Source organism: Gemmatimonadaceae bacterium, assembly GCA_030647905.1.
Lineage (GTDB): Bacteria > Gemmatimonadota > Gemmatimonadetes > Gemmatimonadales > Gemmatimonadaceae > UBA4720.
Window position 1 is genome coordinate 1 of record JAUSJA010000026.1, and the last position, 57671, is coordinate 57671.

Below are 57671 nucleotides of genomic sequence, written 5' to 3' on the forward strand. Positions count from 1 at the left end.
GAGCTTGTCGGTTTTCTCTGGGCCGTGATGCGGGAGCGTCCCGCAGCCCAGATCCCGTCTACGTCTTCAATGAACTAAAATGAACTCATGCGAATGCCGTGTCCCTGACGTGGAGGACCCGGAGGGTCAGCTTGCGGCACGATTTGGAGGACGCTCGAGGGCGTTATGCGGTAAGGTCGATCTGTTGCTCTTCGCGACCGAATCCCCGTGCCTAGAATGAGCCTGCTCCGGACGAATCCAGTTCTTGCCGCTCTGTGAAAGCGATTTCGCAATCGGCGTATATCAGCAGGATTCATCGTCGAAGCCGCCGCAGGCGCCTCCGGTTTTCCACCTCAGGGATTGGCTGTTCGCTGGTGTTGTTCTCACTCTCGTCTCGCTGGACATCGACCATCTCATCGATGCCAATTATTGCACACGCCCCCACACGCCCCCACACGCCCCCTTGACACCAGCCCAGTCATATCAACGCTCGGCATCAGCGGCGGCGCAGAGCGCCGTCCGCTGCATGCCGTTGTTCGGTGGCACAACGACGGTCTCAGGAGGCCGAGAATAGCCAATCGCGGTCGTTCGGCTACACTCAAGGGCCCTGCGCTCTCAGACCATGACTGTGACGCGCAGGAACGTGGCCGGGATCGAGGTCGTATTCTTGTCCGACGCAGTGTTCTGGCGTGTGAACAGTTCTTCGAGTTCCCTCAGCAGATCGGAAGCTCGACCGTTCTTGCCCGCAGCTTCGAAGGCATTCATGGTCGGGCCGTAATAGTTCCTGAACGCGTCTACGAACCCGGATGCGGGGCCAGGATAGTTGAAGACCCATGTGTCTTTGGCGAATGAGATTTGTTCTCTTGATATACCCGCGCCTCCGAACCTTTCGATTACGCTGCCCTCGATACCCCACGTCATCGGACTGACAAAGCCTTCTGGCGGCGGCGGTGAGTATGAGGAGCTGATCTTTAAGATCTGCGCGACTAGCGTCGGATCGTTGGGAATCCAGTTTCCCATGACGATCCTGCCTCCGGTCCGGGTTACGCGCACCATCTCCTTGGCGACATCAAAGGGCTTCGGCGCGAACATAGCTCCGAATATGCTGACGACGAGGTCGAACGTGTCATCCTTCAGATCGTGTAGATTGCTCGCGTCACCTTCCTGAAACCTGCAGTTCTTCAAGCCAAGTGTTGACACCCGCTTGTTCCCGGCATCGACAAGGTTGCTCGCGATATCGACACCGAGCACGTCCGCCCCGAGCTTTGCCGTCGGCACGGCCGTCGTTCCATCTCCGCATCCGAGATCCAGGGCCTTGAGCCCCTTTGTAATGCCTAAGCCTGCGACGAGCGCTTCGCCGCTTGCTCTCATGGTTTCGGCGATGTGAGTGAAGTCTCCCTTTTCCCAAAGAGCCTTGTTTGGATTCATTTGCGGTGTGCCTCCTATTGAGTTAGCCAATTTTACTGTGCCATCGAATGCCTTCAGCTAAGCTGCAGGCGAATCAAATAAAATGCGAGCGAAGCGAGCTTCATTAGATCGCCTGGCAGCTTCAGCGAGTGTTAGGCGTCACTGGGGAGAGAATCAAGCTCGATACCGTTCGCCTCGCACCAAGTTCGCGCCACGTCCGTGTAGGCACGCTCACGAAAGGCATACCACGCATCCGAAAGCCCAAGCCGGTGTACGGTGTCTTTAAAGCGCCGAAATGCCTTCGCGCCGCGTAACGACGCGAGCGTTTCATCACGCCGGTGCGAGTCTTCAATCTCCGTGGCAAACCCTTCCATCATCCGATACTCGTCTATCTCAAAACGATCCGGGAGGGCAAGATACTCATCACCGCCACCCAAGATCGCCCGGGCGTCAGCAAGTTCTTCAGGCTCTACCGAGTTCTCGTCATCTTCGTCTGCAGCGCCGAGCGCTTCCTCGCTCACCCATAGGACTCGCCCAGTGGGACGATGCAGGTATGACGTCATCTGGTCGGACTGAACGTCCATGCCATCGAGGATTTCGCTAAGGCGGACTCGAGTCATCGGCCATTCAAATTGCGGAACGTGACCTGCTGCTGACGCCTAACGCCAATTAGACATCCATCTTATGCAGCGAGCCAGGTCGAAACGCAACAATGCTCGCTGTCTAGGATCGGACGAGAATTCCACAACGCCGCAATCCCCTCTAGCGGTTGGCACTTACGAACGACGATCCAGGTCGCTCGATAATTTAGACAGCACGGGCTCGCTGCCTAATTCCGCTGACCTCCAGAATCTGGCTGAGCATCCGCGCGGAGACGTGTGCCCGCCGGCGCTGAGCGTCAGAGTCGGTCCGCGGGACTGCGGACACCCAGTCCGCCGCGATTCAGTACGTGCGTGTACACCATCGTGGTCCGAACATCGGAATGACCGAGCAGCTCCTGAATCGTTCGGATGTCCGCGCCACTCTCGAGAAGATGGGTGGCAAACGAATGGCGAAACACGTGACAGGTCACACGCTTTCCTATTTTCGCCTCAGTCGTAGCATCACGAACCGCGCGCTGCACCTGCGTCTCGTGAAGATGGTGCCGCCGCGCCACGCCCAAAAGGTCGACGAATGTCCGGGTCGCCGGGAACAGATAGAACCAGGGCCATTCACGATCGGCGTTGGGAAGCTTTCGCGCCAACGCACCGTCGGCAACCGCCGTGACGGCGTGTGAAAGTCAGCTTCGCTATCCACCTGCCCGTCAGCGACATCCATTTCCCGCCCCCGAAATCCCAGTGACGTGAGCATGCCGTGTCGCTTCGCGGCACCAACCGCCGGATGCGCCATTCCCGGCCCACAGTCCCTCGCACCAGTCCCCATGCCCTTAGATTTTGACGCGTGATGACAAATGCATTCATTGTGGACGGAATCCGTACCCCGGTGGGCAGCTTTTCGGGGTCCCTCTCCACCGTGCGCGCCGACGACCTCGCGGCGCACGTGATCGCGCGCCTCATGGAGCGCAATGCGTCCGTCGATCCGGCAACGATCGCAGACGTGGTGATGGGTTGCGCCAATCAGGCGGGCGAGGACAATCGCAACGTCGCGCGGATGGCATTGCTCCTTGCCGGCCTGCCGGCTTCGGTGCCGGGCGAGACTGTGAACCGCCTGTGCGCATCGGGAATGAGCGCCGTCGTCAACGCCGCCCGCGCCGCCTCGCTCGGCGACGGCGACTTCTACGTTGCGGGCGGAGTCGAGCACATGACGCGCGCGCCTTACGTGCTCTCGAAGTCGGCGCAGCCGTTCGCTCGCAACGCCGAGCTGTTCGACACGAGCATCGGCTGGCGTTTCGTGAATCCGAAGATGCGTGACAGGTACGGCATTGACTCGATGGGCCAGACTGCAGAGAACGTAGCCGAACAGTTCGGTGTGTCGCGCGCCGACCAGGACCTTTTCGCGTGCGATTCGCAGCGGAAGGCCAGCGCCGCGCGCGCTGAGGGACGGTTCGAGCGCGAGATTGCGCCCGTCACGATTCCGGCGGACAAGCGCGGGAAGGAGCCGACTGTTTTTGCCGCGGACGAGTTCATCCGACCCGATACGACTCTCGAGATACTCGCCAAGCTGAAGCCGGCGTTCCGCACGGACGGCAAAGGCACGGTGACTGCGGGCAATTCTTCAGGCATCAACGACGGAGCCGCGGCGCTCCTCATCGCGTCCGAAGCAGGCGTCGCCCGGCTCGGCCTCGATCCGATGGTGCGCATCGTTTCGTCCGCCGCCGCTGGAGTCGAGCCGCGCATCATGGGGATGGGGCCGGTCCCCGCCTCGCGCATGGCCCTGGCGAAGGCGGGGCTCGAGCTCGAGCAGATGGATGTCATCGAGCTCAACGAGGCCTTCGCCGCACAGTCCCTGGCGTGCATGCGTGAGCTCGGGCTCGACGACGACGATCCGCGCGTCAATCCGAACGGTGGTGCCATCGCGCTCGGTCATCCTCTCGGTATGTCGGGAGCGCGGCTGCTCCTGACCGCCGCTCATCAGCTCCGGCAGACGGGTGGCAGGTATGCGCTGTGCACGATGTGCATCGGCGTCGGCCAGGGAATGGCGACGATCATCGAGCGGGTCTGAAGCGTGATCCGGAAGGAACCGGCGCCGCACAACATCTATGAGTTCGACGGATTCCGACCGGTGATCCACGAGTCCGCGTTCATTCACCCAAACGCGACCGTGACCGGCAACGTCATCATCGGACGCGACGTGTATGTGGGACCCGGTGCCGCGATCCGCGGCGACTGGGGCGGCATCGTCATCGAGGACGGATGCAACGTTCAGGAGAACTGCACCGTGCACATGTTCCCCGGCGTGACGGTCGTGCTCGAAACGAGCGCGCACATCGGGCACGGGGCGATCGTTCACGGCGCTCGCATCGGCCGGAACTCGCTGATCGGGATGAATGCAGTCGTGATGGATAACGCTGTCGTCGGCGCCGAGTGCATCGTCGGCGCGCTGTGTTTCGTCCCGGCCGGGATGCAGATACCCGACAGAAAGGTGGTGGTGGGAAACCCGGCGAAGATCGTGAAGGATGTGAGCGACGAGATGATCGAGTGGAAGAGCGAAGGGACGCGGCTCTATCAGTCGCTTCCCGCGCAGATGCGCGCGACGCTCAAACCCACCGAGCCGCTGCACGAGGCCGAGCCCGACCGGCCGAGCCAGCAGACGAGCTACAGGACGTGGCGAGAGACATCGCCCAGAACCGGCGAACAGGAATAGCAATGGCGAGACTCAGGAGCTACTCGCAGGGCGAGTGGGTGGAAGGCACCGGAAAGGGCACCGATCTCGTGCACGCCGTCACCGGCGAGAAGATCGGCGAAGCGACGAGCGAAGGTCTCGACTTCAAAGGCATGCTCGACTACGGCCGCAACACCGGCGGTCCGAAGCTTCGCGCAATGACGTTCCATGAGCGCGCGCGGATGCTGAAGGAGATGGCCAGGTACCTGATGGACCGGAAGGATGAGTTCTACAAGCTCTCCGAAGCCACCGGTGCAACGAAGACCGATTCCTGGATAGACATCGAAGGCGGCATCGGCACTTTCTTCGCCTATGCCAGCAAGGGGCGCCGCGAGTTCCCCAACGAGACGTTCTTCCTGGACGGGAGCGTCGAGCAGTTGTCCAAGGACAACACGTTCGTCGGCAGGCACATCTGCGTACCGCTCGAGGGAACGGCCGTCCACATCAACGCATTCAACTTCCCGTGCTGGGGAATGCTCGAAAAGCTCGCGCCGACTTTCCTTGGCGGCATGCCCGCGATAGTGAAGCCCGCGACCATCACGTCTTATCTCACCGAAGGGATGGTGCGCGCGATGATCGAGTCGGGCATCATGCCCGAGGGTGCGCTTCAGCTCATCGTCGGCGCGACCGGTGATCTGCTCGATCACGTAACCGGACAGGATGTCGTCACCTTCACCGGCAGCGCGACCACCGGGCGGAAGCTCAAGGCGGGAAAGGCGATCGTCGAGAATTCGGTGCGGTTCAATCAGGAAGCCGACTCGCTCAACTTCTCGATGCTCGGACCCGAGTCGAAGCCCGGCACCGAGGAATTCGATCTCTTCGTGAAGGAAGTCGTGCGCGAGATGACCGTGAAGGCGGGGCAGAAATGCACCGCCATTCGCCGCACCATCGTGCCCGCCCCGATGGTGGACGATGTCATCAAGGCCGTCAGCAAGCGGCTCGGCGGGGTGAAAGTTGGTGATCCGCAGGTTGAGGGCATCAGGATGGGGCCGCTCGCCGGCAAGGCGCAGGTCGCGGACATCCGGAAGAGCGTCGAGCGATTGAAGGACGGATCGGAGCTGGTGTACGGAGATCCGGACAACTTTGATGTAGCGGCCGGCGACAAATCGAAGGGTGCTTTCTTCCCGGCGACGCTGCTCTACTGCGATTCTCCATTCAGCGTTGACGCACCGCACACCGTCGAGGCGTTCGGGCCGGTGAACACCGTCATGCCGTACTCGAGCATCGAGGAGGCCATCGAGCTGGCGAAGCTCGGCCGCGGCAGTCTCGTGGGCTCGCTGTTCACGTCCGACGACCGGGTGGCGCGCGAGGTTGTGCTCGGCACCGCGTCGCACCATGGGCGGATCATGATCGCCGACAGGACCACGGCGAAATCATCCACGGGCCATGGATCTCCGCTTCCGGGTCTGGTGCATGGCGGACCAGGGCGCGCGGGGGGCGGCGAGGAGCTCGGCGGAGCTCGCGGCGCGCTGCACTACATGCAGCGCACCGCGCTGCAGGGATCGCCGACAACGCTCACGCGCATCTCCAATGAATGGATCAAGGGAGCCGCGCAGCCAACCGATCGCATCCATCCGTTCAGGAAGTACTTCGACGAAATCGAGATCGGCGACACGCTGATCACGCACCGGCGCACGATCACCGAGGCCGACATCGTGAACTTCGCCGGGATCAGCGGCGATTTTTTCTACGCCCACATGGACGACATCGCGGCCAGAGAGTCGTTGTTCGAGAAGCGCGTCGCGCACGGTTATTTCGTTCTGTCAGCCGCGGCCGGGCTTTTCGTGGATCCCGCGCCGGGGCCGGTGCTCGCGAACTATGGTCTCGACAATCTGCGGTTCGTGAAGCCCGTGCACGTCGGCGACACGATTCAGGTGCGCCTCACCTGCAAGCAGAAGACGGCGAAGGAGACGCCACCTGATACCGTGCCGCAAGGTGTCGTCGCGTGGGACGTCGAGGTGACGAATCAGAATCAGGAGCCCGTAGCTGTCTATACGATCCTGACTCTGGTGAAGCGCGGCGGTCACCAGGCTCCGTAGCGAACCGAGACTCCGAGACCGACGTTGGTTTTGTCGGACTGAAGATTCCGGTTGAGATCGAAGGTGAGCGATCCCTGCACAGTCACATCCACCGGGCCCACGAAGCGGGTCATCTCGCCGCCGAGCGTGTTCAGGACATCAGGTTCCGCCGACTCGTGCGCGACCACTCTTCGCGCGTAGCCGGTCACTCTCCCCCTCGTCGTGAAACGATCGAACGCAAGTATCTGGGCGTTGCCGCTCCCAGGCCCTACGTCGGCGGAGAGGAGCTGTCCCCGCTGCGTGTGACCCTGCTTCAGCACGGAGTGTATGTACACTCCCCCTTCTCCCATTTCCCGCGTCTGAACTCCCCCGGGAGCCTCGTAGGTGAAGAACTCCGCGCGTAACGCGCTCATGACAGTCGGCGACAGCCACGCCTTGCGGAAGCCCACGTTGCTCATGGAAGCATGGTCGGGCTCGAGCAGAAAATCGCGCAGGTCGGCGCTGTGATCCTCGCGGGCGAACTCACCGTACAGGTCGAACCCGCTGCCCGGTGGAGCTATTCGCACGAAAACCGACGCAAGCTGGTTCTCTTTCACGCCGCGTGTTTCCCCGAAAGCGGTGTCGGCTTCCACCGGCAGTCTGTTCTTGAGCAGTCCCAGAAAGGGCAGACGCAGATTGTGGCTGCTCAGTCCGCCGCGAAGGTTGGCCGCGTGAAAGAACCGGGTGCCGCCAATCTCCAGTCCTGGGAGCCCTCGCACCTGCATGAGACCGACGAGTCCAGCCATGAAACGGCGTGTCCCGGTCTCGGTGGAGTTCACCCAGTAAGTGGATCCCGTGACAGGCGACCACGCTGACTGCTCGAGGTAACCGTACACGACACGACCGTGCAGGCTGGCGAACCCGATGCTGGCCGGCGACGACGTGCCGAGAAAAACATGCGCGAATCCCCCCGCATTGTTGCCGAGTATCGGAGAGAATTCCGAGGTCGGACCCCACCATTGGCTGGCGGTCGAGATTCCCGCAGTCGCTCCCAGAAAATCGACACGGATGGTGCTCTCGCCCGGATCGAGCCGCATGTAAGGCTGTGTCCCGAATGTCTGCGGCCTGTCCACCGCGGTTGGAAATCCGCCATCGGCGAACCGCAGACGTCCCGTTGCACCGTTCGGCATCAGCGCGATGCTCTGGTTCTCGGCGCGGAACGCGACAGGGGCGAGTACCGCCGAGAATGCGCCGTAGCGCGCGGCGATTCCCATGCGCACCGAAGTGGTCAGGCCCCTGCCGTTCCACACCGGGCCGTCGTTACCGCCGAAGGGAAATGCGCTGTTCACATTCAAGCTCAAGGCCGGACGCACGACGTCCCAACGGAAACCGGACTGCGTGCCGCTGCCGAGGGAATAGCGCCTTGCCCAGGGGTGCTGCGTGTCCTTCGGCGCAAGGCGGTCTATCTCGGCGGGTGAGAACCCGCGAATTCCGAACGGATAACTGGCGGATTTTCCGGCGGTCTGCAGGTATCTCAGATACGATTCGAGAACGCTGCCGGCGAACACCTCGCTCGCTCCGCCGGTGTTCGTCTGTGCCGGCACGGGCAAGGCGTCGAGGAACAGCGCTGCGGCCGCGAGCACCACGGCGAGCAGGGGCCGCCGCATCCGCCGAATAATCCCTGCCTTTTTCGACATATCTCCAGTTAATTGGATGACGTTCACGTTCATCTCGAGAGCTGCGCTAGCCCGGATTTCTCACGATACGATAGGTATTGAAAACGGCTGCCTCGTGTGGGATAACGGGTTTACCGAGAACACGTTAACGCCAACACGAGGGCAGCCGTTATGAAGACAGAGTGTACGGCGGACACGTTGCGGTTTCAAGGGGTCGCTGGACGGGCTGTGCAGGCGCGGTTTGACGGCGGGACGAAGCGCGTCTCGCATCCGTAGTCAGTTGCGCGGCGAGCGGGCTCTCGGAACTACGGGGATGCTCTGGGTCACCATCGGAGAGAGCTCGCTGGTTTTCATCACGTCGGACTTCCCCTGAGCCTCGTGAGTGCTGGCGCTCGCCTGGAGCCGAGCCATGAAGCGCTCCTTCTCGCGCATACTGGTCATGTCCATGATGAGACCGCTCGTCACGGCTTCCACTTGCTTGAGCCGCTCTTCCATCTCTCGGAGGCTGTCGCCGGAGGTCTTTCCTCCGCGGCTCAGGTTGTACCAGGTGACAATCAGGCTCTTGGCGACCCAGCCGGTGACGCCGACCAGCACGATCAGAAGAAAAATGGCGCGGGGATCGAAGAACATCATGTCCGGACGCAGCCGGCCAGCCGATAGTTTCAGCCACGCGCGATTTTTTTTGCGCCTTCCGAGCTAGCTGACCTGGTCCAGCAGCGCCTTGATGCGGGGGAAGAGGACCTGGATTTCGTCCATGGAAACCGCGCCCGCGGAAAGTCGGAACCAGCCGGTATTCGCCCGCACACCGAATGCCTGAAACGGGACGACCGCGGCGCCCCCCCGCTCCAGCAGCAAGACACGAATGTCCTCGTCCGTGGTCAGGGTCCTGTCATCGAATGATTTCCCATGCAGCCGAAACTGCGCCGAGAAGTAGATGGCGCCCTGAGGGTTGATCGAATCCACCGGGTAGCCCTCGGACTTCAGCGCCTCGAAGCCCTCGTGCATCGCGTGCAGGCGCTCGGCGAGCCGGGCGTCCATCTCCTCCCTGAAATCGGCTATCGCATCGGGGTCGTTGAGGAAGGCGGCGACACCAACCTGCTCCGGTCGCGGCGCCCACGCGCCGGCGTTCGACAGCAGGTCGCGAATGCGCGCGCCGATCGCGGGGGCCACGAGCATCCATCCCAGCCGCAGGCCGGTGCCGGCGTACGCCTTGGAGACGCCGTCGGCCGAGATGACGTAGCGCGCCGATTCCGGCACGAGCGCCGCGGGATAGACGTGCTTCTGCCCCTTGGAGACGAGAGCGCCGTACATCTGATCGTGGAGGACGAAGATGGGGCGCCTGCCGGTGGCCTCGCGCGCGCGATTCTCGCTCACGACCGCGCGCAGGATGTCGCCCAGCTGCTCCTCGCTCATGACCGTACCGGTCGGATTCCCCGGAGAGCAGATGCAGATCATCGTCGCATCGGTGAGGTGCGGGCGAAACTGCTCGACGGTGGGCTGGAATCCGGTTTCCACTGTCGCTTCGATGACGACCGACTGGGCGCCTGTCAGCCACGAGTACGCGTCGTTCTGCCACGATGGTACCGAAAAGACGACCTTGTCGCCGGGATTCACGATCGCGCGATAGGCGCCATAGAGAACCGGGCGCCCGCCGCTGCAGACGACGATTGCGTCCAGCGGATATCGGACACCGGCAGTCCTGAAGACGTAATCGGAAATCGCCTGCCGGAGGACGGGAAGGCCCTCCGGGTTCGGATAGTTGGTCTCGCCGCGCGCCACGGCGTCCTGAATCGCCTGCGCGAGCCTCTTCGGGATCGGAAAATAGCGCGGGTCGAAATCACCGACACTCAGATTCACCACCGTCTCGCCGCTGGCGAGCATTCCGCGGACCTGGCGGGTGATTTTCAGGATGCCGGATTCGTGCAGCCCTCGCGCACTCACGGAGACGGCGTCGTCGAGCGACTGCTGGTCGCCGAAATCCAGAGGTTTTGCGGGGTCTTGAGTCATGGGCGGATTCTACCCACATGGAGTAGGCCAGTCCAGCGCGTTATGTTTTGCACTCCCCCTGTTTCCTCAGCCTGGAACGAGTCCATGAGATGCTTGATCACACTAGTCGCGCTCACCACCATGAGCGCATCCGTCATGTCCGCCCAGGCAACTGAGAAGGACTTCGCCAGGGCGCGAAGGGTTCTCGCCTCGACGCCGCTCATAGATGGCCACAACGACCTTCCGTGGGCGATTCGCGAAGATGCGAAAGCACCGCTCGACGTCGCCGCTTACGATCTGAGACAGCGCACGCGCGGGCATACCGATCTCGAGCGCCTTAAGCAGGGAATGGTCGGCGCGCAGTTCTGGTCCCTCTACATCCCCGGAGAAGCGAAGGACTCGGGCTACGCGCGAATCCAGCTCGAGCAGTTCGACATAGCGCGACGATTCATCGCGATGTATCCCGATCGCCTCCAACTCGCGCTCAGCTCGAGCGACATCCGCGACGCATTCAGGAAGAAGAAGATCGGATCGCTACTCGGGATGGAAGGCGGCCACGCTATCGAGAACTCGCTTGGCGCACTGCGGTCGTATTACGCCCTCGGCGCGCGATACCTGACGCTGACGCACAATGTCACGCTCGACTGGGCCGATGCGGCGCTCGATTCGGCGAAGCATGACGGACTCACGGAGTTCGGCAAGGAAGTTGTGCGCGAGATGAACCGGCTGGGAATGCTCGTGGACTTATCGCACGTTTCTCCGGCCGCGATGAGCGATGTGCTCGACGTGAGCGAGGCGCCGGTGATCTTTTCGCACTCGGACTCGCGCGCTCTCGTTGACGTTCCGCGCAACATTCCCGATTCGATCCTGACGCGCCTGCGGACGAACGGCGGCGTGGCGATGATAACGTTCGTGCCGAGCTTCATCTCGAAGCAGTTCGCCGACAACGAGGCCGACTTCAACCGCGCCGCGCAGGATATCCGTCTCCGGCTTGCCGGCGACGCGGCGGCGATCAAGCGGGAGATGGACGCGCTGCGCGCCAGTCATCCGCGGCCCGTCGTCAAGCTGACCCAGGTCGCCGACCACATCGAGCACATGCGGGACGTGGCGGGAATCGATCACATCGGCATCGGTGCCGACTTCGACGGCATCACCGAAGTCATCCAGGGACTCGAGGACGTATCGAAGTATCCGGCGCTCTTCGCCGAGCTCGCGCATCGCGGCTGGTCGGATGAAGACATGAAGAAGCTGGCGGGAGAGAATGTGCTCCGCGCGTTCGCGAAGGCGGAGGAGGTCGCGGCACGTCTTCAGAAGTCGCGACAGCCATCCACGAAGACGATCGCCCAGCTCGACGGAAAAAAATGAGCGTGCATCTGCATTCCCCGGGCTTCCTCGCAATCGTCGCGGACGCAAAGTCCCGCGTTCGCGAAGTGACGGTCGGGGAAGCGCTCAGGGCGGTCAACGGGGGCAGCGCGCGACTGATTGACGTGCGCGAGGACAACGAATGGGAGGCGGCCCACGCGAAAGGCGCCGATCACCTCGGCAAGGGGATCATCGAGCGCGACATCGAAAAGACGGTGCCGGACAAGGACGCCGAGCTGATCCTGTATTGCGGCGGCGGTTTCCGCGCCGCTCTGGCTGCCGATGCGCTTCAGAAGATGGGTTACACCAACGTCGCGTCGATGGCCGGCGGCTGGCGCGCATGGCTCGAAGCAAAGGCTCCAATCGAAGAGGACTGAAGAGGAACCCTCTGCGTCTTCTGCGTCTCTCGTCCCTATCAAGGTTTACAAGGACGCCAGCTGCGACTGCTGCACGGAGTGGGTGAAGCACCTCGAGCAGAACGGCTTCAAGGTCGAAACCATGGACATGCCCGACCTCTCGGCGGTAAAGCAGAAGTACGGCGTGAAGCCGGAGATTGAGGCGGGCCACACGGCGGTATACGCGAAGAGATAGATCCCGATGAGGAAAGCCAGGCGCTCGATGACTCGGAGAATCTCGTAGCGCTCCGTTACGGCTTCCAGCTGTTGTTCGACCGATCCAGATCCTGGAAGCGATTGTCCGGGTCGAGCGTGACCGACTTGATAGCCTTTCCACCGAGCGGGACTCGGGCAGCGAGCATCCGGGTGCCGGTGAACCACTGCTCCGCCGGCAGCGTCTCCGTCCGGCTCGTGCCGTCCGCGTAGTCAATTCGCACGATCACCGGCATCGCCAGATCGCCTTTGTCACGAACGGTGATCGCTGCTTCTCCGTCCTGCGTCGTCACCAACTCGATGGACTGATCCACCGTGTAGCTCGTGAAGAACCAGCCATACCAGAACCAGCCGAGATCGCGGCCGAGCGACTGGTTCATGGACATGAAGAAATCCCATGGCGACGGGTGCTTGTATTTCCACTGAACCGCATAGTTGGCGAACGCCCGCCGCACCGCAGAATCACCCACGATCCCGCCAAGCGCGTTGAGCGCGATCTCCGGCTTGCTGTAAGTCGCGACGGAGGCATTCGGACCCGCATAGTTGCTCGGCCACATCATCGGCGCTTCCAGATCGGATCCCGCGACGCGACGGTAGCCGGCCGCGCGGGTCTGCCAGTTCACCGGCGCATTGTTGATCGCCGCCACGGCGGGCGCGTCTATGTACCCGTTGAATCCCTCGTCCATGAACCCATGCCGCGTCTCGTTCGAGCCGACCATCATCGGGAACCACTGGTGCCCGAACTCATGGACCGTGACACCGAGGCCCGACCCGTTGAAGATGATCATCGGGTACTCCATCCCCGTCTCCGGTCCATCGGCGATTGTGCCCTGCGAGAACTCGTAAGGAAAGAGAAAGGCCGAATGCTGCTCGAGCGCTTTCCGTCCGAACTGGGCGGTGTTGTTCGTCCTGTACGCTGTGTGCTGCGGCAGGTGCAGGACGTGAACGGGGACGATCCCCTTCCCCGGAATCGCTGCGTGCGTCGCGTCATACACGTAATCACGCGATACCGCGAAGGCGAAGTCGTTCACCATCGGCGCGTTGAAGTGCCATGTGAGAGTGGAGCCGGGCGCGGTGGCGTCGGCGCCGCGCTCGCTCGCCTCGACGACGTGGATCGTGGTGTCCGTCCGCATCGCCATCGCCAACCGGTCGCGAGTGCGCTGTGACAGCACCTCGGCCGGATTCTGCAGCTCGCCGGTCGCGCCGAGGAGCCAGCCGCCCGGAACCGTGATTCGTACGTCGAAGCTTCCGAACTCGTTGTAGAACTCGCCATACCCGAGGTACTGGTCGAGGTCCCAGCCGCGCAGGTCGTCGTACATCGCGACCTGCGGGTACCACTGCGCGATCTGGTACAGATAGCTGCCGTACCGCCCCATTCGCTGGCCGCGACGTGTCGTGTCCACAGCGGGCACCGTGAATCGCCACGCGACATCGATTGTCGCCGACGCGCCCGGGAGAATCGGTGCGGGTGGCGTCACCGTGGCGATGCGCTCATCGAGACGATATTGCTGCCGGTCGGTCATCGAGATAGACGTCCCGTTCACCGAGAGCTTGTCCACCGTCACGCCGTCGGTAATGTCGGTGACGTTGCCGTTCCTCTTCACGAGGGGCGTGAAGTAGTTCTGATACAGCCGAAGCACGACTGTCTTCAGCGTGTCCGGCGTCGAATTGTGGAGCGTGATCGTCTCGCTTCCGCGAAGCTGGTTCGTGGCAGCATCAATCGTCGCGTCTATCCGGTAGTCCACGCGCTGCTGCCAGTAATTCCGCCCCGGAGCGCCGGTCGAATCGCGGGTGCCCGCGGCGTATGCCTTCCGGATGGACGGCCATATCGGGATGTCCCTCCTGACAGCTCGCTCCGGCCACTGTGCACGCACCGCTGAGGCGGGAGCGGTCTGCGGCGCCGGGGAGTTGGAGCACGCTGCCAGGACGAGGGCAAAAGCTGCAGCCGAGACGCGGCGGACGATTGAATCGAAGTTCATGCGGGGTGCGGATTCGGTGAGGGGGTGAGTCAGGAGAGCAATAAGGCCCCATGCATGGAACTATCCAAGCCGGGTCCGCTTGCCCGGTCCAACGGGGGTCAAAAGACCCTTGCGTCAAAAGACCCTTGCGTAGCACTGGCTGATTATTTATACATTCTTTGTGCATAATCACTCACCAGTGACCCTTCCTTTCTCCGCCACCCCGAATGAGCCTTCCCGGCCCGTCGTTCGCAACGCCACTCGCGCCGACGCCGACCAGATCTGGGAGATGGTATCGTGCTACGCGGCCGAAGGGCTGATGCTGCCCCGCACTCTGCAGCAGGTGGCGATGAACGTTGACAATTACGTCGTCGCGACTTCCGGCACCCGTGTCGTCGCCTGCGCGGCCCTGGAGGAGTACTCCCCGTCGCTGGCCGAGGTCGCCTCGGTTGCGGTGGCAAAGGCGGAGCTCGGCAAGGGTCTGGGAACCGACGTCGTACTAGGCGTCGAGCGCCTCGCCCGCTCCCGCGATATTGGAGAGCTCTTCGCGCTCAGCCTGAGCGACCGGTTCTTCCTTTCGCTGGACTACGAGCCGATGTCCATCTCGCGCTATCCGGAGAAGCTGGCGCGCTACGACCGCCTTGCTGCGCAGGGCGTGGAGATCGTTCCCAAGCACTGCTTCCAGAAGCTCCTCGCCGATTCGTGGCAGCTCCCGACGCTGGTCGAGGACGCCCCCGCCGAGAGGGCGTTGCGGGCAAGCTGAGCCCGGCTGCTCGACGCAATAAACGAAAGGCGCGCCCCGCGGGCGCTTTTTTTTGTCCAAGTGGATTGTGGTGCAGCAACGGGTAACGGGTAACGGAAGTCTTGCAGGCCCGTTCATCGGCGTGCTTTATATGGTATCGAAGAACCGCCGCCGACCGATGCACCGCCACATCAATTATCGCTGCTCCGAAAGCTTGTAACCAGACAGCACAGGAGGACCGCCTTGTGAGCTCGCCCTTTCGTTCGATCAGACCGGTCGCCGGTGAATACGCATCCTACTACGCCAGCTATATCGCGCGCGTTCCGGACGGCGACATCGTGGAAACACTCGACCGCCAGATCTCGGAGTCGCTCGAGCTCTTCCGGTCCATTCCGGAATCACTCGGCGATCATCGTTACGCCCCCGGCAAATGGAGCATCCGCGAAGTGATCGGTCACATCGCCGACGCCGAGCGTGTTTTCGCGTACCGTGCGCTCCGGTTCTCCCGGGCAGACACGACGCCGGTGGCAGGATTCGACGAGAATGCGTACGTGAGCAACGCGCCGTTCGCGCGCACGAGTCTCGCCGATCTTGCGAGCGGGCTCGAGCACGTCAGGCGTGCCTCGCTGTATCTTTTCGCCGGGCTCGACGAGGAAGCGATGACGCGCCGCGGAATCGCGAACGGGTTCGAGGTCTCTGTCCGCGCGCTCGCGTGGATCACCGCGGGCCATGAGACTCACCACATTGACGTGCTTCGAGCACGGTATCTCACAGAGCGATGAACCGACGGTCCTTCGTACGAAGCGCCGGCATGACAGCCGCAGGTTTCGGAATTCTCCGCAACGTCCAGGCGTGCGCGCCTCCGCCGGGACCCGGGGGCATCCCACGTCCCGCAATTCTTCCCGGTACGTTCGCCGAGCTGCGTGACAGGTACTTCCTCTATCACCTGGAAAAGAACCCCGTCACGTCCACGTACCTCGGCGGAGACGGCTATAGTCCATCACTCGCCGGTTCCAATGCGCGGCTGCGGGATTATCGCGCGTCGTCGCTCAACGCGGAGCTGAGATTCTATCGGTCGCTGCGCGCATCCATCGGGCAGATACCGACGACCGGCATGACGGCCCGCGATCGCGCCGATCATCGGCTGATGTCGGCCCAGCTCGACTTTCTCATCCATCAGATCGGCGATCTTCACTATCACCAGCGCTCGCTCGACACTTATGTGGGGGAGCCGTTCCGCGGCGTGGACTGGCAGATTCAGCAGATGGTGGAGCTGCCCGGTGGACTGCTCGGCAACGAGCCCGACTGGCAACAGGTCGTCACTCGCACGATGACTGTCGCCGGGTACCTCGAGGTCGCGAAGACGAACCTTCTCTCGGGAAAGAAGGCGGGCATCATTCCCGACCGGCGGATGGTGCAGCGCGATGGCATCAACGGGAGCCATGCAAACGCGGAGTATTTCCGCACCACTCTACCGAAGACAGCGCAGCAGTTCATCGGCTCACGCCCGTTCGCCGCTACCATGCGCGCGCAGATCACGGGCGCCGGCATGACCGCCGCCAATGCGTGGGAACAGTTCGCCGCGTTCCTCGGCCAGACGTACGACGTGAACGAGACAGTGGATCGCTTCGCCGCCGGTGAGCGCGAGTACGAGTGGCGCGTGCACAACGTGGTGCAGGATCCGCGTAGCGCCGCCGAGCTCTATGAGTATGGCGCATCGCAGGTCGCGCTGTACACTGGAAAGATCGTGGACGTGGCGCGCGAATTCTCCACCAACGCGAAGCTCAATCTGCCGTTCGGCACCGACGCCGATAACTACGCGAGCGTCAGGCGGGTGATGGAGTTTCTGTCGAAGGACTCGCCGAAGAACGACGATCAGCTCTTCAAGTGGTACAGGGACGCCGGAGCGCGCGCGGTCGCGTACGGCCGTGAGCACAACCTGTTCGACGTGCCGGCCACATATCGTCTCGACGTCGTGCCCACGCCGCCGGTTCTTCAGAGCACGATAGATGCGGCGTACTACCCCGCGCCGCCCTACAGGAAGACGGGCGTTGGCCGATTCTATCTGACTCCAACGGGCAACAATCCGGAAGATCTCAAGCTCAACAACTTCTCGTCGGTCGCGGACACCGCCGTTCACGAGGGGTTCCCCGGTCACGACTGGCATTTCCGCTACATGACAGACCACAAGGACGAGATCTCGAACATTCGCTGGCTCACGCCGGGGGCCGTTGAGGATTCATCGTCCATGTGGAGCGACTCGATGGCGACCGAGGGGTGGGGCCTCTACAGCGAAGAGCTGATGTCCGAGCCCGTCGCCAACCACAAGTACGGCTTCTACTCGCCTGGTGAGTATCTCTACGAGCTGCAGGGCCAGCTGTTGCGCGCCGTGCGCATTCGCGTTGACGTCGGCATGCACACGGGACGCATGACGTTCGATCAGGCGATTGACTACTTCACCGAGCACGTCCAGTTCACTCCCGGTGCGCGCCTCGGCGCAGCGACGAATCCGGCGGCGAAGGCGGCGTTCGATTCGGCAACACGCGCCATCTACAGGTATTCCAAGTGGCCGACCCAGGCGATCACGTACAACCTCGGAAAGAACTCGATCATCGGGCTCCGCGAGGCGTGCAAGGCGAAGATGGGCGCGTCCTTCACGGCCAGGACATTTCACGAAAGATTCATGGCGCAGGGCCAGATTCCGGTCCCCTTCATAAGGGACGGCTTTCTGGAGGAGTGCGGCCCGCAGGGCTAGCACAATCACACTGGGAGCGGTTCACATGACCACACGGCGCAGTTTCGTATCGGGCATGGCGGCCGCGGGCCTCGGCAGCACGGCGATGTTCCGCGAGAGCGCCATCGGCTCGCTATTTCGCGCGAACGTGATCGCCGGGAATCGCCCGCCGGAGTCGGTGGCGGACGACGAATCGTACTGGAGCGAGATCCAGCGCGCGTTCGACGTGGATCGCACGATGATCAACCTCAACAACGGCGGCATCAGCCCGACGCCGAGTCACGTGCTCGAGGCGATGATCCGCGATCTCAGGTTCACGAACGAGCTGCCAGTCGAGCACATGTGGCGCGTGCTCGAGCCGCGCATCGAGAGCGTGCGGCGGGATCTCGCCCGCGAATTCGGCTGCGATCCGGAGGAGATGGCGATCACGCGGAATGCGTCCGAGGCGAACGAGATCATGATCATGGGTTTCGATCTCAGGCGCGGCGACGAGGTCGTGGTATCCAACCAGAACTACGGACGCATGCTGACGGCGTGGGACCAGCGCGTCAGGCGAGACGGCATCGTTCTGAAGCAGGTGTCGTTCAAAGTCCCGCCACCGTCGCAGCAGTACATCTTCGAGCAGTTCAAGGCGGCAGTTACGCCGAACACGCGCGTGATCGAGCTTCCCCATATCACCAATCTCACGGGGCAGATAATGCCCATCCGCGAGCTGGTGGATTTCGCGAGACCGCGCGGCATCGAGGTGCTCGTGGATGGCGCGCACGCATTCGCGCACTTCCCGTTCAAGCGCGACGACCTCGGCGCGGACTTCTACGGAACCAGTCTGCACAAGTGGCTGCTGGCCCCCATAGGAACCGGATTCCTTTACGTGAGGAAAGAAAAGCAGCGCAAGGTGTGGCCGCTGATGGCGGCGGCCTCGAGCCAGGACAACGACATCCGGAAGTACGAGGAGATAGGAACGCATCCCGCCGCGAACCACAACGCAATCTCCGCCGCGCTGGCATTTCATCGCGGGATCGGCAGCGATCGCAAGATCGCGCGCCTGCGCTATCTGCGCGACAGATGGGCGAAGCGGTTGATCGCGGAGAGCCCGAGGGTGAAGGTTCTCACACCGCTCGACAGCGCGTATTCGGGTGCGATCGCACTCGTGAGCGTCGAGGGCCTCGAGTTCGGCAAGCTCGGAAGCTGGCTGATGTCGAACCACCGGATCGTGAACACGCCGATCCTGCACCCGGAGTTCAATGGGCTGCGCATCACGCCCAATGTCTACACGACCGTGGACGAGATAGATACGTTCGCGGACAAGATGACCGACGCCATCAGGAAGGGCATCAGTTAACGAAGGGAGTTTCGCGTTGTGGTGGAATTCCGGACTTGTGGGTCCTGATACAGAAGAGGCGGGCCGTTTCGGCCCGCCTCTCTTCGTTCCTTAGTCCTTCTGGGTCTTGCTGCCTTTCGGCCGGCCACCCTTTCGCGCCGCCTTGCCATCCTCGATCATCTGATCGAACGCGGCCTTCGCATCCACCATCAGCGCGGTGTGCGAAGCGCGACGTTCCTTCTCCGACCGCTTCTTCTCGAGCTGATAGATGGCCTGCGGAGTCTTTGTCTTTGGCATCTAGACTTCACATCCTTTTATCACGAGTCGCATACTGTGAGCGCCCCGCCGGCAGTCGCCGCGCGGAGCGCTTTCTTATGTCTGAATATAACCGGATTCCGGGCCTTTTTGCAGTCCCTACCCCTAATCGGACCTCAATCCATTGCCCGCGCGGCATCGCCGGCCGGCTCGGCAGACTCGGTATCGGACGGCATCGGAAACACCTCGCCCATCTCATCACCCACGTCGCCCGCTCTGGCGGCGACAGTGTCACGCAACGGGTGCTCCGGAAGCATCCACGCCAGTAGAAACCCGAGCACTCCGATCGCTGTCGCGACGACGAACACAGTGTTCAGCGCCGATGTGAACCCAGCCGCGTAGACCTGCCTTATCTCGGCGGGAAGCCTCGCAAGCGTCCGTGGATCTATGTTCGCGCCGATGCGTCCGCCGTGTGCCGGAAGAGTACGCGCGAAGATGTCGTTCAGCCGCGAGGCGAAGATGGCGCCCAGCGCCGCCGTCCCCACCGATCCGCCGATGAGACGGAAGAGCGTCGCCCCTGAAGTCGCCACTCCCAGATCGCGATAGTCAACCGAGTTCTGCGCGACGAGCACCAGAACCTGCATCAGCATCCCGAGGCCGAGCCCCAGCGCCATCATCAGGAGAGAAGCGGTGGCAAGCGACGTGTCCGGCCGCATTCGCGACAGCATGAACAGACCCGCCACCATCACGGCCGTGCCCATGACCGGGAAGACCTTGTACCGACCCGTGCGGCTGATGACCTGTCCCGAGATGATGGACGACACGAGCATCCCGCCCATCATCGGTACCATTCTGAGCCCGGACGCCGTCGGACTCTCGCCTTTCACCACCTGCAGAAACAACGGCAGGTAGGTCACGGATCCGAACAGAGCGAAGCCGACGATCAGCCCCACCACGGTGGATATCACGAACGCTCGGTTCTCGAACAGCCTGAGGGGTAATACGGGCTCGGCGGCCCGCCGCTCAACGAGCAGGAATCCAGCGAGCGACGCAGCGGTGATTATCGAGAGGCCGACGATGACCGGCGATCCCCACGGATACGCCATGCCGCCGAGGTCGGTCACGATGATGAGTCCGCTCAACCCCGCGGCAAGCAGCGCGGCCCCGGCGTAGTCAATCGCGTGGCTCACTCTCGTCGTGACCGCCGGCAGAGTTGCCGCGATGACGCCGAGGGCGAGCATCCCAAGCGGGAGATTGATGTAGAAGATCCAACGCCACGAGATATGCGTCGTGAAGTATCCGCCGATGAGCGGGCCGGCGATGCTGGCAAGCCCGAAGACCGCGCCGAAGACTCCCTGGTATCTGCCGCGATCGCGGGGCGGAACGATATCGCCGACCGAGGCCTGTGTCGTGACCATCAACCCACCACCGCCGAGCCCCTGAATTGCGCGGAATGCGATGAGCTGCGTCATGCTGCGGCTGAGCCCGCAGAGCGCCGACCCGGCGAGGAAAATCATGATCGCCACCTGAACGATCCGCTTGCGCCCGTAGAGATCACCGAGCTTGCCATAAAGCGGAGTGACGACGGTCTGGGCCAGCAGGTACGCCGTCACGACCCATGACAGGTGACTGAGCCCGCCCATTTCGCCGACGATCGTCGGCAGTGCCGTGGCGACGATGGTAGAATCGAGCGCCGCCAGCAGCAGGACGAGCAACAGCCCGCCGATGACGACGCGAATCTGCTGTGGCGAGAGTGGCAGCGGAACGGTTCCGGAGGTCATATCGCTCTAACGCGGTTCATGACGATTTCGTTGACGGATGGTTATCGCAGGGCAAGCCCGAATCATACCCTCCGCAACTCCGGAAACTTCCAGAACGCCCACGCCGCATAGAAAAGCATGATCACGGCTCCGCTTCCGATCGCCCACTGCACGCTGGTGGCGCGCGCGACAGACCCGGCGATGAGCGAGCCGATCGGAGTGAATCCCACGTAGACGAAAACGTAGGCGGCCATCACGCGGCCACGCAATTCATCCGGCACCACGGACTGGAGAATGCCGTTCGCCAGCGCGCCGTTGATGAGCATCGTCAGGCCAAGGAAGAGTAGCACGCCCGCTGCGATCGGGCGCACGTTCACGAAGCTGAACAGCAGCAGCAGCGACGCAAATGAGATTGCCGAAATCATGAACAGCCGCCCTCTGCGCACGCGGGCGCTCAGCGCGGCGAGAGTCAGTGCCCCGAACACCGCCCCGATGCCTACGAAAGTCACCAGAAGCCCATATCCGCTGGCATCCGTGTGCAGGACGTCTCGCGCAATCACGGGCATCAGCGTCAGGTACTGGAACCCGAACACCGAATAGACGGCGATCACCCCCATCAGACCCGTCACTTCCCGCCTCGACCTTATGTAGGCGAGCCCCTCGCGGAACTCCTTGAGCGCCGTCAGCTGACGCTCCACCGGAATGAACCTGGGCAGCCGAATGGCAAGCAGGCATCCGATCACCGCGATGTAGCTGAGCGCGTTGATCGCGAAGCACCAGGCGAGCCCCGCTCCGGCGATGACCGCCGCGGCGATGGACGGACCGATGATGCGAGCGAGGTTGAAGCCGCCGGAGTTGAGAGCGACGGCATCCACGATGTCCTCGCGCCCAACAAGCTCGACGATCAGCGATTGCCGCGCGGGAATCTCCACCGCGCTGATGAGCCCGTTGATCCCCGCCAGCGCAAGGAGCAGCGGGATGTTGATCCGCCCTGTCCACACCGCCCACCACAACACCACCGCCTCGATCGAGAGCAGCACCTGCGCGATTGTCACGAGCCGGAGCTTGTCACGCCTGTCCACCACCACGCCCGCGTACAGCGAGAACACCAGAATCGGTAGAGACCCGGCGGCGCTCACGAGCCCGACAATGAACGCGCTGTCCGAGAGCTGCAGCGCCAGCCACCCCTGCCCCACCTGCTGCATCCACGTGCCGATCAGCGAAACCGTCTGCCCGATCCAGAAGAGCCGGAAGTTCCGGTGCTCCCGGAGTACCCGGAAAGGGTTCAATGAGCGTGGCTGGGGTGACATCGTGTCAGAAAATAAACAGGATCCGTTACCCGCTGCCCGTTGCCCGCTGCCGGTTACCAGCTACCCGCTACCCGTGACCCGTGACCCGTGACCCGTGACCCGTCACCTGTTACCTGTTCACCGAAGTTGTCAGCAACGGGCAACGGGCAACGGGCAGCGGGCAGCGGGTAGCGGGCAACGGGCAACGGGTTATTATCCGGGATGCGCTCCCATACATACTCCAGGTTCTCCCCGGAGATGGCAGACGCGGTGGACCTGCAGGCGCTGCTTGGCAAGCTGGCCGATTTCCTCCTCCAGTCGGGGTTCGCCGGAGGCCAGCAGCACGACCCGTGGGGCGATTACAACGAGGACGCGGATCGCTCTCTCGAAGCCCTCAAGCAAGCCATACTCGACGCGCTGATCGAGAGCGGCCAGTTCACCCCGGAGCTGCTCGAAGCGCTTCGCGGCGACGGCGGCGAAGACGCGGAAGAGAAGCTCGCGAAACTCCTCGACGATCTCGTGCAGCGGCTCTCCGCCGAGGGTTACCTGAACGTCGACGCGCCGCCCCAGGTGCCGGCGGGACACCAGTCGGTCACGGGCCCCGGCGGTCTCGCACACGCCGCATCGAAGAGCGTCCAGTTCAATCTCACCGACAAGGCGATTGACTTCCTCGGATACAAGTCGCTCCGCTCCATCCTCGGCTCCCTCGGCAAATCGAGCTTCGGCAGCCACGACACTCCCTACCTCGCCACGGGCATCGAAGCCGACGGATCGAGCAAGCCGTACGAGTTCGGCGACGTGCTCAACCTCGACGTCAACCAGACGCTGCTCAATTCGCTCGCTCGCACGGGATCCATCGAAGTTCCCCTCGACCTCGACTACAGTGACCTGATGGTTCGACAGTCGGAGTACCGCTCATCCTGCGCCACGGTGCTGATGCTCGATACCTCGCACTCGATGATCCTCTACGGCGAGGACAGATTCACCCCGGCCAAGAAAGTCGCCCTCGCGCTCACCCATCTCATTCGTACGCAGTTCCCCGGCGACACTCTCCGCGTAGTCCTCTTCCATGACTCCGCCGAAGAGATTCCGCTCGCGACTCTGCCACAGGCGCAGGTCGGGCCGTATCACACAAACACCGCGGAAGGGCTCAAGCTCTCGCGCCGGATCCTCATGGGGCAGAAGAAGGACATGCGGCAGATCGTCATGATCACCGATGGCAAGCCGAGCGCACTGACGTTGCCCAACGGTCTCATCTACAAGAATTCGATGGGGCTCGACCTCGCCGTGGTGACCGAGACGCTGAAAGAGGTGGCGAACTGCCGCCGGTCGGGGATCATGATCAATACATTCATGCTCGCCCGCGACCGCGCGCTCGTCGAGTTCGTGAAGAAAGTCTCCGAGATCAGCCGGGGAAAGGCCTACTTCACCAACACGATGACGCTCGGCCAGTTCATCCTCATGGACTTCCTGCGGAAGAAGACGCGAAAAGTCTCGTAACAACAGCCACGAACAGGATCACAATGACGCGACTCGGATGGGGTGGCTTCGTATTTCTCGTGCTTGCCGCATGCTCGCCTTTGGTGCGGACGGCGCCGACTCCGGCAAACGGCTACGACCTGCTCATCACCAACGCGCGCATCGTGGACGGTACCGGCAATCCATGGTATCGAGGCAGCGTGGCCACGCGAGGTGACCGCATCGCCTACGTCGGTCCGTCGCTGAACGGAATGACGGCCAGGCGCGTCATAGATGCCGGCGGAAAAGTCGTATCACCCGGCTTCATAGACATGCTCGGCCACTCGGAGAACACCATTCTCCGCGGTCCGCACGCCGTCTCCAAGATCACGCAGGGCATCACCAGCGAGATCACCGGTGAAGTCCACTCGGCGTGGCCCAATCTCACTCTTGGCGAAGCGCCCGACCCGCGTCAGCCGTGGCAGTCGCTCGATGGCTACTTCCGCGAGCTCGAGCGACGCGGCACGGCCATCAACCTCGGCACCTACGTCGGAACCAGCTCGGTGCGCGAAGCCGTGATGGGAGAGCTCACACGCCATCCGACCGCGGCCGAGATGGCGCAGATGGGCGCGCTCATCGATTCGGCGATGCGCGACGGCGCGATGGGACTCGGCACGGGTCTCATCTACCTGCCCAGCACTTTCTTCTCCACCGAAGAGCTCATCGCGCTCACGAAGTACGTGGTTCCCTGGCGCGGCGGGTATGCGGCGCATATCCGGAGCGAGGGAACAGGGCTTCAGTCCGCCGTTCGCGAGACGATCCGCATAGCGGCGGAGGCCGGAACATGGGCCGAGATCAGGCACATCAAGTCGCGCTCGGCGGAGCAGATGGCCGACGCGCTGCGGATTGTAGATTCGGCCCGCGCGGCAGGAATAGACGTCACCGCCGACCAGTACCCATACATCGCCAGCGGCACCGGGCTCTCGGCCATGCTCAACACGTGGGTACAGGAAGGCGGGAACGACTCGATGGTCGTGCGGCTGCACGATCCAGCCGTGCGCGCGCGTCTCAGGAAGGAGCTCGCTGAGGACTCGGCGGCGGGAATTCGCACGGCAGAGAAGACGATGGTGAATTCGGTGAGCGTGGATTCGCTGAAGAAGTATCAAGGCAAGCGGCTCACCGAGATTGCCCAAATGATGGGCGATGGCCGCGACGCATACGACGCGGCGTTCGACATTCTCATCGCGGACCGGGGGAGAACGAGCGCGATCTACTTCTCGTTCAACGAGGACGCCCTGCGCATGGCGATGCAGAAGCCATGGGTGTCGGTCGGCCAGGACGCCGGGTCGGTGAGCCCCGATTCGCTCGGCAAGTGGGGTGAGCGCGGACATCCGCGCGGGTTCGGAACGTTTCCGCGCATTCTCGGACGCTACGTGAGACAGGATTCGGTCATTACCCTGGAGTTCGCGATCCGGAAGATGACGTCGCTCGCCGCGCAGCGTGTGGGGTTGAACGATCGCGGCCTGCTCAAGCCGGGCATGTACGCCGATATCACCGTCTTCGATCCGAACACGATCATTGACAATTCGACGTACGAGCAGCCGCAGCAGATTGCGAGCGGCGTGTCTTACGTCATCGTCAATGGCGTGCCCGTCGTGGACGAAGGGAAAGTGACCAGCGCCCTTCCCGGCCGAGCCCTGAGGGGCCCGGGATACCGGAGATAGGCCGCGGGGAGGTACCCGAAAGGTTGGACGGTCTCTGGCTCGCCACCTCGCCAGACCGTAGTTTTTTCTCCCCGTACGACGTCGAGGCCAAAGAGTAAATGTTCGAGCAGTTGTCCAAACATCCTCCCGCTCTTCGACTCGGGTGAAGCGGGTGGATTCCTGTATTACGTGATGCCGTACATTGACGGTGAATCACTGCGGGACCGCCTCAACAGGGACAAGCAGATCCCGCTCGATGAGAGCCTTGGGATCGCCCGCGCAGTAGCCGGCGCTCTGGACTACGCCCACCGCAACAGGATCGTCCATCGGGACATCAAGCCCGAGAACATCATGCTGCACGAAGGGCAGGCGATGGCGTTGGACTTCGGCATCGGAAAGGCGCTGACCGCCGCCGGGCCCGACACTCTCACCCAGGTGGGAATGGTCGTGGGAACTCCGGCGTACGTGAGCCCGGAGCAGGCCGACAAGGCCAGCCAGACAGCCCTCGATCTCGATCCGGATCTCGCCGAGGCCCATTCGGCGCGGGGGCTCTCATACTCGCTGAGCAAGCGTTACGACCAGGCGCAGGAAGAGTTCGAGATTGCGATGAAGCTCGATCCGAAGCTGTACGAGGCGCCGTACTTTTATGCACGGGCCTGTCTCGCTCAGGGCAAGTCTTCCGAGGCCGCGCCCCTTTTCGAGCGGGCGGCTGCGCTCCGGCCCGAGGATTACCACGCCACGACATTCCTTGCCAGCGCCTATACGGCGCAGGGTCGAATCGGCGAGGCGAGCAAGGCATCGCACCGCGCGGTGCGCGCCATCGAAGGGCTGAGAGAAGAAGCGCTCCAGTGCCTCGAGCGAGCGATAGACAAGGGATACGGCCATCGCGAGTGGGTGGAGCACGACTCGGATCTGAACTCTCTCCGAACCGACCGCCGCTTCCAGGCACTGCTCGACAGGATCTAGGACAGCTCCAGCGCGAGCAACATCCACCGTGTCCCGACGCGGGGCAACCGCATATTATTTCGCAAAGGGCAAGCGCGTTCGATTCTCAATTGAGTCAGGGCGATGGAAATTACATACACTATATCGGAAAGTCGCCTCGGGCGTTTGCTGGTTGCGGCTAGCCCGAAGGGATTGTGCATGATCGCGATCGGAAAGTCGGACTCCGAGCTGGAGCGACGGGTTCGATCACACTTTCCCACCGATACGGTAAAGCGCGACGACCGCGCCATGGCAGCCATCCGCAAAGCCGTGGAAGCGCGCGTCGCCGGAAGGGACCTCGACGGGAGACTTCCCCTCGATCTCCGCGGCACGCCGTTCCAGCTCTCGGTATGGAAGGAGATGCTCCGGATTCCCGCCGGAAGCACGCGTACTTACGGCGATGTGGCGCGCCGGATCGGACGCCCGAAGGCGTTCCGCGCAGTTGCGCAGGCGTGCGGCGCCAACCCGGTGCCGATCATCGTGCCCTGCCACCGCGTGGTCGCCGCCGGAGGAGCGCTCGGTGGTTACACCGGAGGGATTGATCGGAAAATCGCGTTGCTGGCGAGCGAGGGCGTGACCGATCCCGCCTGGACGTAAAGGTCAACTGCCCGATTCCCGCTGCCCGATTGCAACGGGTAACGGGTAACGGGCAGCGGGCAACGGTCTTCTAGAGCGTAATCAGGCGCTTGTATGGCCGCTCGTCGTAGCCCGTGTAGATCTGGCGCGGACGCGCGATCTTCTGCTCCTTGTCGAGCAGCATCTCCTCCCACTGCGCCAGCCAGCCGGCGGTGCGGGCGATCGCGAACAGGACGGTGAAGAAATCCGTCGGAAACGCCATCGAGCGATAGATAAGCCCGGTGTAGAAGTCCACGTTCGGGTACAGCTTGCGCGACTTGAAGTAGTCGTCGGACAACGCGATGCGCTCGAGCTCCAGCGCGATCTCGAGGTCCTTGTCCACTCCGACGACCTTGAACACCTCGTCGGCGAGCTTCTTCACGATCGCCGCGCGCGGGTCGTAGCTCTTGTACACGCGGTGGCCGAACCCCATCAGCTTGCCCTTCCCCGCCTTCACTCCGTCAATGAACTGCGGGACGTTCTTCACGTGACCGATCTCTTCGATCATGCGCAGGACCTGCTCGTTTGCTCCGCCATGAAGCGGGCCGAACAGCGCGGCGATTCCGGCCGACATGGCCGAGAAAGGATCCACGTGCGAGGAGCCGACGGCGCGGACGGCGCTCGTCGAGCAGTTCTGCTCGTGGTCGGCGTGGAGGATGAAGAGCACCTCGAGCGCCTTCGAGAAGATCGGGTTCGCCTCGTACTTCGGCTCCGTCATCCGCGCGACCATGGACAGGAAATTGTCCACGTACGAGAGATCGTTGTCGGGATAGACGGAGGGGAGGCCCTTCAGATGGCGGTAGCAGAACGCGGCGATCGTCGGAACCTTCGCCAGAAGGCGAATCATCGAGAGGTTGCGCTCGCGCTCGTCGAAGATGTTGCGCGATGTCGGATAGAACGACGCGAGAGCGGCGACGGCGCTGTTGAGCATCGCCATCGGATGCGCGTCATAGCGGAATCCTTCGAGGAACTTCCGCATGTTCTCGTGCACGTAAGTGTGATACCTGATGTCGTGCACGAACTGGTCGTACTCCTGCTGCTTCGGCAGCTCGCCGTGCCTCAGCAGCCACGCGACTTCGAGAAAGCTCGACTCCTCCGCCAGCTGCTCGATGGGATAGCCGCGGTAGCGGAGGATTCCCTTGTCGCCGTCAATGAACGTGATCGCGCTGCGGCATGACGCCGTATTGAGGAACGCGGGATCGTAGCTCAGCAACCCTGGATCGTCTTCGTCCTCGCTCTTGATCTTCTTGAGGTCGTTGGCCCGGATGGCGCCGTCGGTGATCGGAAGATTGAATGTCTTGCCGGTGCGCGCATCGGTCACATCGATCGCGCCGTCGGAGGTCTGTGTGGCGGGTGCTTCTTCAGTGGCTGTCTTGCTCATACTTTCTCCTGGTGATACTCAAAATTAACCGATTCCGGGGGCGAATCGCATGATGGCCTCCCACTCCTCGGGTTGAAGGCCGTGTGATCCGGATACCTTGTCTGGAACCATTGCTCTCAATTCCCGTAAATTGACCTGTCAATTGAATATGAGCCCCATGTCCAGAACCCGCTCGCTCCTCCTGCTCTCCCTGCTTTCGCTGGCGCTCGCCGGCGCCGCCGGGGCGCAGAATTCTTCCGCCGCGCTTACCTATCCGCCCACCGCGCGCGGCTCGCAGGTGGACGATTACCACGGCACTCGCATCACCGATCCATACCGCTGGCTCGAGAATACTGATTCTCCAGAGACAGCCGCATGGGTCGAGGCTCAGAACCGCCTCACCTTCGGTTATCTCGCGACTATCCCTGAGCGAACCGCGATCCGGAACCGCCTGAGCCAGGTCTGGGACTACGCCAAGTATTCCGTTCCGACGAAGGCCGGCGACCGCCTCTTCTTCCTCGAGAACAGCGGGCTGCTCAATCAGAGCATTCTCTTCGTCCGCGACGGCGATCGCCCCTCGCGTGTTCTGCTCGACCCCAACACGCTTTCCACCGACGGTACGGTCGCACTCTCGGCGACCGAGCCGTCACCGAACGGTCGCTCGCTCGGCTACGCTGTCTCCGCAAGCGGCTCCGACTGGCAGGAGCTGCGCGTGCGCGACATCGAGACAGGCCGGGATACACGCGACACGCTCAAGTGGGTGAAGTTCTCCGGCATCTCGTGGACCAAGGACAACAAGGGATTCTTCTACTCCGGCTACGATGCTCCACCCGCCGGAAACACACTGACCAGCATCAACCGGAACCAGCGCGTCTACTACCATCGGCTCGGCAAGCCGCAATCGGCTGACGAAATCATCTTCGACAGAAAGGACAAGCCGGAGTGGATCTTTGGCGCCCGCGTAACCGAGGACGGCACCTTCGCGATCATCACCGTGTACGAAGGGACCGACCCGCGCAACCGGCTCTACTACATCTTCCTCGACAACCCGAAGAGGCCGGCCATCAACGCTCCGGTCGTTCGGCTGATTGACCGCAAGGACGCGGAGTACGAGTTCATCCACAACATTGGCGACAACTTTCTCGTGCGGACCGATCTTGGCGCGCCGAAGGGAAAGCTTGTCCAGATTGACATCAACAACGACGAGCCCACACGCTGGATCACAGTGATTCCCGAGGGAAAGAACGCTCTGCAGTCGGTGAACGTCGCTGGGAAACAGCTGGTCACCACCTATCTGCAGGACGCGCATTCCAGCCTCCGTCTCTACGGAATGCCGAATCTCGCCGATCCGCGCCGCACTCGCGGGACGTCGGGACCGGGCGGAAATATCCCCGGCCCAAGCAGAGACCGGTTTCCGACCCCGGGCGACGACCGGAGAATGCTCACGGCGCCGGGATATCCGTTCATCGGCGAGATCCAGCTGCCGGGGATCGGCACAGTGGGCTCGATCAGCGCGAAGCCCGGTGATAACGAGATGTTCTATTCGTTCTCGACATTCCTGTCGCCGGCATCCATTTTCAGATACGATGTGAAGCGGCGCACCACGGACGTGTGGAAGTCGCCGAAGCTCGCGATAGACGCCACGCAGTTCGAGACAAAGCAGGTCTTCTTCACGAGCAAGGACGGCACGCGGGTGCCGATGTTCATCACGATGAAGAAGGGGCTTGCGCTCGACGGCACGAATCCGACGATCCTCCACGGGTACGGCGGATTCAACATCTCGCAGAGCCCCTCGTTTTCCCCGGCCAATCTCGTCTGGATGGAGATGGGCGGCATTTACGCGTTGGCCAATCTTCGCGGGGGCAGCGAGTACGGAAAGGAATGGCACGAGGCGGGCATTCTCGGGAAGAAGCAGAACGTCTTCGACGATTTCATCGCCGCGGCCGAATACCTGACCAGGGAGAAGTACACATCGACGCCGAAGCTGGCGATTTCCGGCGGATCGAACGGGGGCCTGCTCGTTGGCGCGGTCATGACGCAGCGCCCGGAGCTTTTTGGCGCGGCGCTGCCGGCGGTTGGCGTCATGGACATGCTCCGCTTCCAGAAATTCACGATTGGCTGGGCGTGGACGTCCGACTACGGATCGTCCGACGATCCGAAGCAGTTCGAGTTCCTGCGCGCATACTCGCCTCTTCACAACATCAAGCCGGGAACGCGGTATCCGGCGACCCTCGTAACGACGGCCGATCACGACGATCGCGTCGTGCCGGGTCATTCGTTCAAGTTCACCGCGACCCTGCAGGTGGCGCAGGCCGCCCCCGCTCCGATCCTCATCCGCATCGAGACGAAAGCGGGCCATGGCGCAGGCAAGCCGACCGCAAAGCAGATAGACACCGCGGCTGACAGGTTTGCGTTTCTCGTGAAGACTCTCGACATGCGCGTACCCCCCAAGTAATGGCCTCCGGCATCGCCCTTTTCGATCAGATACTCGGCGCCGTCCGCTTCGTGCTGCTGGTGACGGCCGGCATATTCGCCGTCTTCTGCCTCATTGACTGGATGGTGAGAACGCGCCGCATCAACCTTTTCGGATCGCTCGCGCGCTTCTCGCGCTCGAAGATCGATCCGGTGCTCGAGCCGATCGAGCGCCGGGTGGTGGCTGCCGGCGGCAATCCGGTGAGCGCGCCACTGTGGGCGCTCGCCGCGGCGGTGATCGGCGGAATCCTCCTCATCAGCGTACTCGATTTCATCCGTGCCGAGCTGATCGGGCTGGCTTTCGCGATGCAGACCGGGCCGGGCGGACTGTTCAAGCTCGTCGTCGCGTGGGCGTTCGATTTCCTCAGGATCGCGATTCTGGTGCGGGTGGTGAGCTCGTGGCTGCCCGTGTCGCCGTACTCGCCCTGGATCCGCTGGTCCTATGCGGTGAGCGAGCCGATCCTGCGGCCCCTGCGCCAGGTGATTCCCGCGATGGGTCCCATGGACATCACCCCCATCATCGCGTATTTCCTTGTCGGGTTTCTGCAGGGAGCGGTGCTCCGGCTGCTGTGACCAGCGTGGCTGTCACGACCGCGCGAGGATGCATTCGATTCGCCGTGCACGTTCAACCGCGCGCATCGCGAACTGAAATTGTCGGCGTGCATGGAACGGCGCTGAAAGTGCGGCTCCATGCGCCTCCCGTGGATGGCGCCGCGAATACAGCGCTTATCGAGCTACTCGCGGACAAACTCGGCGTTCCGAAGCGCGCTGTGCGCATCGTCGCCGGGCAGTCATCGCGTGGAAAGACTGTGGAGATAGAAGGCGTATCACCCGCGAGCGTGCACGCGCTCGCAGAAGGAGAGGGGATCTCATAGTGGCATCCATACTCGTCGTAGGCCCCGACACCGCTCTGCTGGAAGGAATTTCCCAGACGCTGGTCGGCGCGGATCATAAGGTCGTGGTGGCGAGAGACGTCGCCGAAGCGCTGGAGCTGCTGCAGGGCGCGCGGCCGCTCGTTGCGGTCGTGCACATGGACGAGCTTTTGAATGGCGGCTCCGTATTCCGCGTGACGCTGGCGCAGGGTGGCGCGCTCATCGCATTCCACTCGGACGAGACAGACGCCGCCGGGCTTCCGTTCCAGCTTCAGCGTGCGATGCTTGCCGAGCTGCGGCTTCCACTGGAACGGCAACGTTTACTGGCACTCGTGAAGTTCGTAGAGAGCCGCGCGCGGGCCGCAGGACGCGATTCGTCCGACGAGGACGCCACAGAAGCACGGACCAGCTGATCCGCGCGGCGAGCGAGCACCCGCTCAGCCGATCGCCGCTGCCGCCGCTCTTCCCGCGGCGCGTCCGGAGAAAATGCATCCGCCGAGAAATGTCCCCTCGAGCGCGCGATACCCGTGCATGCCTCCCCCTCCGAAACCGGCAACCTCACCCGCCGCGTACAAACCCGGCAACGGCTGCCCGTCTGCGCGCAGCACCCGCGACAGGAGATCCGTCTCCAGCCCGCCGAGCGTTTTCCGCGTGAGGATGTTGAGGCGCACCGCGATCAGCGGACCGGCATCCGGGTCGAGCAGCTTGTGCGGCTTCGCCACTCGAATGAGCCGGTCGCCGATATAGCTTCTCGCCCCGCGCAGCGCGGCGATCTGAAGATCCTTGGTGAACGGATTGTCCATCTCGCGATCGCGCGCGATCACTTCGCGCTCGACCTGTTCGACGTCGAGAAGCGGCTCATCCGTCAGCTCGTTCATTCGGCGGATGAGATCACGCAGCTCGCGTTCGACGATGAAATCGGCACCCCGCTCCATGAATGCACGCACTGGCGCCGGCGCTCCGCCTCCGGCGCGTCCGAGGACTCCGCGAATGCTCCTGCCCGTGAGATCCGGATTCTGCTCCGATCCCGAGAGCGCGAATTCCTTCTCGATAATCTTCTGCGTGAGGATGAACCAGGAGTACTCGTGCCCCGTTCGCATGATGTGATCGAGCGTGCCGAGCGTGTCGAAGCCCGGATAGAGCGGCGCCGGCAGTCGTCGTCCGAGCGCATCGAGCCAGAGCGACGACGGCCCGGGCAGAATCCGTATTCCATGATTCGTCCAGATCGGATTCCAGTTGCGTATCCCTTCGACGTAATGCCACATCCTGTCGCGATTGACGATCCGACCTCCCGCCAATTCCGTGATGCCAAGCATCCGGCCGTCCACGTGGTCGGGCACGCCGGACAACATCTTCTTCGGCGGATCGCCGAGCCGGGCGGGCCAGTTCGCTCGCACCAGATCATGGTTCGCGCCGATGCCTCCCGACGTGACGATCACCGCCTGCGCCCTGATCTCGAACTCGCCGGCAATGTCGCGCGTGCTGCGCATGCCACGCTCGGCCGCGCTCGGCTCCAGAACTTCGCCGCGCACGCCGTCCACGACGCTGCCGGTCATCGTCAGCGCGCTCACGCGATGGCGGAATCTGAACTCGACGAGGCCGTGAGCTTCCGCCGCGCGCACGCGGTTAACGAACGGTTCGATGATCGCCGGGCCTGTGCCCCATGTGATGTGGAATCGCGGCACCGAGTTCCCGGGCCCGGTTGCGCCGTAGCCGCCTCGCTCCGCCCATCCGACGACGGGAAAGAATCGCACCCCGCGCTCATGCAGCCACGACCGCTTCTCACCAGCGGCAAAGTTCACGTACGCTTCTGCCCACTTTCGCGGCCAGTAGTCCTCGTCGCGGTCGAATCCCGCGGTTCCCAGCCAATCCTGCCATGCCAGATCGAATGAATCGCGAATGCGCAGACGGCGCTGCTCCGGCGAATTGACGAGGAACAAGCCGCCGAACGACCAGAAGGCCTGACCGCCGAGACTCTGTTCCGGCTCCTGGTCCAGAACGATTACCCGCTTGCCGGCGTCTGCCAGCTCCGCGGCGGCAACGAGCCCGGCGAGTCCGGCTCCGACGACGATCGCGTCCGCGTCGCCTCTCATTTCATCGCCTTTGGCGCGATGGTCAGCGCGAATGATTTTCTGGCGACTTGCATCGGTGTCCATTCTCTCCGGTTCGAGGCGACCCGCTCAATATCGCCAGCCCACCCGGCATTCCGCGAGCTTTGACGGGATCGCACATTTCACCGCGAAGGTCCGCAGCCCGTCATGCACTCCGTCATCCAACGAATAATGCGATTCGATATCCATCGCCGTCTGTCCCTGGCCGTCACCGCGGTAGTGACACTCTCATCCGCCTGCACGCCGATGGCCCCAGGGGCGTCGAGTCCGGTACCTGTGTCTTCGATGCCGTCACCCGCCCCGAATCCCGGATCGGCCGTACCGACTGCCGCTCTCACCGCGACAGAGCGCGCGATCGCGAGCGCCGTGGATGGCCGGAACGCCGAGGGGCTCGCGCTGCTCGAGCGCATCGTAAACATCAACAGCGGGACGATGAACTTCGCTGGAGTCCGCGAAGTGGGAGCGATCCTGCGCGCCGAGCTCGACGCGCTCGGGTTCGAGACGCGCTGGGTGGACGGCGTCGCGTTCGGCAGGGCGGGTCATCTCATAGCCGAGCGTACGGGGACCGGGCCGCGTCTTCTGCTCATCGGGCATCTCGATACCGTATTTGAGCCGACGAGTCCATTTCAGAGATTCGAGAAGCTGACCGACACGACCGCACGTGGCCCGGGCGTGATAGACATGAAGGGTGGCGACGTCATCATGCTGCAGGCGTTCAAGGCGTTGAGGGCAGCCGGCGTTCTGGACAGGATGAGCATCACCGCCGTGTTCTCTGGCGACGAGGAATCTGCCGGACGTCCGCTCGAAATGGCGAGAGGAGAGCTCATCGCGGCAGCGAAGCGTTCGCAGTACGCGATCGGCTTCGAGGACGGATCTGGCGATCCGCGCACCGCCGTGATCTCCCGCCGCGGCGCAACTTCATGGAGTCTGCGGTCTACAGGCATTCCCGCTCACTCCTCGCAGATCTTCAGATCCGACATCGGAGCCGGCGCGATCTTCGAATCGGCCCGTGCGCTTGACCAGTTCCGCGCGCGGCTCAGCACGCAGCAGTATCTGACGTTCAACCCCGGCTACGCGATTGGTGGAACGGACGTGCGCACCGATTCGACCCAGCCCGGCGGAAGCGCGTACGGAAAGTCGAACGTCGTTTCGAGGGAGATGTGGGTCTCGGGCGATATTCGCGCGCTCTCACCGGAGCAGCTTGCGAGCGCCAAGGCCACGATGCGCTCCATCGTTTCGTCTTCGCTTCCGCACACCACGTCGGAGATAACGTTCGACGACGGGTACCCGCCGCTCGCGCCGACAGACGGAAACCGGCGCCTGCTCTCACTGTACGACCAGGTGAGTCGCGATCTCGGCTACTGGCCCATGGTGGCCGTGGATCCGATGCGTGCGGGGGCGGCGGACGTATCATTCGCGGCTCCCTTCATTCCGATGGCGCTCGACGCAATCGGGCTCGCTGGTTGGGACGATCACACCGATAAGGAGACGGCGGATATGCGGATGTTCGGTCCGCTCACGAAGCGCGCGGCGGTGTTCCTCTATCGGCTGAGCACCGCCGCGCCGCGGTGAGAAGCCGGCGATGAACCAATCGTTCTCGCGCCCGACGCTCGTCCTGCTGTCGAGCCACGCGCGTCCCGTCGGGGAGGCCGCATGACTTTCCCATCACCACTGACACACAGACCAGCTATGCCGCCAAGAATTGCGATCCTCGCGCTCATGATCTCTGCATGTGCGACGCAGACCCAGGCAGTGCGGCCACCGGAGGGCCAGGTCGTGCCGGGCGTCGAGGTGCTGCTGCGCGATTCGCTGGATCTTCTTCGCGGCAAGCGCGTCGGCCTGATAACCAATGCATCGGGCCGGGACCGTAAGGGAACAAGCACGATAGATCTCCTGTTCCACGCGCCCGATGTGAAGCTTGTTGCGCTGTTCGGCCCCGAACATGGCTTGCGCGGGGTCGCCGAAGCGGGAGTCGCGGTGGCCTCGGATGTTGACTCGGCCACCGGCGTACCCATCTACTCGCTTTTCGGAGAGATCACCACTCCCACTCCGGCGATGCTGGCCCCGCTCGATGTCCTTGTCTACGACATCCAGGACGTCGGCGCACGCGTGTACACGTACCAGTGGACGATGGTGCTCGCCGCGGCTGCCGCGAAGAAAGCCGGCAAGCCGTTCATCGTTCTCGACAGGCCGAATCCGATACGTGCCGATCGGTTCGAAGGGAACGTGCTACGGCCGGCGTTCGCTTCCTTCGTCGGACTCCAGCCGGTCCCGTTGCGCTACGGCTTCACTCCCGGTGAGCTGCTCCGGTATCTGGTTGGAAAGAGGCTGATTAACGCCGATGTCACCGTCGTCCCGATGAGCGGATACCGGCGCTCAATGTGGTGGGAGGAGACAGGCATTCCGTGGATCAACCCGTCGCCGAACCTGCGCGGGATGGACGCGGTCATTCTCTATCCCGGCACGGTGATGTTCGAAGGAACGAGCGCGAGCGAAGGCCGCGGAACCGAGGATCCATTCCGCATCGTCGGCGCGAGCTGGCTGACCGACGCCGCCGCGATCGCGGACGAGCTCAACGCGAAGCATCTGGCTGGTGTGCGGTTCGCGGCGACGACGCGCGCCATCGTCCCGACGGCGCGAAAGTTCGCCGGCCAGACCATTCCAATGATCGAGATCACCATTACCGGCCGCAACAAGGTGAACGGAGCGGAGGTCGGGGTTCACATGCTGCGCGCCATGTACCGCCGGCATCCGGCGGAATTCACGTGGAGGCTTCCGCAGATTGACCGGCTCGCCGGCACGGACGAGCTGCGCAAGGCGGTGGAACAGGAAGGCGGAGTGGAGCGGCTGCTCGAGCAGTGGAGAAAAGAAGCGGCCGCTTTCGAGATCGAAGCGCGGCCGTTCCTGATCTACCACTAGCTCCTGCCGCGCGCCTACCGCGGAGAACCGGGCTGCGGCGGGCCCGCTGTGAGCGCAAGCGTGACGCGCTCGGCCTGTCGCTGATTGGCGGTCAGGATGACGGCGGCGAGATTGGCCGAGCGAATGAGAATCGGCGGCATTTCCCAGGCGGCCGTGGTGCCGCGCGGCGCGACAAGCACAGTATCCATTGCGGAGAGGTCGCGCGCGAGTGCCGCTTCGTTCTTGTACAGAAAGATTTCGAGGCGCGACTTGCCTAGCGAATAAACCGTCGGGCTCACACTGAATCCCGCGCGTTTGGGCGACTCGCCCTCGATCCGCCGGGCGACGAACCCGGACTGGCGCAGCCGCTTCTCGACGGTGCAGAGCGCCCAGAGCCCGGTGTGGGGGCACGCTGTCGCGCCCGCGTTGGAGCCGGACGTACGTGCCGCCGGTGGCTCAGCGACCGAATCCGGTCCGGAGCGGGCCAACCGCGTCGAGTCCAGGCGTGACTCACTCGATTGGCCGCAGCCCGCGATCACGAGCGCGAGCGCGAACGCGAACGCCATTGGAGTGGCGGTGACAATTGGCCGCTCACAGTGGACGCCACTCTGGCCCGGGCGCCATGTCGCAGCTATCGTTGCGAACACAGCACGGGAGATGGCATGCCGACGTCCCAGCTTCGTGATCAGGTGCAACGATCGCTTGGCGCCACCTATACGCTCCATCGCGAGCTGACCGGCGGGGGCATGTCGCACGTCTTTCTCGCGGAGGAAACCGCCCTCGGCCGCATGGTCGTGATCAAGATCCTCTCCCCCGAGCGCGCGCAGGGCCTGCTTGCCGATCGCTTCGCGCGGGAGATACGCCTCGCCGCCAAGCTGCAGCATCCCCACATCGTTCCTCTTTTCTCCGCCGGGACAATAGATGGTCTTCCCTATTATACCATGCCGTTCGTCGAAGGGGAGTCGCTGCGCGCGCGACTGTCCCGGGATACGAGGCTGCCCGTAGCGGAGGCGCTTCAAGTACTCCGCGACACGGCGCGCGCGCTCGAGTACGCGCACGCGCACGACGTGGTTCACCGCGACATCAAACCCGACAACATCCTGCTCTCCGGCAATGCCGCGTGCGTTATTGACTTCGGCATCGCCAAAGCACTGACGGCGGCACGCAGCGAGACCGCGCCCGTCCCGCGGGACGGCTCCCTGACTGGCGTCGGCTTCGTCGTCGGCACTCCGGGATACATGGCTCCGGAGCAAGCGACTCCGCACGAGCAAATAGACCATCGTGCCGATATCTATGCGTTCGGCTGCGTCGCGTACGAGCTTTTCGCGGGGAAGCCGCCGTTCTCCAAGCCCACGCCGCAACTGCTGATGATCGCTCATATCATCGAGGCCCCATCGTCTTCGGCGCTTCGTGGAACCGACATCCCTCCATCCATCGCCGACCTGGTGATGAGGTGCCTCGCCAAGGCGCCGTCCGATCGGCCCCAGAGCGCCAGCGAGCTGATCAAGGCAATTCAATCCGACGGGATGCGCGTTTTCACTCCGGCGAGCGGCACCGACGCAGCCGCTTCCATCGCGGTTCTGCCGTTCGACAACATGAGCGGCGACGTGGCAAATGAATACTTCTCCGACGGGATCACCGAGGAGATCATCAATGCCCTCACGCAGATTGGCGGGCTTCGGGTCGTCGGTCGCACGTCCTCGTTCGCATTCAAGAACGCCAAGCGCGATCTCCGCGCTGTTGGCGAGCAGCTCGACGTCGCCACCGTTCTCGAGGGCAGCGTGAGGAAATCGGGGAACCGGCTGCGCATCACAGCGCAGCTCGTGAAGGTGAGCGACGGCTATCATCTGTGGTCCGAGCGCTACGATCGCGAGCTCACTGACGTATTCGCCGTGCAGGACGAGATCGCCAAGGCGATCGCATCCAAGCTGCGTCTCTCGCTCGGGAAGAACGCCGGCCTCATCAAGCCGCGAACAGTGGACCTTGAAGCATACGAGCTCTTCCTCAAGGGCCGGATTCACATGTACCGGCTCGGCCACTTCATATTTGGTGGAATAGACTGCTTCCAGCGGGCGATCGAGCTTGACGACAACTTCGCGATGGCCCATGCATCGCTCGCCGAGGCGCTGCTCATCGCCGGGTATTCGGGCCTGATGCGCCCTGCCGATGTGATCGTGCGTGCGCAAACCGCGGCGGCGACAGCTGTCCGGCTGGCGCCGGGAAGCGCCGAGTCGAGGCACGCCATCGCCTTCTGGATGAGCTTCTACGGGAGTGACGCCGAAACCGCGATCGCCGAATGGCAGCGGGCGATGGAGATGGGATCGCAGTTGTCGCAGGTGAGATGCAACTACGCGATCTGGGGACTCTGCCTTCTCGCGCAACGCTGGGACGACGCGGTGAGAGTGATCGAAGAAGGAGTCTCCGCCGATCCGCTCAACGGATTCGCCCATTCGATGCTCGCGCTGGCGGAGATCTTCGCGCGCAAGCCTGGCGAGGTCGTCGCCCACGCGCGCCGCGGAGTGGAGCTGGACCCGGAATCGTTCTGGGGAAACTTCAGCCTGCAGCGTGCATATCACTTCGCGGGCATGCACTCCGATGCGCTCAGGCAAGGCGCGTTAACGCTCGCCCAAAGCGGCCGGCACCCGTGGGTATTGGCCGAGTTGGCGGTGGCGCACGCGTCAGTCGGAAACTTCGACGCCGCCGACGCCATCTATTCGGAGCTGGCGGCGCGAAATCGAATCGAGCCCATCCAGCCGTCGGCGATGGCCCTTGCCGCCACGTGCGCGCGCAAGCTCGACGACGCCATATCGCTCTGTCATCGCGCCGTGGACGACCGGGACGCGCACATCCGGTGGGCGGCCGTTGACCGATGGGAGGGATGGTCGCCGCTGTACGAACACCCCGCATGGGCCGTGGTGCGTCAGAGAATCGTGGAGTGGTAGAACCCGCGGCGGCATCCCGATGCCGGCCAGCTGCAGGTTCTCAAGTCAGCGCGGCACCCTGCTCCTCGCAAAATGCGACGACAATCATGTGCCCGCACCCTTCATTCCGTCCAGCTTCTTCAGATCCACTTTCCCCAGCGCATCCTTGAGCGCATCCATGTCCACGTCATTACCCGACACCTCCGCGACAAATCGGCCACCGACGAGCACACTCACCTCACCGGACCTCGACGCCTTGTCCCACTTCTCGTGCGACTTGAACCCCTTGAAGGTGGACGTCTTCTCGTAGCCGCTGTCCGACTCCCGCTCGATGTCCGTTGCCGCCCACGCGTGCGCCGCCATTCCCGCGAGTCCGGTCATGCTGCCGATGTCGGTGATCTTGATGGTCATCGATGCACCCTCGCCGTTCGAATACCGCCCCTCGGCGTTCGATATCTGCATTCCCATGGCGGAAGTCTTCTCGCCGGTTGCTTCCGTGCGCTTCATGCCTGACACCTCGCCGGGTAGCAGGTCCTTCAGGATCTTGTAGTCCACGGTCTCGACCTTCTTGCCGCCTTTCGCCGCACCCATCGCCGCACCGAGTGCGTTCATCGCGTCAGTCATGTTCCCGGTGTCGTTCTTCGTGGCCTCCGCCATTTTCTTGCTGGCCACGTCGAGCTGTCTGGCGGTTTCTTCCGCCGCCTTCTGCTCGGGACTCTTGCATGCGGACGTCATCACGATCGCGACAGAAACCGTCAGAAAGGTCCATTTCCTGTGCATCCGGCACTCCTTTGAAGGTGGGGTTTGCGGCCCAGCCAGAATACGGCTTTCGCGAGCGCTTTTCAACTGCGGATAGAGCAGATCCAGCATCCTTCGACCCAGTTCGCCTTGCGCCCCGCTGACGGCATGATTGACAGGGCGCCCGAGCGGGCATAAGACTCGCTGCCTGCAGTCGCACGAGATTGTGCGTCCGGCTTGAACCTTTTCCAACCGTCCGATGAAACTCCGCCGATCATCATTGCTGTTCGCCATCACGATGCTTTGCCCGATGACGGGACAATCCCAATACGCCGGCGAGCGACTCTTCTATTACGTGGACCGCGAGGACAGCTACAACAGTCTGGTGAAGCACATCGGCCAGATCAGCGTGCTGGCGCCACAGGTTTACGTCGTGGACAGTCTCGGCATCATGTGGGGATCGCTCGACCGCCGTGTCGCCGCGCTCGCGAAGCAGCACAACGTGAAGGTGATGCCGCTCTTCACGAATGAGGGATTCCAGCAGCCCGGGCTGCGGCGCCTTCTTGCCGACTCGGCCGCGCGCGCCCGCGCTGTCGAGACCATGGTCGCGCTGTGCAGAACGCACGGCTACTGGGGGATCCAGTTCGACGTCGAGAATATCAACATCGCCGACCGCGACCGCTTCACCGCCTGGTATCGTGAAGCGGCGAACGCGCTGCACGCCGCGGGCTTCAAGATCAGTGTCGCGGTGGTGCACCGCACCGAGGACGGCGCGGGTCCGACGGCATATCATCGCTTCCTTCAGGACAGTTGGCGCGGCGGTTACGATCTCGCCGAGCTGGGGCGCATTGGAGATTTCATCTCGTTGATGACGTACAGCGAGCACACGCGCCGCACCACTCCCGGCCCGGTCGCGGGGCTGCCGTGGATGAAGGAAGCGGTGGATTATTTCCTCCGCTTCGTGCCGCCGGAGAAGCTGTCGCTCGGCATTCCGACGTATGGTGGTCGCTGGTACACGCGCTACGATGGGTCAACTCCCGATCGTGCGAGCTCGACCAGCGAGTCGGTGAGCTGGACCTGGGGCTCCGGATTCGCCGCGCGCAACGGCGCGACGATTCAATGGGACTCCGTTCAGCAGGTGCCATTCGCGTCCTACAGCATCGGAGGCATCAACGAGTGGCTGTTCCTCGAGGACGCTCGGGCGTTCCGGACGAAGCTCGATCTGGCGAAGGAAAAGAAGCTGCGTGGCTTCTCGGTGTGGGTGCTGGGACCCGAAGACGAGCGGATATGGGACGTGCTGCGCTAAACGCAGACGTCGCGGCGAGGCACCGACGGGTCATTACATCGCTCAAGCCAGGGGGCTTCGCGCTACTTACGGTCTCAGGGTCAACGCACCTGCAAGTCGCCGCACCAGCTTGTCGAGAAAATCGAGCCCCTCGTAGAACGACTTCGTTCTCAGCTTCTCGTCGCGGCCGTGGGCGTTGCTTTCACCAGGAAGCGAGAAGATTCCACTGACTCCGTAGGTCGGGATTCCCACCGCGCGTAGAAAGCGACCGTCGGTAGCGCCGGTGGACATCGTGGGAATGACGGGAATGGCGCCCCACATACGGCGTGTCAGGTCAGTCGTCGCCTGGAGCAACGCCGGTTCCACGGGCCTGGCCGATTCGGGGAACCGCTCGCGATCCGGAAGCGTGAACGTGATGGCGATCGCCGTGTCAGCGAGCACGCGTGCCAGCGTTGCCTGGGTTTCCTCGGCGCTCGATGTCGGAACGATGCGGCAGTTCACGTTGGCGCTCGCGGTCTGCGGAAGCGCGTTGTACGCATGACCTCCCCCCAGTCGAGTCGTGACGCATGTCGTTCTCAGCATGGATGCGTAGCGCGGGTCGGTCGAAAGCCTTGCCGCAGCTGCCGAGTCGTCAGCGTTGGCGACGATGGCGCGCATGGCGGCCGAAATCTCGGGACGCTCGACTTTCGCGGACTGCTCGAAGAACGCGCGCGTCACGGGATTGAGTGCGACCGGGAATGCGAAGCGTCCAAGTCTCGCCAGGCCATTCGCAAGCGCGTAGATCGCATTGTCGGGCCGAGGCACGCTGGAGTGTCCGCCCGAATTCCTCACCGTGAGGGTGAAGTTCTCGGGCACTTTCTCCGCCGCCTGGATGGAGTTGAGAAGCGGACGCACGTTGGCGCCTTCGCCGGCGAGAGTCCCACCACCGCCTTCATTGATCGCGTACGCAGCATCGATGAGCGACCGGTGGTCCTTGATCAGCCACTCGACACCGTTGTTGTCGCCGCCCTCTTCGGCGGCGGTGAGCGCGAGAATCAGGTCGCGCTCCGGCCGCCATCCTTCCGCCTTATAGTGGAGAAGATTCGCCACGAATATGGCCGCCATCGCCTTGTCGTCCGCCGAGCCACGTCCGAGAAAGAAGCCGTTCTCCTCGTAAAGGGTGAACGGGTCGCGCGGCCAGTCCGACCTGAGCGCGGCGACGACGTCGATGTGCGCGAGGAGCAGGATCGGCTTTGCGCCGCCCGCGGGTCCGCGACCGCGATAGCGAACGACGAGATTGCCTTTCGTCGAATCGCCGGGCGGGACGAGAATCTGTACGTCCTCCGCCGGAAATCCCGCAGCGCGGAATCGCCGCGCCATCGCTTCTGCCGCGCGAGTCGTCGAGCCAACGGAGTCGACTGTGTTGATTCCGACGAGCTCGGCGTAGATCTCGCGCGCAAGACGCTCGTGAGGCGTGGCCGCGGCGCGAGGAGCCGTGACCGGAGCTTGCGCTTGTACCGGCGAAGGAAGCGGAGCGCTGGTAATGATTGCGACGAGGATCAGTGCTGCGCTGACGACGCGCAGTCCGACCGATGGCGACGAAGACGACAAGTGGTTCTCTCCTATCGTGTTGTGTAGTTGAGCTTCAGCTCTGAAGCTATCGTGGCGAGACGCTTCAGGGAGCGAACGAGAGAGCGCGCGATGTCATCGGACGAGGTAGCTTATTCAGAATGACTTCTCAAGGATACTCCGGCATGCGCTCATCCAGCTTTCGGCGCGCTCTGCCGTTCACCGTGTTGGCGGTTGTCGGTTGCACTTCTCGCCCACCGGGAACAGCGCCCTTGCCTGTCGCGCGAGAAGAGCGGCACAGCATCATCCCGCTTCCGTCTTCGATTCAGCTCGATCCCACTCAGTCATTCGTTATCGATACACTGAGCACGGTCTACATCGACGAAGGCGCCGGCACGCCGGTCGAAGGAGTCGCGACTTACCTGGCGACGATGCTCGCACCTGCCATCAAGCCGGAGGTGCGAAGGATCGCTTCGGGTACTCCTCTGCCGGGTGGGGCGATCCATCTCGGGATCGATTCCGCGAACGCTGTGGTTGGAGCGGAAGGGTACGAGCTGACCATCACACCCGCCGCAGTGAACATCACTGCTCGCACCGCTGCCGGTCTCTTTCACGGCGTTCAAACCCTTCGGCAATTGCTCCCCGTGTCCATCGAGCATCCCGCGGCTCTGAGACACCAGCTGACCATGCCCGCAGGCCGGGTGGTAGATGCTTCACGCTTCGAGTGGCGCGGCATGATGCTCGACGTCTCGCGTCACTTCCTCGGCGTCAGGGACATCGAGCGCTTCATCGATCTGCTGGCGCTCTACAAGCTCAATCGTCTCCACCTGCACCTGTCGGACGATCAGGGCTGGCGCATCGAGATCCAGTCACGCCCCAACCTCGCGAAGATCGGCGGCAGCACGCAGGTAGGTGGCGGCCGAGGCGGCTATTACACGCAGGCCGAGTACATGGACATTGTCGCATACGCGGCGAGCCGCTTCATCACGATCGTGCCCGAGATCGACATGCCGGGTCACACGAATGCTGCCCTCGCGTCATATCCGGAGCTGAACTGCAACAAGGTATCGCCGCCGCCCTACACCGGCATTCGCGTGGGATTCAGCGCGCTATGCGTGGACAGCGCCGCGATCTATCCCGTCCTGGAAGACGTGGTCCGTGAGATCTCGGCGCTCACACCGGGGTCCTGGTTCCACATCGGCGGTGACGAGGTAAAGACACTGACGACCGAACAGTATCGCCGATTCATCGAGCGGATGCAGGGAATCGTGAATGCGAACGGCAAGCAGATGATCGGGTGGGGTGAGATAGCGCCTGCGCAACTCTCCCCGACTACAGTAGTTCAGAACTGGAAAAAGGATTCTTCAGCCGTGCACGCGGCGAGAGGCGGGAAAGTCATTCTGTCCCCCGGCATAAAGGTGTACCTCGATCAGAAATACGACAGCTCGACCATCCTCGGCCTGAACTGGGCGGGATTCAACTCGGTGAGGACTGCCTACGATTGGAACCCGGCGACATTCATACCGGGAGTGCCCGAGAGTGCGGTCCTGGGTGTGGAGGCGCCGCTCTGGTCGGAAACGTTGGTGAAGTCCGAGGACTTCGAGTTCATGGCGTTCCCGCGATTGATTGCAGTCGCGGAGGTGGGGTGGACTCAAGCTGGTCTGATTGAGTGGGACGGGTTCAGGAGAAGGCTCGAGATGCAGACCGGGAGATTGAACGCACTCGGGATCAATACGCCCAGGTAGCGCGGATTCGGTCAGGCGTCCAGCGCGACGAACATGACCTCACCGTATGGGGACGATCGGGGGTCCATCTGAGAAGAGTCATGTGCGACGGCGAACAAACAGAAAATATGCGATCGCGTTGACGGTAAGCACGAGGATGCCGAACACCACCTGGGTGTTCCTGCTCAGACCAAGGGGATAAAGGACGGGAATGATGTAGTGGTCGATGAAACCGCCCTCATATCCCGCCTGCCCACCGCGCGCGCGAAAGGCGTTCTCCAACGGAGTCAACGGACATATCCAGCCCGCGAACTCTATCAACACTCCCCACACCGCCATCGGGAGGTGCGCGTAGATGACCTTTGGCCACCGCCGCAGCAGGAACCCGCCGAGTACGACGAATACGACAAAACTCAGATGCGCAACGACGACCGCGTCGGCGAGCCACCGATAGATCATTCGCTAAAGCCCGTCAACACATCTCCGACGCTCGTCGCCACAGAAAGCTCAATTAGTCCTTTAGCATACAGTGAAGCGCCAATAATAGGCATTGCGGCGCTATTCGTCACGGCCGCCAGCTACCGCAGCGGGTCATCCGTGGCGATGCTACGTGGGATAGCGCATTTTTCCCCCGCTCAATCCTGCTCCGTCCCGCTACCCCACTCCTCTTTTCCGAATGCGTAATTCAATCGCTCGCATCGTCACGTGCTTCGCTGCGCTGTCAGTCGCCCATCCGGCTCTCGCGCAAACGAAACTGCTGCGCTTTCCGGGAATTCATGGCGACCGCATCACGTTTACATACGGCGGCGATCTCTGGACCGCCTCGACCAGCGGCGGAACGGCCACTCGGCTCACCACTCACCCCGGGCTGGAGCTGTTCGCGAAGTTCTCTCCCGACGGTAAATGGATCGCGTTCACCGGGCAGTACGATGGAGACGAGCAGGTCTACGTCGTCCCGTCAACGGCCGGCTCACCGAAGCAGTTGACGTACTACCCGTCGGGCGGGCCGCGTGCGGAACGCTGGGGTTACGACAACCAGGTGTACGGATGGACGAATGATGGTTCGCGGATTCTCTTCCGCGCATCGCGCTGGTCGTGGTCGCTGGGGCAGACCCGCCTCTTCACGGTGAGCGCGGCTGGAGGTTCCGCGGTTCCTCTTCCGATGCCGCTCGCTGGATCGGGCGCCTATGCCCCCGACGGCAAGCGCATCGTTTATTCGAAAGTGTTCCGCGATTTCCGTCCCGAGAAACGCTACGGCGGCGGCCAGGCCAACTATCTCGCCATCTTCGACTTCGCCGGCAACTCGGCGAAAACCATCACCAAGGGCCCGCGCGCCGAGCGTGATGCGATGTGGATCGGGGGCAAGATCTATTACAACTCCGACAGGGACGGGACGTTCAATCTGTACTCGTACGACGTCGCCTCGGGCGCGACGAGTCAGCTCACCCACAGCACGACATGGGATGTGCGGTGGCCGAGCGCTGATCCGGAAACGGGACGCATCATCTATGAGATGGCGGGCGAGCTTTCCATCTTCGACACGAAAACTGGCCAGACGACCCCGATTCACGTCACCGTCTTCGACGATGGTGTCAACACCAGGCCATCGCGAGTATCTGCCGCCGGCCAGGTGGAACGGTTCGCGCTCAGCCCGAAGGGCGAGCGGGCAGTCTTCGCCGCGCGGGGCGACATTTTCACCGTGCCGATCGAGCGTGGCTATACGCGCAATCTCACTCACTCATCCGGCGCGCATGACAGGGAGCCGGCGTGGTCGCCCGACGGAACGCGGATAGCGTTCATCTCCGACTTGAGTGGAGAGGAGGAGATCTACTCAGTTGCGCAGGACGGCCAGTCGAAGCCGGTGCAACTCACCACCGGAGGGCATGCCCAGCGCTTCAGTCCGCGCTGGTCGGCCGATGGATCGCACATCGCGTTCAGGGAAAAGGACGGAAGGTTGTTCGTGCTGCGTGTCGCGGACAGAAACCTGAAAGAGATCGCCAAGGACATGCAGGGCGGCCTGTCCGACAATGCGTGGTCGCCATCCGGGAACAATCTCGCGTGGAGCATGACCGACTCCGACCGCACGAGCCAGTCCATTTACGTCTGGACCGCCTCCGACGGCCGCGTGCGAAGAGTCACCGGCGACGTATTCAACGAGTACAGCCCCGCCTGGGATCCCGCCGGGAACTTCATCTACTTCCTGAGCGATCGCGACTACCAGCCTCAGATCTCACAAGCTGAGTTCAACTTCGCGACCGCCCGTACGACAGGCATCTTCGCGCTCGCGCTCCGGAAGGATGTGAAGCAGCCATTCCCAATGGAGAGCGACGAAGTCACGATTGACACGGCGTCGAAGGCGCGGCCAGGTGTGCCAGGTGCCGCTGCTCCTGCGCCGGCCGCTGCTCCGGCTCCCGCCGCCACCGGAAAGGACTCGGTCGCGCCGGCGCGAGCCGAGATCAGAATTGATTTTGATGGGATCGAGACGCGTGTCGCGCGAGTCCCTGTCGAAGCCGACAATATCAGCGATGTCGTCGCGACGAAAGACCAGCTGATCTACGCCGTTCAGGGCGCCAGGTACTACGGCCGCAGCAGCGAGCGGAAGCCCGTGCTCAGCACCTTTACGCTGAAGGACCGGAAGACCCAGGTTCTCCTCGACAATGCGCCGTCATACGCATTCTCGGCCGACATGAAAAAAGTCATGGTGCAGGCGGGCGGTTATGGCGTGTATGACGTGGGGGCGAACGCAGTCGCGTCGAGGAAGGGCGTTTCCACCGACGGACTCGTGGTGGATCGTGTGCCGAAGGATGAATGGAACCAGATATTTGACGAAGTATGGCGCCGCTATCGCGACTACTTCTATGTGAAGAACATGCACGGCTACAACTGGCAGGCACTGCACGATCAGTACAAGCCGCTCGTTCAATACGTCGCGCACCGCGCCGATCTCAACTACGTCATTCAGGAGATGATCGCCGAGCTCTCCGTGCAGCACACGTACATAGCCGGTGGCGACTGGCAGCAGCAGGCGCGCGTCCCTGTCGCGCTGGCGGGAGCCGTGTTCACGCTCGACTCTGCGCGCAACCGCTATCGCATCTCAAAGATCTATACAGGGCAAAACGAAGAGCCCAACTACCGATCGCCGCTGACGGAGATCGGTGTGAACGCGAAGGTCGGCGACTACGTCATGGCGATTGATGGAGAGGATCTTCGCGGGAGCGATGATCCGTATCGGCTGCTGCGCGGGAAAGCCGACCGTCCAGTCACTCTCACATTGAGCTCGGACGCTCAGGGAACTGCTTCGCGCCAGGTCAGCTATCGCCCGATCACCACCGAGGGCGATCTCGGCTACCTCGACATGGTGCTCGCCAACCAGAAGCGTGTGGCGCAGCTCAGCGGTGGAAAGGTCGCGTACATTCACATCCCGGACATGGGCGCGAACGGACTGCGGGAATTCGTCAAGTGGTACTATCCGCAGATCAACAAGGAAGGACTGGTGGTGGACGTTCGCGCGAATGGCGGCGGCAATGTCTCCCGGATGCTGATCGAGCGTCTTCGTCGCGAGTTGCTGGGCATCAACTACTCGCGCGACAACGAGCTTCCACAGACCTACCCTGACCAGGTTTTCGTCGGCCCGATGGCGGCGATACTCGATGAGTATTCGGCATCGGACGGTGACATCTTCCCGGCGATGTTCCGCCAGGCGAAGCTGGGTCCGCTCGTCGGCAAGCGTTCGTGGGGCGGGGTGGTCGGGATCACCGGAGGCGTTCCGCTGATTGATGGCGGCAACGTGAATGTTCCGACGTCAGCGCTGGCGAGCGTCGAAGGTCAGTGGATCATCGAGGGCTACGGAGTTGATCCCGACATCGAGGTGGAGAACGACGCCGCATCGGTGCTTGCCGGCAAGGATCCGCAGCTGGAGCGCGCGGTTCAGGAAGTCGTGCGGCAGATGGGAGCGAAGCGGCATGTTCTTCCTCCGCGTCCGCCGGACAAGGTGAGGGAGCGCACGGGACGGTGAAGGCGTGGTAACCGTCTGTTGTACCATTTCATGATCGATACTATATTGGTATTACATCAAGGAGTTCGATACATGGAAACGGTAACTGTCAGCCCAAAGTTCCAGGTCGTGATCCCCCGGGCAATCCGTGAAAAGCTGCAGATCGAGGCGGGACAGAAAGTGCAGGCGATCGCTTTCGAGGACCGCGTGGAGCTGATCCCGGTACGGTCCGCGAAGAGCATGCGCGGGTTCCTCAAGGGACTCGACACGCGCGTCAAGCGGGAATCCGACCGGATTTAGCCATGACGAAGGCGAAGCTCAACGTCGTGGACTCATCTGCATGGCTCGCTTATTTCGCCGACGAGCCGGGCGCGCATGCATTCGCTGGCGCGATCGAGGATACCGCAGGGCTTGTCGTTCCGACGATCTGCCTCACCGAAGTGTTCAAGGTTGTCGCGAGACAGCGCGGGGAGGGCGACGCCTTGCAGGCGATAGCCGTCATGCAGCAGGGCCGAGTCGTGAATCTGGATGGCGAGCTGGCACTGGCGGCCGCCGTCGTGGGAACGGAGCACAAGCTCCCACTCGCAGACAGCATCGTGTACGCTACCGCACGCCAGCTCGATGCGGTCGTGTGGACGCAGGATGAGGATTTCAAAGGGCTTCCGAACGCTCGGTATTTCCGAAAGCGCAGGACATGAGACCTCTGAGTCGCTCAAACTCCTGCTGTTTCGTGATTGTGAACGTGAGAGGCTCCGCCTAACCGGCGGCGAGGACATAGCAGCGTCCCTCGAACGCGTAATGGCGACTGGCGATCTGATGCATCTCGTGGACAGTCGGCCAGACCGCCACGTGAATGTCTTCTCCGCTGTCGTGGAGGGCCTGACGCGCGAGCGGCATCCAGTGCTCCCAGCATACGAGCCCACCGATACGGGCAACCGGAGTTTCAACCGCGCGCAGGCCGTCGGTGTCTCCCTGCCCCCAGACGAGCCGCTCGGTGTAGGTTGGAATGAGCTTGCGATGATGATTGAGCAACTGGCCATCACTACCATATGTAAGCAGCGCGTTGAACAGCGTTCCGCGCCCGGGGCCGGCCGTTACTCTCTCGACAGCGCCGACGACGACCACGACGCCCGTCTCTTTCGCGACACGCGACAGCGCCGCGCCGTCCTCGCCAGACCCTCAGCGAGATCACTCGAGACCTCGGCCTGCACGACCGCTACGTGCACGGTGCCGGCAGTGCGGGTCATTCGACTCTCGGCCGGGTTGGCGTTCTGGAGCTCGAAGGCGTGCGGATATGCCGCGTGTCCCGCCACTTAGTCACGCGAACATCTCGACGTATTGCTCGTAGCGAAATGAGCGATTTCTCCGCTGCATCGTTATTTCCTTCAGGATACCTAAGCGAGTCAGGCGGCTCACAAGTTCGTTGGCTGCCGGGAATGAAGTCCCGGTAATGTCCTTCACCGCCTTCACGTTGATGATCGGCCGACGGTAAAGCGATTCAAGGACCTTGTGGCCATTCCCCGATGTCCGGGAGGTTCATCCCCCGATGATCAGGTCGGATCCGCCACCCAGCTCCTGAGCTCGTCCGGACTACGCAGTATCCGATCGCGTGATCCTATCTCCGGATGGATCTGGTCCGAAGGGTATCCGGTGGGCTGTCCGTTCTGCCGGCTCACGATCCACGAGTGCTTCTGATCGCGAGGGCGGCCTGTCATCAGCGATCGCGGCGATGTGTCAACGACGCCGGCAACTGCCCCGTACGTCGCGCGCTGGTGGAACTGATCGAGCAGCTCGAGAACTGAGTCGAAGGAGTGCTCCGTCGAGGTTGCGGTGTTGCTCATGAGTGATTCCTCCTGAAGTTGACAACGGTCTTGTAGCGACTGTTTTCAACATCGCCGGCGATCGGGGGGCCGCGCGACTACCGAAGGCCGCGAGTGAAATCAAATCGTGGCGGCGCACGATCGCGATAAGTCGATTGATCGAGCTATCTGCGGTCGAGCGGAGAATTGTGTGGCAGGCGCGCTAACCTTCGACGGTTGCGCGCGTCTATCCAAACATGACGATACAAGCCGTGAACGCTTCGATGATCCCGGAAACCATCAGGCTCTCGCGAGTCCTCCTTCTCCTTGTGGCCCTCGCGTGCAACGGCGCCAGCTCTGCGGGCCCCTGGTCAGACACGAATCTCCCGCCCTCGAACGGCAATGACACCGTCGAGGTCGCATTGAACGATCTGGGAGGCGGGACGTACAAAGGATTTCGCGGAGGACTTTATCCGAACGGAAGCAACAGCGCGCCTGCCGCTCACTCCGCTGTCGGAACGGCGCGCGCGAAGAATATCCGGCCACTCGACGCGAACGGAAATCCGAGCCCCACAGGAAAGTACGTCCTGCTTTCCATCGGAATGTCGAACACATCCCAGGAATTCTGTGGCGCCGACATCACGGTCAACTGCCTGAGCGAGACGTTCATGGGTCAGGCGGTCGCCGATCCGACAGTCAACAAGTCCACTCTCGTCATCGTCAATGGAGCCCAGGGCGGCCGCGACGCGCAGAACTGGATCTCTCCATCGGCGCAGACGTTCAATGAAGTCCGAGATCAGCGACTGAGCAGACTCGGTGTCACAGAGCGCCAGGTTCAGGTCGTTTGGCTCAAGCAGGCCGACGCCGGTCCCACGCGGCTGCTGCCCGACTCCGATGCAGATGCCTATGCGCTCGAGACGCGACTTGGCTCGATCGTGCGCGCGCTGAAGGTGAGATATCCCAACCTTCAGCAGGTTTTCATCACGAGCCGCACCTATGCCGGATATGCGACATCCACTCTGAATCCTGAGCCGTACGCGTACGAATCGGGCTTCGCGGTGAAGTGGCTGATCCAGGCACAGATTGACCAGGTGCAGCGCGGAAGCGTCGTTAATATGCGGGCCGGCGACCTCGACTACAACACTGTCGCCCCATGGATAGCGTGGGGCGCGTATCCCTGGGCTGACGGGATGAAAGCGAGATCCGACGGACTGCAGTGGGAGCGCGCCGACTTCGGCAGCGATGGAACGCATCCTTCGTCGGCCGGGCGCGCGAAGGTGGGCACGATGCTGCTGGCGTTTTTCAGGAATTCAGAGTGGACCCGGTGCTGGTTCGTTGCCGGAGAAAGTTGCTGAAGCTGAAAGGACAGTCCACACATAATCGCATCGAGAGAGGGCGGAGGTGCCGCTACGGGCCTACGCTGTATCCCATGGCACGGTACCCGCGCTGGCGCTTCTCGAACATCCTGGCGAGGACAGGCACTGCGCGATCCACGTAGTAGCGGGTAACGGGTAACGGGTAACGGGTAGCGGGTCACTGCAGGCGCCGCCGCTCCGCCGTCTGGCCGCTCGCGATCGGCGCGGCGGCCACCGTGCGCACCGACACGCCGAGCTTCAGCTCGTGCTCGACCAGCCCGCGGTATCGCGGGTCACCGCGCATCTTGTCGAAGCGCGAGTCCCACCCGAGATGCACGATGAACGTCGAACGCTCCTCCGCCGCGCGGCGCAGCCACCTGAAGGTCTCGTCGCCGTCACCGAGCCCGGCGTAGACGGTGGCGATGTCGTAGGGGGAGACGTACTCGTTCTGCGCCCGCACGAGCAGCTTGCCCAGCACTCGCCGCGACTCCGCCGTGTGCCCCGTGACCGCCAGCCCGTTCGCCAGCGCCGCAGCGGTGAACGCGCCCGTGCTCAGGCGCGTGCCCTCGGCGAACGCGAGCAGCGCCGAGTCCGGCCTCCCCTCGCCGAGCAGCGCCCAGCCGCGCACCACCTGCGCCCACTCGGCGGGCATCATTGCGTCCGCCTCCGCGGCGTAGGCGAGCGCCTGTTTGTACTCGTGGTTGAAGAGACTGTGCCATCCCATGCAGGACGTGAGCATCGGATTGGCGGGATCCAGCGCGACCGCCTTCGCCGTCTCATCAACCGATTCGCGCTGCCGCCCCTGTGCGAGCAGAAAGTGTGCGTAGTCGTGATGGATCTGCGCGTGGCCGGGGCTCAGCTCGAGCGCGCGGCGGAACTCCTGTTCGGCGCCGGCCCAGTCCCACTCCTGGAGCATCTTCACCAACGCCATCTGGCCGTGCGCTTCGGCCAATAGCGAGTCCTGCTCGAGCGCCGTCGTCGCGGCCCGGCGCATCTTGGCGAAGGCGATCCCCGGCGGAATGTCGCCGAAGAACGCCAGGAAGTAGTAGGCGCGTGATAGCCCCGCCTGCGCGGGGGCGTGCGAGGGATCGATCGCCACCGCGCGCTCGAATGCCTCGATCGCCTGAGGGAGCTTCCAGTGCGCCTGGTAGTAGACGCCCTTCAGGTACGCCTCGTGCGCGGCGGGATCACTCGCCCGCTCCGCGGCCGCCTTGACGTCGCGCCCCGCAACGCCGCGCCCGCCAGCGCCGCGAGTGACAACGCGCACGATCGCGGTCTTCAGCTCCTGCTGGAGCAAGAACAGCTCGCGCACGTGCCGGACATACTTGCCGGTCCAGAGATTCTGCTGCGTGGCGGCCCTCACGAGAGTGGCCGACACTCGCACGCTGTCGCCCGTGCGCGTGAGGCTCCCCTGAACTACCAGGTCCGCGTGCAGCTCGCGGGCGATCTCCGGGAGTGTCTTGGGCGGGCCCATCGCAGCCATCCCGCCGCTCGTTTCGGAGGGCATCGCGGCCTTTCCCGTCCCGCCGCTCATGTCGGAAGTCATCGCGGCCTTTCCCATCCCGCCCATGTCCGTCCCACCGACGGAGGCGCTCGCGTACCGCATGATCGAGGTGCCGGAGATCACCCGCACGCCCGGAATGCGCACCAGGTCGGCGATCAGCGCATCGGTGAGCCCATCGGCGAGATATGCGAACTCGGCGTCGCCGGAGGCGTTCGTGAGCGGCAGCACGGCGAGCGTTTGCACCGGGCCGCCGCCGCGGAGCAAGTCTCCGAAGCGCCACCAGGCGCCGAACAACACCAGCAGCATCACGATCGCGGCGAATGCCTTTGCGCGGCGAGAGCCGAAACGCACGAACCTCGATCCGCCGCGCACCCCCGACACCGTGCCGCGCGCGGTGGAATCTGCGTATCGCTCGCCGCTCTCCTGCGAGCACGCGGCGAGCGCCGCGCGGAACTGCTCCGCAGTGGCGTAGCGGTCGGCCGGCACGGGATCGAGCGCCCGCAGTAGTGCTTCCTCCACCGCCGCCGGTATCGACGGGCGCACCGTGCGAATCCGGGGTGGAGACCCGCTCAGCCGCTTCGCGATTATCGTCTGCGCCGTCGGGCCAGTGAACGGCGGCTCGCCCGCGAGCATCTCGTGAAGCACGGAGGCCAGACTGTAGAGATCGGAGCGGCCGTCCAGCGACTGCTCGCCGGCTGACTGCTCCGGGCTCATGTACGCCGGCGTGCCCAGCGTCATCCCCGTGGCCGTGAGTTGTCCCTCGGAGGCGCTTCCGATCGCCCGCGCGATCCCGAAATCGGCGAGCACCGCGTGCCCGTCTTCCAGCAGGATGTTCTCGGGCTTGATGTCGCGATGCAGGACGTTGTGCCGGTGCGCGTAGTCGAGTGCGCTCGCTACCTGACAGGTGATGCGGAGCGCGTCATCCATCGGAAGCTGTTTCTCGCGCGTGAGCCGGTCGCGCAGCGACTCGCCGACCACGAACGGCATCACGAAGTAGAGGAGGCCGGCGGTCTCACCCGAGTCGTGCAGCGGGAGGATGTGCGGGTGCGTGAGCTGCGCGGCGATGTTGATCTCGCGCAGGAACCGATCGGCGCCCAGACTCTGCGCGAGCTCGGGGTGGAGGATCTTGACGGCGACGTCCCGGTCGTGCTTCCGGTCGCGGGCCAGGTACACGGTCGCCATCCCGCCGCGGCCAATGCGACGCACGATCTCGTAGCGCTCCGCTAGAATCGAGGGAAGGGGAAGAGCATCGTCGTGCATACACGCCTCCGGGGCGAACCGCCGCAGTCAGATGATGCTGATGTTAATAGTTGCGCGCGGGCGATGTCGCCAGATGCTGAGCGGCCGCGCGCCCCAGAACCGCGGACATGGCGGCTCTACGCCCATCCATACGGTGTGACGCTCTTGTAGGCCCGCCAGGTGAAGGCCCCGGTGGCGACGACGAGCACTATCGTCAGCCACCACGGGAAGGGAGCCCGCACCTGCACGCCAAGGATGGAGATCGTCAACACGATGAACATGCAGACGGCCGCGAAGCGCTTGCGCCGCAAGCGCAGGTTTCCAATCCGGGCACCAACCTCCACGGGGATCGGACTACCGGCCTGCGCAAACAGGGCATCGATTTTGGGCTGCATGCCGACACGGACGTAGAGCAGAAGTCCCGCGATCACCACGAGGAGCAGGAGCTTCAGTCCCAGTGCCGGAACGGTGACGAAGCTCTCCCACCCCATGCCGTTCAGCAGAACCAGGGCGAGCCCCGTGATGAGTGCGGTAGCCTGAAAGACGAGACAGGGATTCGTGCGGTTCTTGATGATGTTCTCGAGGTATGTGTCCGCCCGGTCTCCAAGCGGAGGTCCCAGGGCCGCGCGCTGGTTGACGATGACCAGCGCATAGAATGGCCATACCATGAGGATGGCCGTGACGACGTGAATCACCGTGAGAGCGCTGAGCAGTGCGTCCATCGTCTTGTTCCTCGCGTGTAAGTCTGCCTCGACCGAAATGCCGGGGCGACACCCGGCCAGGCAGAGAAGATGGCTCTAATAGTATGGAAATCTCGTGAAGATCTCTCGCACTTTCTTTGCACTGGATGTGACCAGTTTCTCGAGTTGCGGGCTTATCAGGACCGATGTGCGCGATGAACGCGGATGGTGGACAGCGGCGATCATCGCCTTGTTTCCCCAGTGAACCGCGGCGCCGTACCCTGCCTTTGCACCTTCTTGTCGGTCAGCCCAGGCCACAATCGCTGCAACTCCAACATTTCTGTAGACGTATCCGACAGTCTCGAGGGCCAGAGCGCTCCTGAATCGATCTGACGTCTTGTCGGTGTATTCGTAGGCCAGGGCAGGATGCAGCAGTATCCATTGCGATCGCGGGGGCTCGTTATAGCCTCTTCTCTCGTGTCTCTGATAAAGCGCACTGTTGACCGCAAGCTCCCATGGGAACTGGCTTGGCGTTTTGTTAAAGTAGTTTTCCCAGCGTTTATCCAGCGCCGCCACGTACTTGACGAGCGCGTCACGTTGGGGCGTCAGCAGTTGTCCATTGAGCCGCCGTACCAGGGTTGCATCGGTGATGATCTCGACAGCTTCCTGGAATGCAGCGGAGCAGGCATCGACTGCCGCCTGGCAGCGTACGTCAACGCTCGAGTCCAGCGGGATCGCATATGGTGTGTCGAGAAACAGGCCTCCCCGAGCGATCTCGTACTGCCACTGCGCCGGTTCGGATTTGGCCAGAGCGTCCGCCCTTACGACTTCGATCCAGGCGTCTGTCCGTTCTACAAGGTTCTGCAGGTTGGCGCTGTTGCCGGTCTTTGCAGCCGAGTTGCGGATTGCAGTCAGCATCTCGAGCGCCCCTCGGCCGTCTGGAGCCTGAAGCCAGGTAGCGAACTGCATGCATAGCGCGACAGTGCAACTGCTTCCCCCGAGACAATCGACGACGCGAAGCTCGTGCAGCTTCATCAAGGCGTCTTCGGAGGTGCGAGGCTGGTCGTCTCTCGCTCCGCATTGATCCTGTGCTGACAGACGCGGGGCAAATATCAGAACAGAGAGAAGCAAGCCGATGCGAAGCAGTATTCTCATGCTTCCCCCGCCATTTCGAGGAGCGCGTTCAACTCATCCCAAAGATTCTTCAGCGCCGGCCAGCTTTCGCCGGAGCTTGGAGAAATCGCTGCCAGATCCTTCTTGATCCGTGCGGCTGCTTCCGGGCTCAAACCGTCAAACTGAGGAAACGATTCGATTGCTGCTTTCTCCTCAGTCTTCGTGATCGTCGTTTCACCAGCCAGCGCGCGGAATAGCGGTATGTGCGCCTGTGGGTTGATGAGATAGTGGCAGACGTCGTGGACGTTTACCTTGTGCACATGCGTGACTTCGCAGTACTGGTATCGTCGCGCGGCCACTGTTGCATCGTCGGGCCAGCTTTGTGGCCGAAACATTCGCGGTATCGTGAACGGGTCGAGGAAATGCCGGATGTTCACGTAGCGGAGGCAATCCCTTCCTTCCTGTCCTGCCTTGCCCGGCTGCACCGCAGATTTGTAGACGTCGACCACTTTCGTCTCGAGCACCCGGCTGGTGTTGGCGATCATCGTGATCGACTGAGCCTGTTCGATGCGCGGGTCGAAAGCGCTGATGTCGGTTCCCGGCACGACCCCCGTAGCGAGCATGTCGAGCGCATCGTGCGCCACCGCCGTCCCCAGAGAATGCCCGATGACTGACCAGAGAGACTGCTGCTCTTTCTTGTACTGTTTGCTTATGCCGTCGACGATTTGTTTTGCGACGTGAACTTTGACGCGCTCGCGAACCGTTGCGGACAGACGGTAGAGAAGCACGTCGGCTGCATGCGTCCAGATGAAGTTCCCATCCTTCTTGCCGGCGGTCCTGAGCCATCCGACGAGCTGTGCCGCCTGGCTTGCGCCGACGTCCATCGCCAGAGGTTGTATTTCC

General features: G+C 63.0%; 50 protein-coding genes and 1 pseudogene (1 of these 51 running past the window's edge). 28 read left to right on the forward strand and 23 right to left on the reverse strand.

The features are described 5' to 3' along the window. Nucleotides 1-594: 594 nt before the first annotated feature. From Q7S20_06205 to Q7S20_06215, 3 genes are all read right to left on the reverse strand, one after another. Nucleotides 595-1407, reverse strand: a complete 813-nt coding sequence (locus tag Q7S20_06205; protein MDO8501416.1) for a class I SAM-dependent methyltransferase — start codon at nucleotides 1405-1407, stop codon at nucleotides 595-597. Between the two features lie 131 nt (nucleotides 1408-1538). Further along, nucleotides 1539-2006, reverse strand: coding sequence for a UPF0158 family protein (locus tag Q7S20_06210; GenBank protein ID MDO8501417.1), 468 nt, complete (start codon nucleotides 2004-2006; stop codon nucleotides 1539-1541). Between the two features lie 278 nt (nucleotides 2007-2284). Then, nucleotides 2285-2542, reverse strand: coding sequence for a tyrosine-type recombinase/integrase (locus Q7S20_06215; GenBank protein ID MDO8501418.1), 258 nt, complete (start codon nucleotides 2540-2542; stop codon nucleotides 2285-2287). 287 nt (nucleotides 2543-2829) lie between these two features. On the opposite strand from Q7S20_06215, the gene pcaF reads away from it, so the two are divergent. From pcaF to paaZ, 3 genes are read left to right on the forward strand one after another with little or no spacing between them, the layout of a single operon-like run. Continuing rightward, complete coding sequence (pcaF, locus tag Q7S20_06220) at nucleotides 2830-4047, forward strand: 3-oxoadipyl-CoA thiolase (GenBank protein ID MDO8501419.1); 1218 nt, start codon at nucleotides 2830-2832, stop codon at nucleotides 4045-4047. Between the two features lie 3 nt (nucleotides 4048-4050). Beyond that, complete coding sequence (locus Q7S20_06225; GenBank protein MDO8501420.1) at nucleotides 4051-4689, forward strand: transferase hexapeptide repeat family protein; 639 nt, start codon at nucleotides 4051-4053, stop codon at nucleotides 4687-4689. Nucleotides 4690-4691: 2 nt separating this feature from the next. After that, nucleotides 4692-6746, forward strand: coding sequence for a phenylacetic acid degradation bifunctional protein PaaZ (gene paaZ / locus Q7S20_06230; GenBank protein ID MDO8501421.1), 2055 nt, complete (start codon nucleotides 4692-4694; stop codon nucleotides 6744-6746). Here the strand turns inward: paaZ and Q7S20_06235 are convergent. The 3 genes from Q7S20_06235 to Q7S20_06245 all read right to left on the reverse strand — a co-directional run bounded on the left by Q7S20_06235 (nucleotide 6731) and on the right by Q7S20_06245 (nucleotide 10387). Beyond that, entirely contained in the window at nucleotides 6731-8371 is a 1641-nt protein-coding gene (locus tag Q7S20_06235) for a capsule assembly Wzi family protein (GenBank protein ID MDO8501422.1), read from the reverse strand. The two genes, paaZ and Q7S20_06235, sit on opposite strands and share 16 nt — an antisense overlap. Nucleotides 8372-8656: 285 nt before the next feature. Beyond that, the gene (locus Q7S20_06240; GenBank protein MDO8501423.1) at nucleotides 8657-9013 is read right to left on the reverse strand and encodes a hypothetical protein; all 357 of its coding nucleotides are present in this window, start codon (nucleotides 9011-9013) and stop codon (nucleotides 8657-8659) included. A 63-nt stretch (nucleotides 9014-9076) separates the two neighbouring features. After that, nucleotides 9077-10387: an aminotransferase class I/II-fold pyridoxal phosphate-dependent enzyme gene (locus Q7S20_06245; GenBank protein MDO8501424.1), complete on the reverse strand. Its 1311-nt coding sequence runs from the start codon at nucleotides 10385-10387 to the stop codon at nucleotides 9077-9079. A 93-nt stretch (nucleotides 10388-10480) separates the two neighbouring features. Here Q7S20_06245 and Q7S20_06250 point away from each other — a divergent pair, with 93 nt between their 5' ends. From Q7S20_06250 to Q7S20_06260, 3 genes are all read left to right on the forward strand, one after another. Next, entirely contained in the window at nucleotides 10481-11731 is a 1251-nt protein-coding gene (locus Q7S20_06250) for a dipeptidase (GenBank protein MDO8501425.1), read from the forward strand. Then, nucleotides 11728-12105 carry a rhodanese-like domain-containing protein gene (locus tag Q7S20_06255; protein MDO8501426.1) on the forward strand — a complete coding sequence of 126 codons (378 nt, stop codon included), beginning with the start codon at nucleotides 11728-11730 and terminating at the stop codon, nucleotides 12103-12105. Before Q7S20_06250 ends, Q7S20_06255 begins: the two co-directional genes overlap by 4 nt. A gap of 82 nt (nucleotides 12106-12187) precedes the next feature. Beyond that, nucleotides 12188-12319, forward strand: coding sequence for a hypothetical protein (locus Q7S20_06260; protein MDO8501427.1), 132 nt, complete (start codon nucleotides 12188-12190; stop codon nucleotides 12317-12319). A gap of 55 nt (nucleotides 12320-12374) precedes the next feature. On the opposite strand, the gene Q7S20_06265 is transcribed toward Q7S20_06260, so the two are convergent. Next, nucleotides 12375-14315, reverse strand: a complete 1941-nt coding sequence (locus Q7S20_06265; GenBank protein ID MDO8501428.1) for a M1 family metallopeptidase — start codon at nucleotides 14313-14315, stop codon at nucleotides 12375-12377. 178 nt (nucleotides 14316-14493) lie between these two features. Between Q7S20_06265 and Q7S20_06270 the strand changes: the two genes are divergently transcribed. From Q7S20_06270 to Q7S20_06285, 4 genes are all read left to right on the forward strand, one after another. Beyond that, entirely contained in the window at nucleotides 14494-15057 is a 564-nt protein-coding gene (locus Q7S20_06270) for a hypothetical protein (protein ID MDO8501429.1), read from the forward strand. Between the two features lie 224 nt (nucleotides 15058-15281). Continuing rightward, nucleotides 15282-15818, forward strand: a complete 537-nt coding sequence (locus Q7S20_06275) for a DinB family protein (protein ID MDO8501430.1) — start codon at nucleotides 15282-15284, stop codon at nucleotides 15816-15818. Between the two features lie 29 nt (nucleotides 15819-15847). Next, nucleotides 15848-17791, forward strand: coding sequence for a DUF885 domain-containing protein (locus tag Q7S20_06280; protein MDO8501431.1), 1944 nt, complete (start codon nucleotides 15848-15850; stop codon nucleotides 17789-17791). Between the two features lie 25 nt (nucleotides 17792-17816). Next, a complete protein-coding gene (locus Q7S20_06285; protein MDO8501432.1) occupies nucleotides 17817-19112 on the forward strand; it encodes an aminotransferase class V-fold PLP-dependent enzyme in 1296 nt (431 codons plus the stop codon). A 90-nt stretch (nucleotides 19113-19202) separates the two neighbouring features. Here Q7S20_06285 and Q7S20_06290 read toward each other — a convergent pair whose 3' ends face one another. From Q7S20_06290 to Q7S20_06300, 3 genes are all read right to left on the reverse strand, one after another. Next, on the reverse strand, nucleotides 19203-19388 hold the full coding sequence (locus Q7S20_06290) for a hypothetical protein (protein ID MDO8501433.1): 186 nt from the start codon (nucleotides 19386-19388) through the stop codon (nucleotides 19203-19205). Between the two features lie 134 nt (nucleotides 19389-19522). Next, nucleotides 19523-21127, reverse strand: a complete 1605-nt coding sequence (locus tag Q7S20_06295) for an MDR family MFS transporter (protein ID MDO8501434.1) — start codon at nucleotides 21125-21127, stop codon at nucleotides 19523-19525. A 62-nt stretch (nucleotides 21128-21189) separates the two neighbouring features. Beyond that, nucleotides 21190-22395, reverse strand: a complete 1206-nt coding sequence (locus tag Q7S20_06300; GenBank protein ID MDO8501435.1) for an MFS transporter — start codon at nucleotides 22393-22395, stop codon at nucleotides 21190-21192. A 258-nt stretch (nucleotides 22396-22653) separates the two neighbouring features. Between Q7S20_06300 and Q7S20_06305 the strand changes: the two genes are divergently transcribed. The 5 genes and pseudogenes from Q7S20_06305 to Q7S20_06325 all read left to right on the forward strand — a co-directional run bounded on the left by Q7S20_06305 (nucleotide 22654) and on the right by Q7S20_06325 (nucleotide 27137). Then, the gene (locus Q7S20_06305) at nucleotides 22654-23895 is read left to right on the forward strand and encodes a VWA domain-containing protein (protein MDO8501436.1); all 1242 of its coding nucleotides are present in this window, start codon (nucleotides 22654-22656) and stop codon (nucleotides 23893-23895) included. A gap of 23 nt (nucleotides 23896-23918) precedes the next feature. After that, on the forward strand, nucleotides 23919-25577 hold the full coding sequence (locus Q7S20_06310) for a D-aminoacylase (protein MDO8501437.1): 1659 nt from the start codon (nucleotides 23919-23921) through the stop codon (nucleotides 25575-25577). 117 nt (nucleotides 25578-25694) lie between these two features. Then, nucleotides 25695-26033, forward strand: a pseudogene (locus Q7S20_06315) (serine/threonine-protein kinase). Then, nucleotides 26022-26522: a tetratricopeptide repeat protein gene (locus tag Q7S20_06320; GenBank protein ID MDO8501438.1), complete on the forward strand. Its 501-nt coding sequence runs from the start codon at nucleotides 26022-26024 to the stop codon at nucleotides 26520-26522. Before Q7S20_06315 ends, Q7S20_06320 begins: the two are co-directional and overlap by 12 nt. Before the next feature lie 102 nt (nucleotides 26523-26624). After that, nucleotides 26625-27137, forward strand: a complete 513-nt coding sequence (locus Q7S20_06325) for a methylated-DNA--[protein]-cysteine S-methyltransferase (protein MDO8501439.1) — start codon at nucleotides 26625-26627, stop codon at nucleotides 27135-27137. 70 nt (nucleotides 27138-27207) lie between these two features. Here the strand turns inward: Q7S20_06325 and Q7S20_06330 are convergent, their stop codons facing one another. Next, nucleotides 27208-28536, reverse strand: a complete 1329-nt coding sequence (locus Q7S20_06330; protein ID MDO8501440.1) for a citrate synthase — start codon at nucleotides 28534-28536, stop codon at nucleotides 27208-27210. A 157-nt stretch (nucleotides 28537-28693) separates the two neighbouring features. On the opposite strand from Q7S20_06330, the gene Q7S20_06335 reads away from it, so the two are divergent. Genes Q7S20_06335 through Q7S20_06350 form a run of 4 tightly spaced genes read left to right on the forward strand, consistent with a single transcriptional unit; the run spans nucleotide 28694 to nucleotide 32272 of the window. Beyond that, the gene (locus Q7S20_06335) at nucleotides 28694-30970 is read left to right on the forward strand and encodes a prolyl oligopeptidase family serine peptidase (GenBank protein MDO8501441.1); all 2277 of its coding nucleotides are present in this window, start codon (nucleotides 28694-28696) and stop codon (nucleotides 30968-30970) included. Further along, nucleotides 30970-31560 carry a YggT family protein gene (locus Q7S20_06340; protein MDO8501442.1) on the forward strand — a complete coding sequence of 197 codons (591 nt, stop codon included), beginning with the start codon at nucleotides 30970-30972 and terminating at the stop codon, nucleotides 31558-31560. The genes Q7S20_06335 and Q7S20_06340 overlap by 1 nt, the downstream gene beginning before the upstream one ends. A 5-nt stretch (nucleotides 31561-31565) precedes the next feature. Continuing rightward, complete coding sequence (locus tag Q7S20_06345) at nucleotides 31566-31862, forward strand: DUF167 domain-containing protein (protein MDO8501443.1); 297 nt, start codon at nucleotides 31566-31568, stop codon at nucleotides 31860-31862. Then, a complete protein-coding gene (locus Q7S20_06350) occupies nucleotides 31862-32272 on the forward strand; it encodes a hypothetical protein (protein ID MDO8501444.1) in 411 nt (136 codons plus the stop codon). The genes Q7S20_06345 and Q7S20_06350 overlap by 1 nt, the downstream gene beginning before the upstream one ends. A 24-nt stretch (nucleotides 32273-32296) precedes the next feature. Here Q7S20_06350 and Q7S20_06355 read toward each other — a convergent pair whose 3' ends face one another. After that, nucleotides 32297-34015, reverse strand: a complete 1719-nt coding sequence (locus Q7S20_06355; GenBank protein ID MDO8501445.1) for an FAD-binding dehydrogenase — start codon at nucleotides 34013-34015, stop codon at nucleotides 32297-32299. Between the two features lie 126 nt (nucleotides 34016-34141). Here Q7S20_06355 and Q7S20_06360 point away from each other — a divergent pair, with 126 nt between their 5' ends. Continuing rightward, a complete protein-coding gene (locus Q7S20_06360; protein ID MDO8501446.1) occupies nucleotides 34142-35542 on the forward strand; it encodes a M20/M25/M40 family metallo-hydrolase in 1401 nt (466 codons plus the stop codon). Nucleotides 35543-35659: 117 nt separating this feature from the next. Then, nucleotides 35660-36889, forward strand: a complete 1230-nt coding sequence (locus Q7S20_06365) for a DUF1343 domain-containing protein (protein ID MDO8501447.1) — start codon at nucleotides 35660-35662, stop codon at nucleotides 36887-36889. A gap of 14 nt (nucleotides 36890-36903) precedes the next feature. On the opposite strand, the gene Q7S20_06370 is transcribed toward Q7S20_06365, so the two are convergent. Beyond that, on the reverse strand, nucleotides 36904-37434 hold the full coding sequence (locus Q7S20_06370; GenBank protein ID MDO8501448.1) for a hypothetical protein: 531 nt from the start codon (nucleotides 37432-37434) through the stop codon (nucleotides 36904-36906). Between the two features lie 96 nt (nucleotides 37435-37530). Between Q7S20_06370 and Q7S20_06375 the strand changes: the two genes are divergently transcribed. Further along, complete coding sequence (locus tag Q7S20_06375) at nucleotides 37531-39810, forward strand: protein kinase (protein MDO8501449.1); 2280 nt, start codon at nucleotides 37531-37533, stop codon at nucleotides 39808-39810. Nucleotides 39811-39894: 84 nt separating this feature from the next. Here Q7S20_06375 and Q7S20_06380 read toward each other — a convergent pair whose 3' ends face one another. Continuing rightward, on the reverse strand, nucleotides 39895-40569 hold the full coding sequence (locus tag Q7S20_06380) for a hypothetical protein (protein ID MDO8501450.1): 675 nt from the start codon (nucleotides 40567-40569) through the stop codon (nucleotides 39895-39897). Nucleotides 40570-40837: 268 nt separating this feature from the next. On the opposite strand from Q7S20_06380, the gene Q7S20_06385 reads away from it, so the two are divergent. Further along, nucleotides 40838-41833, forward strand: a complete 996-nt coding sequence (locus Q7S20_06385) for a glycosyl hydrolase family 18 protein (GenBank protein MDO8501451.1) — start codon at nucleotides 40838-40840, stop codon at nucleotides 41831-41833. Nucleotides 41834-41899: 66 nt separating this feature from the next. Here Q7S20_06385 and Q7S20_06390 read toward each other — a convergent pair whose 3' ends face one another. Next, entirely contained in the window at nucleotides 41900-43402 is a 1503-nt protein-coding gene (locus tag Q7S20_06390; protein ID MDO8501452.1) for a M20/M25/M40 family metallo-hydrolase, read from the reverse strand. A 230-nt stretch (nucleotides 43403-43632) separates the two neighbouring features. Here Q7S20_06390 and Q7S20_06395 point away from each other — a divergent pair, with 230 nt between their 5' ends. After that, nucleotides 43633-45105, forward strand: coding sequence for a beta-N-acetylhexosaminidase (locus Q7S20_06395; protein ID MDO8501453.1), 1473 nt, complete (start codon nucleotides 43633-43635; stop codon nucleotides 45103-45105). A gap of 78 nt (nucleotides 45106-45183) precedes the next feature. On the opposite strand, the gene Q7S20_06400 is transcribed toward Q7S20_06395, so the two are convergent. Next, nucleotides 45184-45543: a DUF2784 domain-containing protein gene (locus Q7S20_06400; GenBank protein ID MDO8501454.1), complete on the reverse strand. Its 360-nt coding sequence runs from the start codon at nucleotides 45541-45543 to the stop codon at nucleotides 45184-45186. Between the two features lie 217 nt (nucleotides 45544-45760). Between Q7S20_06400 and Q7S20_06405 the strand changes: the two genes are divergently transcribed. The 3 genes from Q7S20_06405 (at nucleotide 45761) to Q7S20_06415 (ending at nucleotide 49776) form a co-directional block, all read left to right on the forward strand. Further along, entirely contained in the window at nucleotides 45761-49099 is a 3339-nt protein-coding gene (locus Q7S20_06405; protein ID MDO8501455.1) for a S41 family peptidase, read from the forward strand. Between the two features lie 72 nt (nucleotides 49100-49171). After that, nucleotides 49172-49378, forward strand: coding sequence for an AbrB/MazE/SpoVT family DNA-binding domain-containing protein (locus Q7S20_06410; protein ID MDO8501456.1), 207 nt, complete (start codon nucleotides 49172-49174; stop codon nucleotides 49376-49378). Between the two features lie 2 nt (nucleotides 49379-49380). Further along, nucleotides 49381-49776 (forward strand): type II toxin-antitoxin system VapC family toxin, encoded by a 396-nt coding sequence (locus Q7S20_06415; protein MDO8501457.1) that lies wholly within the window; start codon nucleotides 49381-49383, stop codon nucleotides 49774-49776. Between the two features lie 58 nt (nucleotides 49777-49834). Here Q7S20_06415 and Q7S20_06420 read toward each other — a convergent pair whose 3' ends face one another. From Q7S20_06420 to Q7S20_06430, 3 genes are all read right to left on the reverse strand, one after another. Next, the gene (locus Q7S20_06420) at nucleotides 49835-50203 is read right to left on the reverse strand and encodes a nitrilase-related carbon-nitrogen hydrolase (GenBank protein ID MDO8501458.1); all 369 of its coding nucleotides are present in this window, start codon (nucleotides 50201-50203) and stop codon (nucleotides 49835-49837) included. Further along, nucleotides 50173-50325, reverse strand: a complete 153-nt coding sequence (locus Q7S20_06425) for a hypothetical protein (protein ID MDO8501459.1) — start codon at nucleotides 50323-50325, stop codon at nucleotides 50173-50175. Before Q7S20_06425 ends, Q7S20_06420 begins: the two co-directional genes overlap by 31 nt. A gap of 303 nt (nucleotides 50326-50628) precedes the next feature. After that, complete coding sequence (locus Q7S20_06430) at nucleotides 50629-50919, reverse strand: hypothetical protein (protein MDO8501460.1); 291 nt, start codon at nucleotides 50917-50919, stop codon at nucleotides 50629-50631. Between the two features lie 215 nt (nucleotides 50920-51134). Here Q7S20_06430 and Q7S20_06435 point away from each other — a divergent pair, with 215 nt between their 5' ends. After that, nucleotides 51135-52232 carry a hypothetical protein gene (locus tag Q7S20_06435; GenBank protein MDO8501461.1) on the forward strand — a complete coding sequence of 366 codons (1098 nt, stop codon included), beginning with the start codon at nucleotides 51135-51137 and terminating at the stop codon, nucleotides 52230-52232. A gap of 178 nt (nucleotides 52233-52410) precedes the next feature. On the opposite strand, the gene Q7S20_06440 is transcribed toward Q7S20_06435, so the two are convergent. From Q7S20_06440 to Q7S20_06455, 4 genes are all read right to left on the reverse strand, one after another. After that, complete coding sequence (locus Q7S20_06440) at nucleotides 52411-54996, reverse strand: protein kinase (protein ID MDO8501462.1); 2586 nt, start codon at nucleotides 54994-54996, stop codon at nucleotides 52411-52413. Nucleotides 54997-55112: 116 nt separating this feature from the next. Further along, nucleotides 55113-55697 carry a hypothetical protein gene (locus tag Q7S20_06445; GenBank protein ID MDO8501463.1) on the reverse strand — a complete coding sequence of 195 codons (585 nt, stop codon included), beginning with the start codon at nucleotides 55695-55697 and terminating at the stop codon, nucleotides 55113-55115. A 75-nt stretch (nucleotides 55698-55772) separates the two neighbouring features. Further along, complete coding sequence (locus Q7S20_06450; GenBank protein ID MDO8501464.1) at nucleotides 55773-56573, reverse strand: hypothetical protein; 801 nt, start codon at nucleotides 56571-56573, stop codon at nucleotides 55773-55775. Nucleotides 56574-56806: 233 nt separating this feature from the next. After that, nucleotides 56807-57671, reverse strand: partial view of a hypothetical protein gene (locus tag Q7S20_06455; GenBank protein MDO8501465.1) — the 3' portion only. Its footprint extends 206 nt past the window's final position; 865 of the gene's 1071 nt are visible here — the last part of the coding sequence; the start codon falls outside the window, past its right edge; its stop codon occupies nucleotides 56807-56809.

Bases quoted from the DNA above. Each gene is read 5' to 3' on its own strand.
- Q7S20_06265 (MDO8501428.1), bottom strand. From the start codon at position 14,315: ATGAACTTCGATTCAATCGTCCGCCGCGTCTCGGCTGCAGCTTTTGCC.
- Q7S20_06255 (MDO8501426.1), top strand. From the start codon at position 11,728: ATGAGCGTGCATCTGCATTCCCCGGGCTTCCTCGCAATCGTCGCGGAC.
- Q7S20_06425 (MDO8501459.1), bottom strand. From the start codon at position 50,325: ATGACCCGCACTGCCGGCACCGTGCACGTAGCGGTCGTGCAGGCCGAG.
- Q7S20_06295 (MDO8501434.1), bottom strand. From the start codon at position 21,127: ATGACCTCCGGAACCGTTCCGCTGCCACTCTCGCCACAGCAGATTCGC.
- Q7S20_06405 (MDO8501455.1), top strand. From the start codon at position 45,761: ATGCGTAATTCAATCGCTCGCATCGTCACGTGCTTCGCTGCGCTGTCA.
- Q7S20_06290 (MDO8501433.1), bottom strand. From the start codon at position 19,388: ATGCCAAAGACAAAGACTCCGCAGGCCATCTATCAGCTCGAGAAGAAG.
- Q7S20_06210 (MDO8501417.1), bottom strand. From the start codon at position 2,006: ATGACTCGAGTCCGCCTTAGCGAAATCCTCGATGGCATGGACGTTCAG.
- Q7S20_06410 (MDO8501456.1), top strand. From the start codon at position 49,172: ATGGAAACGGTAACTGTCAGCCCAAAGTTCCAGGTCGTGATCCCCCGG.
- paaZ (MDO8501421.1), top strand. From the start codon at position 4,692: ATGGCGAGACTCAGGAGCTACTCGCAGGGCGAGTGGGTGGAAGGCACC.
- Q7S20_06335 (MDO8501441.1), top strand. From the start codon at position 28,694: ATGTCCAGAACCCGCTCGCTCCTCCTGCTCTCCCTGCTTTCGCTGGCG.
- Q7S20_06305 (MDO8501436.1), top strand. From the start codon at position 22,654: ATGGCAGACGCGGTGGACCTGCAGGCGCTGCTTGGCAAGCTGGCCGAT.
- Q7S20_06245 (MDO8501424.1), bottom strand. From the start codon at position 10,387: ATGACTCAAGACCCCGCAAAACCTCTGGATTTCGGCGACCAGCAGTCG.
- Q7S20_06330 (MDO8501440.1), bottom strand. From the start codon at position 28,536: ATGAGCAAGACAGCCACTGAAGAAGCACCCGCCACACAGACCTCCGAC.
- Q7S20_06360 (MDO8501446.1), top strand. From the start codon at position 34,142: ATGCGATTCGATATCCATCGCCGTCTGTCCCTGGCCGTCACCGCGGTA.
- Q7S20_06205 (MDO8501416.1), bottom strand. From the start codon at position 1,407: ATGAATCCAAACAAGGCTCTTTGGGAAAAGGGAGACTTCACTCACATC.
- Q7S20_06355 (MDO8501445.1), bottom strand. From the start codon at position 34,015: ATGGACACCGATGCAAGTCGCCAGAAAATCATTCGCGCTGACCATCGC.
- Q7S20_06285 (MDO8501432.1), top strand. From the start codon at position 17,817: ATGACCACACGGCGCAGTTTCGTATCGGGCATGGCGGCCGCGGGCCTC.
- Q7S20_06310 (MDO8501437.1), top strand. From the start codon at position 23,919: ATGACGCGACTCGGATGGGGTGGCTTCGTATTTCTCGTGCTTGCCGCA.
- Q7S20_06415 (MDO8501457.1), top strand. From the start codon at position 49,381: ATGACGAAGGCGAAGCTCAACGTCGTGGACTCATCTGCATGGCTCGCT.
- Q7S20_06400 (MDO8501454.1), bottom strand. From the start codon at position 45,543: ATGATCTATCGGTGGCTCGCCGACGCGGTCGTCGTTGCGCATCTGAGT.
- Q7S20_06385 (MDO8501451.1), top strand. From the start codon at position 40,838: ATGACGGGACAATCCCAATACGCCGGCGAGCGACTCTTCTATTACGTG.
- pcaF (MDO8501419.1), top strand. From the start codon at position 2,830: ATGACAAATGCATTCATTGTGGACGGAATCCGTACCCCGGTGGGCAGC.
- Q7S20_06380 (MDO8501450.1), bottom strand. From the start codon at position 40,569: ATGCACAGGAAATGGACCTTTCTGACGGTTTCTGTCGCGATCGTGATG.
- Q7S20_06240 (MDO8501423.1), bottom strand. From the start codon at position 9,013: ATGATGTTCTTCGATCCCCGCGCCATTTTTCTTCTGATCGTGCTGGTC.
- Q7S20_06325 (MDO8501439.1), top strand. From the start codon at position 26,625: ATGGAAATTACATACACTATATCGGAAAGTCGCCTCGGGCGTTTGCTG.
- Q7S20_06375 (MDO8501449.1), top strand. From the start codon at position 37,531: ATGCCGACGTCCCAGCTTCGTGATCAGGTGCAACGATCGCTTGGCGCC.
- Q7S20_06435 (MDO8501461.1), top strand. From the start codon at position 51,135: ATGACGATACAAGCCGTGAACGCTTCGATGATCCCGGAAACCATCAGG.
- Q7S20_06235 (MDO8501422.1), bottom strand. From the start codon at position 8,371: ATGCGGCGGCCCCTGCTCGCCGTGGTGCTCGCGGCCGCAGCGCTGTTC.
- Q7S20_06370 (MDO8501448.1), bottom strand. From the start codon at position 37,434: ATGGCGTTCGCGTTCGCGCTCGCGCTCGTGATCGCGGGCTGCGGCCAA.
- Q7S20_06440 (MDO8501462.1), bottom strand. From the start codon at position 54,996: ATGCACGACGATGCTCTTCCCCTTCCCTCGATTCTAGCGGAGCGCTAC.
- Q7S20_06445 (MDO8501463.1), bottom strand. From the start codon at position 55,697: ATGGACGCACTGCTCAGCGCTCTCACGGTGATTCACGTCGTCACGGCC.
- Q7S20_06365 (MDO8501447.1), top strand. From the start codon at position 35,660: ATGCCGCCAAGAATTGCGATCCTCGCGCTCATGATCTCTGCATGTGCG.
- Q7S20_06430 (MDO8501460.1), bottom strand. From the start codon at position 50,919: ATGAGCAACACCGCAACCTCGACGGAGCACTCCTTCGACTCAGTTCTC.
- Q7S20_06450 (MDO8501464.1), bottom strand. From the start codon at position 56,573: ATGCTGACTGCAATCCGCAACTCGGCTGCAAAGACCGGCAACAGCGCC.
- Q7S20_06340 (MDO8501442.1), top strand. From the start codon at position 30,970: ATGGCCTCCGGCATCGCCCTTTTCGATCAGATACTCGGCGCCGTCCGC.
- Q7S20_06280 (MDO8501431.1), top strand. From the start codon at position 15,848: ATGACAGCCGCAGGTTTCGGAATTCTCCGCAACGTCCAGGCGTGCGCG.